Origin of the sequence: Methylobacterium marchantiae, from assembly GCF_042679825.1 — a bacterium.
GTDB lineage: Bacteria > Pseudomonadota > Alphaproteobacteria > Rhizobiales > Beijerinckiaceae > Methylobacterium > Methylobacterium marchantiae.
This window is the reverse complement of record NZ_JBHTND010000024.1, coordinates 1-54,224: the sequence shown is the minus strand read 5'-3', so window position 1 is coordinate 54,224 and position 54,224 is coordinate 1. Positions and strand designations below refer to the sequence as shown.

Below are 54,224 nucleotides of genomic sequence, written 5' to 3'. Positions count from 1 at the left end.
GGGCGCGAACCTGCGCACCGCCCGTCTCAACAAGGCCAGCCTGCGCGGCGCCGACCTGACCGGGGCAAACCTGGAGCAGGCCTGGTTCATCAAGGCGGACCTCTCCGGCGCCAAGCTCGTCGGCGCCAAGATGTTCGGCATCACCGCCCGCGACGCCAACCTCAGCGGGGCCGATCTCAGCCGGTCGATGCCCATCGGCGACTTCAGGGGCGCCAACATGAGCGGGGCGACGCTGGTCGACCTCAAGGGCGGCGCCGACATCAAGAACCAGTCCATGGGCCTGATGCGGGCGGTGTTCGTCTCGGTGAACCTGAAGGGCGCCAACCTGAAGGGGGCGAACCTCGGTCGCTCGCGCCTGGAATACGCCGATCTCACGGATGCCGACCTCACCGACGTCGTGCTGATGGGGTCGGATCTGTCGGGGGCGAACCTCACCGGCGCGACCGTCACGGGGGCCGACTTCAGGAACGTCGACGTCAGCGGCGCCCGGCTCGTGTCGCTCAAGGGACAGGACGCCGCGAAGGACTGGGACGCCCGCGTCAACATCGACAGGGCCGTCACCCGCTCGATCGATTGATCCGCCATGGGCACGGACGCCCCCCCCGCGACCGGGCATAGGGAACACAATCGGCGCAGGGACGTCACACCCCGTCATAGCGGAACGGGAACAGGCGTCGTGAGAGCATGAGCGGGAGAGCGGAACGGCAGGGTGAGGCGGACGGGACCGAGGAAGCGCGGGACCTGCATCCGCGCAAGTTCGATCTTCTCAACCTGACCCTGGTCGACGTGAACGGCGGGCTACGGCCCTATCTCAACGTCTTCCTGCTGGTGCATCGGGAATGGAGCGCCACGACCGTCGGGTTGGTGACGACCATCGCCGGCCTCATCGGAGTCGCCCTGCAGGCTCCCCTCGGCGCCGTCATCGACGCCGCGCGCGACAAGCGCAAGGCCATCGTGGCCGCCCTGCTGGCGGCCTCGGCCGGGGCGACGGTGATCGCGATCTGGCCCCAGTTCTGGCCGGTGCTGGTGGCCTTCACGGTGCTGACCGCGGCGGGCAGCAGCTTCACCCCGACCATCGCCGGCCTCACGCTCGGCATCTTTCCGAAGGCGCGCCTGTCACGCCGGATGGGCCGCAACAGCGCCTGGTACCGCGGCGGCAACGTCTGCATCGCCGTCCTGATCGCACTGGTGGGCTACGGCTTCCCGGACCGGGCGGTCTTCTTCCTCGTCCCCGCCCTGTCTCTCCTCGCCGCTGCGGCGGTGCTGTCCATCCCGCGCGACATCGTCGGGCAGGAGCTCGCCGAGGAGGTCAAGCCGAAGGCGAAGGGCGGCTCCGCGCTCAAGGTGCTCCTCGGCAACCGTCCCCTCCTGATCTTTGCCGCGTCGATCTTCCTGTTCCAGCTGGCGAACGGGCCGATGGCCTCTCTGGTCGCCCAGAAGATCTCGCTGGCGCACGAGGACTGGTCGGCCGCGATCACGTCGACGACCATCATCGCGGCCCAGGTGGTGATGCTGCCCATGGCCATCATGGTCGGGCGCTTCGCCGACGGCTGGGGGCGCAAGCCCATCATCCTGTTCGCCTTCGCGATGCTGCCCGTCCGGGCACTGCTCTATACGTTGTCCGACGACGCCATCTGGCTGTTCGCGGTCCAGTCCCTGGAAGGCGTGAGCACCGGCCTCTACAGCGCGATCAAGCCGCTGATGATCGCCGACTTCATGGAGGACAAGAGCCGCTACAACCTCGCCTCGGGCGCCATCGCGACCGTCCAGGGTGTCGCGATCGCCCTGTCGAACGTACTCGCCGGCAGCATCGTCGATGTCAGCGGATTCACCGCCGCGTTCCTCGTCTCATCCGCCATCGGGACCGCCGCGGCCCTGCTCCTGACCCGGATGCCCGAACCGTCGAACCACAAGGCCTGATACGGGTCGACGAGCAGGGAACATGGAAAAGGCCCGGGCGCCACCCGAGTGGGGCGTCCGGGCCTTCGCTGGTCGAGCACGAGTCTGTCAGACCCGAAAGGAGTTACTTCTTCTTGGAGTAGTCGAAGCTCGGGGCCTTGTTGAGCGTGTCCTTGTCGGTATCGACATAGGCCGCCCACTTGTTGTCCTTGTTGCTGACCGAGATGGTGGAGGGGTCGAGGACGACGTAGCGCTCACCGAGGCCGAGGAAGCCGCCGACGCTGACGATGACGCCGGTCACGGTCTTGCCGTTCTCGATGACGAGATCCTCGATCTCGCCGACAGTCTCCTTGTTGTTGTTGTAGACGTTCGTGCCGATCAGCTTCGACGACGTGATGTCGGCCGGCTTCACGGTCACGAACTTGAGCTTCACGGTCGCCGTATCGGCCATCTTCATGCCCATCTCGGACGAGGAGTGCGCAGTGGTCGCCGGTGCGGGCGTCTGGGCCAGGGCGGGGACCGAAACGCACGAAAGGACCACGGCGGCGACGAGATTACGGTATGACAAAGATTTTTCCCCATAAGTAATAGCGCCGGAGACGAACAGTATTAGCAAATCCCTCTTCGAGATTTCTGCTTCGTCACTTGGGTCGCATCGGGAAGCACAACGTACCCATCCCGGAAACGTTCAGAATTTTTTTGGGTCAAATTTCAGTGGCTCGCCGGATGACCCCGGGTCGGTGCGGACTATCCTCGGACCGGATGGGAACACCGGCATCGCGGGGGCATTGCAGAGTTTGAAAACACGGCCCGCAAAACACGGCTCGTACGGAGCCGGAACGGACGATATCCAGTCATGACGATCAGATTCCCTCGCAGATTCCCTCGCGCCTTCTCCTTCGCCGTCCTGGTGGTCGGCCTCGGCTTCGCGGCTCCGGCGTTCGCGCAGTCCGCGGCCAGCCGGATCGACCAGCCGACCCCGGGGACCTTGCCGACGGGCACCGCGCATGACGGCGACAACGGTCACGTCGCGCCGGCCGGCGCCATCCGATCCTCCACCGACGTCATGAAGGGCGGGGCCGTGCAGGGCGACGGCGCGCCGTCGCGGACGAACCCGATCCAGCATCTCCCCAAGGACATGCGCTGACGCGAAGGACATGCGCTGACGCGGAGGCAGTGCCGATCGCCTGTACGACCCTGCCTCTCGGGTTCGTCGCAGCCTCAGATCATCAAGCTCGACACGCGCGCGTCCGGCGAAAGGCTTGAACAACGAGCCATCTGGGGGAGGGCCTCGGACGGCCGAAACTGGACGTCCGAGGCGATGGTCCCCTTCAGAAAGGCCATGACCGCCCTGACCCGAGGTGCGAATTGCAGGTCGGCGTGGACGTTGAGCCAGAGTTCCCGCGTGGTGAAGGCTTCGTCGTGCAGGACCGGGACGAGGTCGTCACGAGCCGTCACCGCGAAACTCGGCAGAAGAACGAGTCCTAGGCCTCCGCGTGCGGCGTTCTTCTGCGCGATCATGCTGTTGGATCGAAACACCGTCTGCCGCTCTTCGAGAAGGTCGTCCAGCCAACGGACGCAATCGACCTGCACGAGATCGTCGACGTACGAGACGAAGTGATGCTGCTTCAGCGCCAGTAGATCGGCCGGGCATCCATGCCGCGCGAGGTAGCTCGGCGCCGCATACAATCCGAGCCGGAACGCGCCGATCTGCTCCGAGATCAATCCTTTTCCGGGCGGCCTGAAGAAGCTGAGGAAGAGGTCGGCCTCGCGACGGTTGACGTAGACGGTCTGGGCCGAGGTCACGAGGTCGACCATCAGGTCGGGGTGGCGCTCCCGCAGGCCCCAGAGGCGCTCGGCCAGGTACAGGGAGGCGATGCCCTCCATCGTGGCGAGCCGCACCCGCCCTCCGATGCCGCCGCCGGGGTGATCCTCGTGCCGGAGGGAGATGACCGCGCTCTCGACCTGCTCGGCGTGCCGGAGCAGGCGCTGCCCCACGTCGCTGAGGCGCAGGCCCGACGGCAGGCGCTCGAAAAGCGCGAGCCCGAGAGCACTCTCCAGATTGGCGAGCCTCCGGCTCACGGTGGACTGGTCGACCCTCAGGCGTTTCGCGGCGGCGGCGAGGCTCCCGCCCCGGGCCGCCCCCAGGAAGATCTTGATGTCGTTCCAGTCCAGGAGATCGAAGGTCTGCATGGCCCGATGGCGGGCAAGATGCGCGCCAGAGAATCCCTCACGCTCGTCGGCAGGCCCGGCCTCCGCGGACATCCTGCAAGGCGCCTTGCAGATTTGTCGGCTTTGCAGGAAGCGCCCGCGCCGTAATCTCGCCGTGGAAAGGGAAATTCCATGCTCCCACGGTTCAAGGCCGCCGCCGTCCACGCCGCTCCCGTCTTCCTCGATGCGACCGCGACCACCGCCAAGGCGGTCGCCCTGATCGAGGAGGCGGCGCGGGCCGGCGCCGCACTGATCGCCTTTCCCGAGACCTTCATCCCGGCCTTCCCGGTCTGGGCGGCGCTCACGGCCCCGATCGACAACCACGACCTCTTCGCCCGCATGGCGGAGCAGTCGGTCCTCGCCGACGGGCCGGAGATCGCGCGCATCCGGCAGGCGGCGCGGGCGGCCGGCATCGTCGTGTCGATCGGCATCAGCGAGCGCTCGCCCGCCAGCGTGGGCTGCCTCTGGAACGCCAACCTCCTCATCGGCGAGGACGGGACGGTCCTCAACCATCACCGCAAGCTGATGCCGACCTATTACGAGAAGCTCGTCTGGGCCCCCGGCGACGGCGCCGGTCTGAAGGTGGTCGAGACCGCCATCGGCCGCATCGGCCAGCTCATCTGCGGCGAGAACACCAATCCCCTCGCGCGCTACGCCCTGATGGCCCAGGGCGAGCAGTTCCACATCTCGTCCTGGCCTCCGGTCTGGCCGACGCGCCGGCCCAAGGGCGGCGGGAACTACGACAACCTCGCCGCCAACCGCCTGCGCGCCAGCGCCCATTGCTTCGAGGCCAAGGCCTTCGGCCTCGTCACCGCCGGGGTGCTGGACAAGGCCGCCTACGACCTCCTGGCGGCGCGCGATCCGGGCGCCGCAGATGTGCTCGACGGAACACCGCGCGCCGCCTCGTTCTTCGTCGATCCGACCGGCGCGCAGATCGGCGAGGCGCTGCTGGAAGAGGGGATCCTCTACGCGGAGATCGACCTCAACGCCTGCATCGAGCCCAAGCAGTTCCACGACGTGGTCGGCTACTACAACCGCTTCGATGTCTTCGACCTCAGCGTGAACCGCCAGCGGCTCGCGCCCGCCCAGTTCCGCGATGGCCCGCCACCGGTCCCCGAACCGCTGCCGCCGGTCGCGACCGGCGCGTGACTTGCTCGCGCCGTGTCCCGTTCTGCGCGCCCCTGATCTCCACCGAGACCCACGCCCCCGAAGCCACAACCGAGAGGCCCCTCATGCTCGATCGTCGCAAACTCATCCTCGGAGGCGCGGCCGGCCTGATGCTGCCGGACCTGCGCGGGGCTCTCGCCCAGAGCCCGGCCGGGATCGGGACCTTCCCGGAGGGAGTCGGAGCGGATTCCGTCTTCATCGGCCTCAACATGCCGCTGACCGGGGTGTTCTCCGGCGACGGCAGCGACCTCAAGCTCGGCTACGAACTCGCGATCGCGCAGATCAACGCGGGCGGCGAGATCCCCGCGGCCTGGGGGCTCAAGGGCAAGGGCGTCCTCGGCCGCCAGATCCGCCACAAGATCGCAGACACCGAGGGCAAGCCCAACGTCGCGGTCCAGGCCGCGACCCAGTTCATCCAGCGCGACAAAGCCATCATGTTCCAGGGCTCCGTCAGCAGCGCCGAGGCCATCGCCCTCGAAGAGCTCGCGAGCCGCGACAAGGTCCTCTACATGGTCGGCATCGCCGGCTCGAACGACGTCACCGGCAAGAACTGCCAGCGCTACGGCTTCCGCTCACAGCAGAACGCCTACATGGCCGCCAAGGCCCTGGCCCCCGTCGTCGCCAAGGCGCTTGGCAAGACGCTCAAGGCCGCCTTCCTGGTGCCCGATTACACCTACGGGCAGACCGTCTACGACTCGTTCTCCAAGTTCTCGAAGGAGCAGGGCTGGACGCAGGTCCTGAAGGAGACGGTGCCGCTCGGCACGGCCGATTACAGCTCGGCGCTCCTCAACATCGCCAACAGCGGCGCCGACGTCTTCGTCAACATCTGCTTCGGCTCCGACGCGGTGGCCTCCACGAAGCAGGCCGAGCAGTTCGGCGTCCTCTCCAGCATGAAGCTCGTGGTGCCGAACCTGTCCTCGTTCCAGGACAAGGAGGTCGGCCCCGAACTGATGCAGGGCGTCTACGGCTCCTGCGACTTCTGGTGGACGCTGGAGGATCGCTATCCCCTCGCCAAGACCTTCGTCGAGTCCTTCCTGGCCAGGAACACGTACCGCCCGCGCTGGGGGGCCCACATCGCCTACATGCAGACCTACCTCTGGGCGCTCTCGGTGGAGCGGGCAGGGGGGTTCAACCCGGTCGATATCATCAAGGTGATGGAGGGCTCGAAGGCCCAGCCCTACGAGACCACCATCGGGCGCGTCTATTACCGGGCCGAGGACCACCAGATGGTGCGCCCGATCCCGATCCTGCGCGGCAAGGCGCCCTCGGCCATGAAGGGCCCGGAGGATTTCTACGAGGTCGTCGATCTCGTCGACGGCGAGAGCGTGATGAACCCGCCCGATCTGTTCGGGTGCAAGCTCGGTCCCTACAGCTGAAGGCGCGCGATCATGCCGAGCACCGCCGTCCTCCTCTCGCAGGCCTTCAACGGCCTCGCGCTGGGCAGCCTCCTGGCCCTGGTCTCCAGCGGGTTGACCATCATCCTGGGCACGCTCGGCGTGCTCAACTTCGCCCACGGCGCATTGTTCGCGGTGGGCGCCTACACCGCCTTCGTGATGATGCAGGCGACGCATTCCTTCGTGCTCGCCCTGCTCGGCGGCTGCGCCATCATGCTCATCATCGGCTTCGCCATGGAGCGGCTCATCATCCGCCATTTCTACGCCCGGCCGGACGAGGACCAGATCCTCGTCACCTACGGGATCGGCATGGTGCTGGTGGAGGGCCTGCGGAGCTGGTTCGGCGGCAACAGCCAGCGGGTGCCGGTGCCCTCCTGGGGCACCGGCGCGACGAAGCTCGGCTTCCTGGTCTACCCGACCTACCGCCTCCAGCTCATCGGCATCATCGCGGCGCTGCTGGTGGGCCTCTACCTCGTGCTCTACCGGACCTCCGTGGGCCTCGTGGTGCGGGCGGGCATCGAGAATGCCGGCATGGTCGGCATCCTCGGCATCGACGTGCGGCGCACCTTCCTGTTCGTCTTCGCGGTTGGCATCGTCGCGGTCGGTCTGGCCGGCATGCTCTACGCCCCCGTCGTCGCGGTGACGCCCGACATGGGCGCGAGCTTCATGGTGCAGTCCTTCGTGGTGATCGTGCTGGGCGGCCTCGGCTCCTTCCCCGGCGCCATCGTGGGCGGCCTGATCGCGGGCGAGATCATCAGCCTGACGAGCGCGTTCAACTCAGCCTATTCGGAAGTGATGCTCTACGGCCTCATGGCCCTCGTCCTGGTGGCGCGGCCGCAAGGGCTGTTCGGCACGGAGGGCCGGGTCTGATGGGCCTCCGCCCCTTACGCGCCGCCTGGCCCGAACTCGCTCTCCTCGTCGCCCTCCTGGCCGCACCGGTCCTGCTGCCGCCGCTGGGCTTCTCGCACGACCTCCTGTCGCGGGCGCTCAACTGGGCCCTGTTCGGCCTCGGCCTCGACATCCTGTTCGGGCTCGCCGGGCTCCTCTCCTTCGGGCAGGCGGCCTTCTACGGGGCCGGCGGGTTCGTCGCCGCCTACCTGCTGGTCTCCGGCACCGTCGGAAGCGTCTGGCTCGCCTTCCTGATCGGCACCCTGGCGGCCGGGATCTTCGGTCTCGCGGTCGGCTGGCTCGCTGTCCGGCGCATCGGCATCTACTTCGCCATGATCACCCTGGCTTTCGGCCAGATGGCCTATTTCATCCAGAACTCGCCGCTCTCCGACTATACCGGCGGCGAGAACGGCATCGCGGGGGTGCCCGTGCCGGTGATCGGCTTCGGGGCGAGCGCCGTCCGGATCACCGCCGGCCTGCCCATGTACGCGCTCCTCGCGGTCGCGTTCTTCCTCGGCTTCGTACTGGCCCGGCGCATCGTGCACTCCTCGGTGGGGCTGATCCTGAAGGCGGTCAAGGAGAACACCCCGCGCGTGGCCATGCTCGGCCACGACGTGCCGGCCTACAAGCTCGCGGCCTTCACCATCGCGGCTCTCTACGCGGGTCTCGCCGGCGCGATGCTGGGGTCCTTCCAGAGCTACATGCCGCCGGACGCCTTCGCGCTGGAAACCTCGGGCCAGCTCGTGGTGCAGACCATCGTGGGCGGGGTCGGAACCCTGATCGGTCCCCTGGTGGGCGCAGCACTCTGGCTGTGGCTGCGCGACAATCTCCAGCTCATCCCCGGCTTCGGCTCCCTCTGGAGGCTGATCCTCGGCGTCGCCTTCATCGGCCTGGTGATGGGCCTGCGGCGGGGCATCTGCGGCGAGATCCTGCATCGCTGGCGCCAGCGCGGCGAGGCCGCGCGCCTTCGCGCCGCGAAGGCCCGCACCGAGGCGATCGAGGAGGCCATCGCCTCGGAAAGCGTGGTCGTTCCGGAAATCCCGGCCGAGGTCGCGCTCCCCATGCCCCGGCCGGCCATCGACGGACGCACCGCCCATGCGGAGATCGCCCTGGAGGCGCAGGGGCTCGCGCGGCACTACGGCGGCCTCAAGGCCGTGGACGGCGTGAGCTTCCAGGTCCGGCGCGGCTCGATCCACGCGGTGATCGGCCCGAACGGCGCCGGCAAGAGCACGCTCTTCAAGATGCTGTCCGACGAGGTCGGCCCGAGCGCCGGGTCGGTTCTGCTGTTCGGTGAGCGGCTCACGGGGGCAGGGGTCACGGCGGCGACGCAGCGCGGCGTCGCCAAGAGCAACCAGCTCAACCAGCTTTTCCTCAATCTCACCGTGCGGGAAAACCTGCGGGTGGCGGCGCTGGCCCGTGCCCGCGGCCGCTTCCGCCTCGACCTTCTCGCTCCGGCCGGCGCCAACGCGGACGTGGAGGCGCAGGTCGAGACAATGCTGGGCATCCTCGACCTCGGATCAAGGGCGGAGACGCGCGTCGGCGTGCTGGCCTACGGCGAGAAGCGCCGCCTCGAAATCGGCATGGCCCTGGCCACCAGCCCCAACGTGCTCCTCCTCGACGAGCCACTGGCCGGGATGAGCTCGTCGGAGCGCGCCGCGACCTGCGCGCTCATCCGCAGGATCGGCCGCTCCTGCACCATCCTCCTCGTGGAGCACGACCTCGACGCCGTCTTCGGTCTCGCCGAACGCATCACCGTGCTGAGCGAGGGACGCCTCCTGGCGGACGGCCCCGCCGAGACCGTGCGACGCGATCCGGCGGTCCAGAAGGCCTATCTGGGCACGGCCCCGGACGAGGCCGCCGCCGAGGGAACCGCGATCCTGGGAGCCATGCATGAGCCTGCTTGAGGTCGAGGGCATCAACACCCTCTACGGGGATTCGCACGTCCTCTTCGACGTCTCCCTGCGCGTCGAGGAGAACGAGGTCGTGGCCCTGCTCGGCCGCAACGGCGCCGGCAAGACCACGACCTTGCGGACCCTGATGGGCGCGCTCGCGCCGCGCAGCGGCACGATCCGCCTCGACGGCCGGCCGATCCAGGGCTTGCCGCCCGAGAAGATCGCCCGCGTCGGCATGCAGCTGGTCCCGGAGGAACGCGCCATCTTCGGGACCCTCACGGTGGAGGAGAACCTGCGCGTCGCCCGCCTCACCGCGCCGAAGGGCTGGTCCCTGGACCGGATCTGGGAGGTCTTTCCGCGATTGAAGGAGCGCCGGACGTCGCGGGGCCGGACCCTGTCGGGCGGCGAGCAGCAGATGCTGTCGATCGCACGCGCCCTCATCCGCGATCCCCGGATCATCCTCCTCGACGAACCGTTCGAGGGCCTGGCTCCCCTGATCGTGCAGGACCTGATCGCCCTGGCGCGCCGCCTCGCCGAGGAGGGCCGGACCATCGTCGTGGTCGAGCAGAACGTGGCCGCGGTGCTCAGCTTCGCCCAGCGGGTCTACGGCTTCAACAACGGGCACGTCGTCTACGAAGGATCGGCGGCCGACCTTCGCAGCGATCCGGCGCCGATGCGCGCCTTCATGGGGCTGACCGCATGACCCGCGCATCCCGCCCTTAGGCGAGGACCGAAGGCCCGGCGGATGGCCGGGCATCGTCGACCGCGCGAGCGTGCTCCCGGCGGCTCCTCGCGTGTTCCGTCCCCTGCCGCGAAGGCCGCCGGCGCAGGGCGGCGAGGGCGTTCCGGCACTCCTCGACACGCGAAATTAACGGGACCGGTGATCTGAAGGCTGACGCAGGGTCGGGACGTTCCGGCCCTGGTCTCGAACGGCCGGGCGGGACATCGCACCCTGTCTTCATCGTTCCGGCGATCCTGCCGCCGAGATCGCTCCAGAACGATCGCGGCGAGGCAGGGCGCAAGTCCGTAGAAGCCGCCTCCCGCCAGCCGCCCGCACGGACGATTCCAGCATGAACCCGTATCTCCTCCTCGCCTTCGCCATCAGCGCCGAAGTGACGGCGACGCTCGCCCTCAAGGCCGCCGATGGACTGACCAAGCCGGTGCCGACGATCATCGTCGTGCTGGGCTACGGCACCGCGTTCTGGCTGATGTCGAACAGCATGAACATGCTGCCGATCGGGATCGTCTACGCGATCTGGGCCGGGGTCGGCATGGTCGGTGCGGCATTGGGCGGCGCGCTGCTGTTTCACGAACCCATCACCCTGCCGATGATCCTCGGCATCGCGGTGATCGCCGTCGGCGTGACGATTCTCGCCTCGGGCCAGACCGCGCCGCATTGAGCGGCCGGACACGCGTGCAGTTCGTTCCCGGTCGTCGAAGGGGGCCTTGAAGCCGATGTCGAGAGCCCGCCGCCTCCGGCCGCGTTTTCGCCACCCCTGGCTCGCCGGAGCGTTGGCGGGCGGGGTGGCCCTGGGAGGAGCGTCCTTCGCGCTCGTCGCGCTGCTCGGCGTGCCGAACCCGATCACCCTGGCGGCGCTGGCGATCGTCGAACCCTCCGCCATCGGCACATGGTTCGCGAGCCGGGTCGTGGCGGCCCCGGGCATCTCCGGCATCCTGCCCGTCCGGACCCGCCCCATCCCCGATCGCGTCCCGTGGAAGGGGCGCAGCCTTCCCCTCGGGGAGGTGCTGGCCGCGACCCACACCAATGCCTTTCTCGTCAGCCACAAGGGCGTCCTGATCCACGAATGGTACCGCCCCGGCTGGGATCAGACGACGCTGTTCCCGTCCTGGTCGGTGGCGAAATCCGTGGTCTCGCTGCTGGTCGGGCAGGCGATCGCCGGTGGCCGGCTCGCCGAGACCGACCACGTCGCCACCCTGCTGCCCTCTCTGCGCGGAGAGCCCGCCTTCGGACGCATCACCGTCCGCGACCTCCTCGACATGACGAGCGGGCTCGCTGTGCCGGAGAATTACGACCCGTGGCGACCGCTGGTGGGCACCGCCGGCATGTACCTCACCCGCGACATCCGGGACTTCGTGAAGGAGAGTGCCCGCCTGTCGTCCAATCCCGGCAGCGAGGGCCAGTATCGCAGCATCGACACGGAGATCCTCGGCCTGATCCTCGCCGAGGTCGAGGGCAGGCCCCTGGCCGACCTCCTCTCGGACCGGATCTGGAAACCCATGGGGGCGCAGGCGAACGCGACCTGGAATCTCGACCGGCCCGGAGGGACGGAGAAGGCCTTCTGCTGCATCAATGCCGTCGCCCGGGACTTCCTGCGCCTCGGGCTGATGGTGGCCGACCATGGCCGGGTCGGCGGCACGAGCGTCGTCCCCGCCTCGTGGATCGGGCGGATCGAGACCCCGGCACGCCGGGAGGTCGATGGCTGGCCCTACTCGGCGCAATGGTGGCACATCCCGGAGGGCGACGACGACATCTCGGCCATCGGCGTCTACGGCCAGTACGTCTACATCAACCGCGACACCGATACGGTGATCGTCAAGCTCAGCGACCACGGCGCCGAGGAGGACGAGGCGGACACGCTCGCCGTCATGCTGGCCATCTCCCGAGAGGTGGCCGCACCGCGACCGGCCCCCTGATGCTGGACACCGGTCGCAGGGGATACGTACGCTGGATGGTCCGCGGGATCACGCCGCCGGGGATCGCCGGCGGCCGAGATTCCGCATCCGCGCGACGGTCTCCGCCCGCCAGTTGCGCAGCAGCCGGCGTCTCACGCCCTCCCAGCGAATGGCCGGAACCGGCGAGACCGGATCGACGAGGGCACTGAGGGCGCGCGAGTAATCGAGCACGAGACCCGGCGTCCACGTCATCGCGCCCGCTCCGTTGCGCAGGATCGCGGCCGCCCAGAATTCCGGGCTCATCACCGCACGGGCGAGGTGCCGCCACGGCTTGCCGTCACGGTTGAACGCGCCTTCGACGGCCGCGTCCAGGGCGGAGGCCACCGTCGTCGAGCAGTTCCGACCCACGAGGTTGTAGGTCGCGTCGCGTCGATAGGCGGCCCAGAAATGCCGCAGGCGCGCCGCGTCGACCCCGCGGAGGGTGACCGTGACGGTCGCCTCGCACCAATCGTCCGCCTCCTCGCGATAGCTCGGCAGGAAACGTCCCGGCACGTCGTTTTCCGGGCCGGCGCGCAGGGTCGCGCGCAGGTTGTCGGGCGAGCGGTCGATCTCCACGGCCGGATAATGGCTCACATAGAGCGCGTCCTCCGTGACACCGGCGCCCAGTTCCAGCGCCGCGTGGCCGGTGGAGACGTGGCCGCGCCCGTTCACCGACACGACATAGCGATGGACCAGCCGCTGCCGGGCCGGGATCGTCGCCGTCCCGGTCGGCGTCCAGACATGGACGGTCAGCGCGTCCGAATGGGCGTCCGGAGCTTGCGCCAGGGGCTCGGCCGGCAGGTGCCGCATGCGCGCCCCGAGGATCGCCACCTTGATGCCGGCCAGCATCAGGAAGGCACCGATGCAGAAGCCGACCGTGCCCGCGTACCAGGTCGGCCAGGGCTGCAGGGTGATGATGCCCAAAGCCACGACGAGCGCCCCATGCGCCGCCGACAATCGCCATCCCGGAAAGCGCAGCACGTTCGCGAGCGCGAAGCGCGACAGGCCGTCGAACAGGAAGGCGGTTCCGAACAGCATGGCGAGCAGAAAGGTACTGGAGGACGATGCCAGCATCGTCAGCACCGCCACGACGAGGAGGAGCGCCGCCTTGAGGATGCGGAGGCGGCGTGCCGCCCCGGTGGCGACGAGGCCGCGCACGAACGAGCCCGCCGCCTCGAACACGAGGAGGAGGCCGAACCAGCGGTCGGGAATATGCGTCGCGCCGTCGAGGGCATCGATCACGAGCGCGCCGCCCAGAGCCGTCCAGACGATGCCGGCGCCGGTGACGAGGCCCCAGTGCCTGTGCACAACCTCGCGTCCGACCAGCAGCAGCCAGAGGGGAAGCGCCTTCGGACTTGCCGGGGATTCGGTGGACCCGAACGCATCCTCGACGGACCGATCGGTGGCCTTGATCGAGGCGAGGTCCAGAACGGCCTTTTCCTTCGGGCAGGCCCGCTCGGGCGCAGCATCGTCGTGCCTGGAATACGCGCCTTTCCCACCCGTCGGAATCTCCGCGGAGCCGTGGTGGCGTGGCTGAGGCGGTATGGTCACCCGTATTCGTCCCCCGGAGCGCATCGTCCCCCTCAACGAGAGTCCGAAACGAAGCAAAGGATCGATTAACGTCTCCGCTCCGGGCCGCCCTTTTCCGCGACGGACGACCGTTTTCCACCATCGCGTGACGTCTTCCACCCGGGCAGCGCATCCCGGTCTGGGCGTGCCCGCGATTCCTGTCCGGGCACCTCCCGCACTCCGTACCGGACACTATCGTCCGCGATTCCGGGACCCCTTTTCGCAAACCAGGAAAATACTCGAACAGAGATCGGGGTAGACTTGGCCCAGTTCGTAGCATCCGTCGAAATAGGCGGGCGACACGATGTCGGTCTTGAGCAGGGCATCCCACTGGAAGTTGGCGAGAGCCTTGAAGAAGATTCCCGAGCGGTGGATCACGCGCAGGCCCGCTTCCGTCGCCTCACGTTCGAGGGTGTCGAGCGTGTAGGTGCGCCGGTGACCATGCTGGCGCTCCGCCTCGGTCACGGCCGTGTTGTGAGAGATCAGTCCCATCTTCACCGCGATCTGGCGGGACGGCGCGTTGGCGTTCGGGCAGGCGATGAAGAGCCGGCCGCCCTCCGACAGCCACTCGTCGTTGACGCGGCCCAGGACACCGACCGGGTCGTCGAGATGTTCGAGGACATGCGTCAGGATCGCCGTGTCGTAGCGGTGGGGCAGGGCCGCCTCGTCGAAGGTCGCATGGACGAAGCTCACGCTCGGGTCGAGCCGCCCGCGAGCCGCGGCGATCGCCTCGCCGGAGGCTTCGATGCAGGTGACATCGGAGAAGAACGGCGTCAGTCGCCGCGTGAAATCCCCCCGGAAACTACCCAGTTCGAGCAGCCGGCCCGGCCGGAAGAACGGCGCGAACGCCCGCACCATGTATTTGTGCATGACGTCGAGGTCGAAATCGTAGGCGTAGCGGTGCCCCTCCACATCCTTCGTCTCCCGGTCGAAATCGCGCGCCTCGCTCATGGCTGCCCCCTCAAAGCTGTCCGACATCGATGTCCTGACCATTCAGACCTGCTGTCCATGCGGATGCAGGAGATCGAGCGACAGGTGCAAGGTCTCTCCCGCCTCTTCATCCGTGGTGAAACCGAGCCTGCCGTAAAGGCTGAGCGCGCTGGCCTTGCGATCGACGCTGAGAGCCAGCCGAGGGAAGCCGAGGCCGCGGACATGGCCGATCGCCTCCTCGATGAGACGGCGCCCGAGACCGGCCCGGGTCAGGTCCGGCAATACGCTGACACTGGTCACGAAGGCGCAGTTCCGCTCGGGATCGTCGCAATAGACCGCGACCAGTCCGACGACGGCCGAGTCCTTCCAGAGCTCGAACCGTTCCGCCCGCGCCACGAGCTTGGCGGCGTAATCGGGAACCGACACGCGCAGACTGAGCGGCGGCGTGAAGGTTCGGTCGCAAAGGGTGAGATGCGCCAGGACATCGTCGAGCCGGGAGCGGTTCCGCTCGACCCGCAGGCCCGTCACGGCTCGAGCCGCGCGGCGCCGAACCCGAACCGGCCGAAGGCATTGCCGTTGTAGAGCAAGTATGTCGCGCCCTCGCAGGTGAAGACGTGCGGATAGCATTGCATCTCCGCGTCCCAGGCACCCGAGGTCCCGCCCAGGGGCAACATCGCATCGTCGCGGGTCCAATGGACGACATCGTCGGACCATGCATGCCCGATCCGGTAGCCGCGCTCGGGATTCGTCCTGAAATCGAGCTGCTCCCGGTAGCAGAACACCATGTGCCGGCGGGTGCCGAGGTCGAACACGCTGGGGAGTGCCTGGCACTCGTCCGGACCGAGCCGATCCGGGATGATCCGGCGCCCTTCCTCCTTCGTCCAGGCGACACCGTCGGTCGAGGTGGCATGTCCGATCTTGTAGACGCGTTCCGGCGCCGCGCCCGGTTCCGGGAGGCTCCAGGCAGTGCCGAAGATGTACCACATGTGGAACAGGCCATCGATCACACGGACGAAGCCGTCACCCACCAGGAACGGCTCGCCGAGCGAGGCGGAGAGGACGGGCCCCGCTCCCCGCCGCTCGAAGGTCAGGCCGTCGTCGGAACTCACCGCCAAGCCGATCCCGGTCTCCACGGGGACCGAGACGCGCCGGCTCCAGCCGGTCGTGTAGCCGTAGACGAGGTCGCCGTGGCGCAGCACGTTCAGCGGGAAAATCCCGTGCTCGTCGAACGTCCCCAGACCGCCGGGGGGCAGGACCGGTCGCGGCGAGACCTGCAGGACCGTGCTCAGGTCCTTCCGCATGTCGACGAAGGCGACATGGCTGAGATACTGGCCATCCGGCTCCCGGCTGCGGGTCGAGAAGAAGATCCGCACACGATCGTCGAGGACGAGGGCCTGCGGAGATTGGGCGAAGGCACCGCATCCGAACGGAATCGGATGCTTCCGCGGATCGAAAATCTGGCCGAGCTTCTTCCAATGCATGGCGGTTCAATCGAAGGGGCCGTCGAGCGCGGCGAGGCCGAAGCCGCCGCGGCCGACCTCGTTGCCGAGATAGGCGAGGTAGACCTGGCCATCGACGGCGAAGACGTGGGGGTAGCTGATCATCTGCGCATCCCAGCCCTCGTCCGATACGTCGATGCCGCAGCGGGCGTCGTCGCGGGTCCAGTGGAGGAGATCCGTGCTCCAGGCGTAGCCGATCCGGTAGCCGCGCTCATGGCTGCGAAAGCCGGCGCTGTAGCGGTAGCAGAAATGCATGTGGTAGCGCCCGCCCGCCTCGAAGACGTCGGGGCTCGCCTGGGCTTCGTCCGCCTCGATCCGCGGCGGGATCAGGTCGCGGTTCGCCTTCGTCCAGGACAGGCCGTCGGGCGAGGTCGCCATCCGTATCCGGTAGACCGGCTCCGGACGGCCGTCGACCATCTTCCACGAGCGGCCTGCAATGTAGAACAGGTACCAGGCATCGCCGAAGCGCCGCACCTTCGGTCCGCTCATGACGAAAGGCTCGTCCGGCGAGTAGGGCAGGATCGGGCCGGGTCCCAGGCGTTCGAAGCGGCGGCCGCCATCGCGGCTCACGGCGCAGCCGATCGCCGTGTTGAAGGGAACCGAGACGCAGCGCGTCCATCCCGCGTAATAGGCGCGGACCTCCGATCCCGTCCGGATGACCGAGACGGGATAGGTCCCGAACTCGTCGAACGTGCCGGTGCCGCCGAGCGGCAGGATCGGTTCGTCCGCTACGCCGCGGATCTTGAACAGGTCGCTCCGGTCGAGATCGACATAGGCGCTGTAGCTCACGTACCGGCCGTCGGCATCGGGATCCGGCCGGCAGGAGAAGTACATCCTCACGACGTCGTCGCAGACGAGGGCGCAGGGCGCCTGTGCGAAGGATCTCAGCCAGGGCCTGCCGCCGACGGCCGCGGGATCGAAGACGCGTCCGAGTTTGCGCCAGCGGGGCAAAGGCTGTCCTCCTTCTCGATGAGGTCGTAGCCGTCCGTCAGCATGGTCCGGAGCGACGCGCGCGGGTTGAACATCAGGACGTCGAGGATCGACAGCCACGGGACGAAGGGATGCCCGGCCTGACCATAGGCGAAGGGCCGGCTGCGCAGGAAGCGCAGGGAGATCCCGCGTTGGGCGAAGGCGGCGGGATCGTAGAGCGTCGTGCCGCCGATCGGGTTGATGTAGGTGGAAGCCCCCAGCCGCTCGCAGATGTCGAGCACGCGATCCTGCCGGCGCAGCTCCGTGCCGCCTTCGATCTCCGATGCGATGCGGATCGGCGTGTCGATCGCCAGATGCGCGCAGGTCCGGACGAGGGCATATCTCAGGTGATCGAAGAGATTGTCGCCCTCGAAGCGCAGGACCGCCTCGACCAGGGGCATCGTCTCGTCGAAGGACGGCGCGCGTCGGTAGGCCTGCGCGATCTGGGCGCAGAGCCTGTCGGGAGCGTAGCTCGCCGCGACCCGCCGCTCGCGGATGTCGAGTTCGTCGCGATCCTTCTCCAGGGGCAGGGTGAAGACGATGGGCTCGCCGTCGCGCAGGAAGCGGTTGCGGTTGATCCAGCCCTTCTTGGTGTATTTCACCGTATCGTAGATCACGAAGACATCGACGGCCGCGATCAGCTGGAAGTAGCCGATATAGGGAAGCAGGTAGGGCTGCATGATCGCCACGGCGGGCGAGCCACCGGTGGCGCAACCCTTGGCGCAACCCGTGGCGGACGTCATGGATTCGCGATCCGCCGGATGATGCGCGCGACGATCGCCTCGTCGAGATCCGGATAGATCGGGAGGCACAGCACGGACTCGGCCGCCGCGGCCGCCACGGGAAGGTGCTCCCGCCGGGCCGAGGGGAGGGTCCGATACATCGGATATTCCGAGATGAGGGGATAGAAATAGCGCCGCGGATGGATGCCGTCGCGCTTCAGCGCCTCGTTCAGCGCGTCGCGGCTGATCGGGTAATCGGGGCCGAGAAGGATCGGGAAATACGCGTAGTTGGCGGTATCCTCCCCGCTATCCTCCAGGCAGCGCACGCCGCGAACCTGGCGCAGCCCCTCCCGATAGGCCGCGTCGATGGCCTGCCGCCGCGCATGTGCCGCATCGACATAGTTGAGCTGCACGAGGCCCAGCGCCGCGTTCATCTCGCTCATCTTGCCGTTGAGGCCGACATCCACCACCGATGTCTCGCCATCGTGACCGAAGTTCTTCAGCTTGTCGATCTGATCTTTCCGGGCCGGATCGGCACAGATGATGGCGCCCCCCTCGAAGGTGTTGAACACCTTGGTGGCGTGGAAACTCAGGACCGACAGATCGCCGTAATTCAGGACGCTGCGGCCCTTGCGGCGCACGCCGAAGGCATGGGCCGCGTCGTAGATCACCTTGAGCCGGTGCCGGCGGGCGATCGCGTCGATCGCCTCGACGTCGCAGGGATGCCCGTAGCAATGGACGGGCAGGATCGCGCTCGTGCGCGGCGTGATGGCGTCTTCGATCCGGGCCGGATCGAGGTTCAGTGTCCGTGGGTCCACGTCGACGAAGACGGGGGTTAGGCCGCTCCAGAGCAGGGCGTGGGAGGTCGCGACGAAGGAATACGGGGTCGTGATCACCTCGCCGGACAATCCCAGCGACCGCAAACCCACGATCAGCGCAGTGGTCGCGTTGTTGCACAGGGCGACCTGGGGGACGCCGAGATGGTCCCTGAGGCGCCCTTCGAGCTCTCGGTGATAGGGGCCGCCATTGGTCAGCACCCGCGTCTGCCAAATGCGTCGCAGAAGCGGTTCGACCTCGTCGAACGGTGGCAGGAAGGGGCGCGTCACGAAGATCGGTTCGCCCGCCGTCGTCTCGCTGGCGCCGTCGCTCACCGGATTGTCCGCCGCGGCGGAAGATTCCGCGGACGTGTCGAGGATGCGTGCGAATTCCTGCTCGAGCCGCCGGAGGGTCGCCAGGGCCGGGTCGATCGGCGCGCCCTGCGAAGCCGGCTCGGAGGTGCCGTCGGGATCGGGGGCGGAATTATGCGGCGCGGCTTGCATCGACCCAACGCCTCCACATGGCGCGGAAGGCCTCGCCGACATCGGCGGCCAGGCGCGCGTGATTCATGAGAGGGCTGGCGAGCATGCGCTCGCGCAGTCCCGACCGGATATCCCGCAATCTATCGGGATCCCGTGCGAGGGCCAGCGCGCAGGCGGCATAGGCCTCCGGGGTCTCGGCGGCCAATTCCGCGAGCCCGACGGCCGTCAGGACGGCCACCCCCGTGCGCGCGACCGCGCTCTCGCCCTGCAGGGCGATGAAGGGGACGCCCATGTAGAGCGTGTCGCAGCTCGTGGTTCCGCCATTGTAGGGGAAGGAATCGAGGGCGATGTCGATCTGGTGATAGAGCTCGAAATAGCCCTTCGAGACACGCGGATGCAGGCGCACCCGATCGAGCGGCAATCCGGCCCTCGCGAGGCGCTCCTCGACCTGCGCCAGAATGTCCGGCTCGCCGACATCGGCGACGACCATGAAGAGGCGCGCATCGGGAAGCGCCTGGAGCATGCCGGCCCATGTCTCCAGGGCCCGGTCGCTGATCTTCTCGAAGCGGTTCAGGACCCCGAAGGTGACGTAGCCGTTGTCCTCGAAGGGCGGGCGGTCACGGACCGCGGGAACGTCGCCCCGCATCTGGTAGGTCGCCGACACACCCGGCAACCGCCACACATTCTCTGTGTGCAGGGCCTCCGACCGGCCGGGCAGGTCGTGCACGCCGTCGGTGAGACGGTAGTCGATGGCGCGCAGGCCCGTCGATGCGGGATGACCGATCCAGGTGACCTGAACCGGTGCCGGCTTGCGTGCGAAGATCAGCAGCCTGTGGCCGGAACTGTGGCCCGACAGATCGACGAGAATGTCGATCGCGTCCGCCTCGATGAGATCCGCGGCCGCGTCGTCGCCCAGGCCGGAGATGTTGTGCCAGCCATCGAACAGCGTGCCGAGGCGCGCCGACACCTCGTCCTCGTGAGAGTGGGTCATGTAGGCGCGGACATCCATCGATGACCGGTCCAGATGTTCCAGGAAGGGTTCGATGAACCGGGCGACGGCATGCGTGCAGAAGTCGCCGGAGACGAAGCCGATCCGCAGCCGCCGCTCGGGGTCCCGGTCATGCGCGAACGGGCGCCGCCGCAGGAGGGGGTCGGCGAAGAGGGTGCCGAAGATCCGGGCGTCGGAGGCGTAGTCGGCGGCCGGAACGGCCTCGGCATAGAGCTTCGCGAACAGCCGGTTGGAATAGGCGATGACGTTGAGGGGCTGGAGAGCGAGGGCGCGGTCGAAGCTCCCGATCGCCTCGGCCAGGTGGCCGAGGCTCTTCAGGCTGCAGCCGAGATTGATGTGGGCGCCGACGCAGCCGGGATCGAGCGCGATGGCCTGCTGCGCATGGCTCATCGCCAGGCCATGTCGCGAGACCCGCTGGAGCACGCCGGAGAGGTTCGAATGCGCGATGGCGAGATTCGGAGCGAGGCCGATCGACTTCTCCAGCGCCCAGACGGCACCGCCGTTGTCGCCCATCGTGATCAGGAGTGCGCCGAGGCTGGCGAAATAGACGGCGTTGTCCGGCTCCCGGTCGATCACGATGCTGAAGAGATCGAACGATTGCTGCAGGCGGCCGGTCTGCGCGGCGACGGCGGCCGCGAGATAGATCGCGCCGGAATGCGTCTCGTCGAGGGAGAGGACGAGATCCGACAGGGCCTCCGAGGCGGTGAAATCGCCTTCCTTGAGGCGGGCCTGCGCCAGGGAGAAGGCGTGATCGACGACGTCCTTGAGGGTCGCTCGCGATTCGTCGTCGGACACGCCTCGGTCGCGGAAGCTATCCATCAGGGAACGTGCTTCTCCGATACGGCCGACCTCCAGAAGCGCGCCGGCGAGGGCGAACCAGTGGGCGGGCCGTTCGGGAGCGGCCCGGAGGGCGGCGACGAAATGCGGGATCGCCGGCCCGGGACCATCGACCTTACAGGTCAGGACGCCGAGCTGGTAATGCGCACCCGCATCGCCCGGTACCCGTTCGAGGGCGAGCTGAAGGTTGCGGTTCGCCTTGTCGAAGCGGCCGGCCGCGAGATGCGTGGCCGCCTTGGCGAGATAGCGGCCCACGGGTTCCATGGCGCGAGGGCGCTCGACCGTGCGCATTCTGCGATGTTCGAGCATATCCGTCCCTTCACATGGAGAAAGGTTACGAACATCACGGTTAAGAGGTCGTTAATGCGTGACCATCAGTGCAGACCCGATCAAACCACCGTCGTGACACGAACAATTCTTCGTAACGCCGTGAACGATCGGCACGCAACTTGGCCGTGGTCGAGACGCCGCCGGCTCCGATGCGGCGCGGCCCGCCTGGTCCATCGCGCCGGAGCGGCAGGCCGCTCCCGCGCCGGCGGCGCTCAGCGCACGCGCGGAAACACCTGCTCGGCGAAGCGCCGCATCTCGGCCTCGAAGGGCTGGAACTGCAGCATGAACAGGTCGATGCCGGCGGCGTGGAAGGCGCGGATGCGCGCGGCGACCGTCTCGTAGCTGCCGACGAGCCCCGCCGCCGTGCCGCCATTGGTGCCCACATGGCGCGAGGCGGCGGCGTCGGTCTTGGCGAACATCACGCTCGCCGCATCGGTGCGCGATCGCGTGTCGGCCCGCAGGGCCTCGTCGCGATGAGCGAGACCGAGGAGACGGGCATGCTCGGCCTCGGCCTCGTCGTCCGTCTCGCGGGCGACGACGAAGGCCGAGAGGCCGTAGCGCAGGGGCGCGTTGGCGGCGGGACGGCGCACGACGTCGGCGATCAGCGCCGCGACATCGTCTAGGGGCTGACCGTTGATGAACCAGACATCGGCCCGCTCGGCCGCGAGGGCGCGGGCCGGCTCGGATTCGCCGCCGAGATAGATCGTCGGACGCGGCCGGAAGGTCCCCGCCGGCCGCAACCGGTAATCCTCCATCCGGAAGTGCCGGCCCGCATGGGTGACGCGTTCGCCGCGCATCAGCCGGTCGACGAGGCCGATCCATTCGGCGCCGTAGGCGTAGCGGTCGTCATGGGCCGGGAAGGGCAGGCCGGCCCGCTCGAACTCCGCCCGGTTCCAGGCATTGACGAGGTTGAGGGCGAACCGCCCCTGCGCAATGTGCTCGATCTGCAGCGCCATCTTGGCGAGGACGGCCGGGTGGTAGAGCCCCGGCTTGATCGCCGCGATGATCTCGATTCGCCGGGTGAGGGCCGCCAGCGCCGCCGAGGCCGTCCAGGCTTCCAGCTGGTCGCGCGCGTCGTCATAGGGGTTGGCGGTATGCTGGGCGACGAGGACCGAATCGAAGCCCAAAGCCTCCGCCTCCAGGACCAGGGCGCGGTTGCGCGCCCAGCTGGCGTCGTCGGGCTCGTCCGGATCGTGATGGGAGGCGCGCGAGCCGTGGACGGCGGCCCAGATCCCGAAGCGGGGTGCATGGCTCATGGTCAGCCCGCCCGCTCCACGGAAGGCTGCCAGATCCTCACCGAGGTCGCGTCGAGCTTGCGCGGGATCAGCTTGGCCTCGAGGAACGTGTCGGCGATGTCCTGCTGCTCGCCGAGTTCCGCGCGCAGGACCGGCGTGACCGCGTAGGTCCGGCGCCGGTTCACCGTGGCGACGACGTCCGGCGACAGGTCGCCCCAGATCGGGGCCAGCAAGGCCGCCGCCGCCTCGGGCTCCGCCTTCACCCAGCGGCCCGCCTCCACCAGGGCGTCGTAGACCGTGGCGACCACCTTCGGGTTCTCGGCAACGAAACTGTCGTTGGCGAGGTAGTAGCGATGGTAGCTCGACAGGCCGGTGGCGTCGGCCAGCACCCGCACCGGGCGCTTGGACTGCGCGATGGCGAGGAAGGGGTCCCAGATCACCCAGGCATCGAGACTGCCCTGGCCGAAGGCGGCGAGGCCTTCCGGTGCCTGGAGATAGGCCGGCTTGATGTCGGAGAAGCCGAGACCCGCATTCTTCAGGGCCGCCGCCAGGATGAAATGGCAGCCGGAGCCGCGCGACACGCCGACCGTGCGCCCTTTCAGATCGGCGATGGTGCGGATCGGCGAGTCCGCCGGCACGATGATCGCCTCGGCCGAAGGCGCGCCGACCTCGCGGGCGTAAAAGGTGAGCGGCGCGTCGGCGGCCTGGGTGAAGATCGGCACCGCATCGGCGACATCCGCGTGGAGATCGACCGCACCGGCATTCATCGGCTCGATCACGCTGGTGAACAGGTGCCAGGACGGCGCGAATCCGAGCGGCTTCAGGCGCTCGTCGAGCGTCCCCTTCGTCTTCAGGATGGTGAGCAGGGTCGAGGACCGCTGATAGCTCAGGCGGACGACGCGCTCGGCGGCGTGGAGCGCCGGCATGCCGAGGGGGAGGGCGGCCGCGACGGCGGCGCCCGCTCTCAGCAGGCGGCGTCGGGACAGCAGGTCGTCGGTCATGGTCGTCTCCCGAGCCGCGAGCGGCCCGCTTTCAGGATGAAATCGTCGGGCAGGATGGGATCGTCGGGAATTCGGCCGCGGGTCAGGCGGCGGCGTAGCTGAGATAGGCGACCATCATCTCGGCCACGGCCCGGTGGGCGTAGTCGGAGACGCTCTCGCCGCCATCCACCGGGAAGGCCTCGACGACGCGGCGCCCGCCGAGCACTTCGGACAGTTCCTCGGGCATCAGCCCGTTCTCGATGGCCGCGGCCACCGCCGCCCCGCCATAGGCGCGGCGGAAGTGCCTCTGCGCGATGGCGCCCGCGAAGGCCCCGGAGCCAGCCGTTTCAAATCTCGCGTCGTGATAACCCATGACCGTGAACCCCATTCGCCAGAAACGTCCCATGATGAGCACCGCCGAGATCGGCGGGACATGTCGGGTCGCAGCAGCGAATGTGTTCGGGATAGAGGATCTTCATTTCGCCCTCGCATCGGCGACAGGCCGATAGACTTGATGACGAGCGAGACTATAGGCGCACACGCACGAAATGTGCTTCCAAATGTCATGCTTTCGGAAGGCGGGACCTCTCGCCGACGCCGCCGTTCGGAAAAGTTCCTGATCCCGGCGCTCGCCGCCGCCGCGGCGGCGTCAGTGGGCGTCGCCCGCCGCGGCGCCGGGGACCGGTGCGTCGGGGGCCTCGTCGCGGGCGCCGACGAAGCGGCCGAACAGGCGCCCGAGGAGGTTGCCGAGGCTGTCCATCAGCAGGAACACCGCCGGCACGAAGACCAGCGAGAGCAGGGTCGAGACGATGAGGCCCGAGATCACCGCCACCGCCATCGGCGCGCGGAACTCGCCGCCGATTCCGAGCGCCATGGCCGAAGGGACCATGCCGGCCGCCATGGCGATGGTGGTCATGACGATGGGGCGCGCCCGCTTGCGGCCGGCATCGACGATGGCGGTGACCCGGTCGACGCCGCGCGCCATCTCCTCGACGGCGAAATCCACCAGCATGATCGCGTTCTTCGTCACCAGCCCCATCAGCATGAGGATGCCGATGACCACGGGCATCGAGATCGGCATGTTGAGGATGAGGAGGCCGAGGATCGCGCCGCCGATGGAGAGCGGCAGCGAGAACAGGATGGTGAGTGGCTGCAGGAACGAGCCGAACAGCAGCACCAGCACGGCATAGACCATCATGATCCCGGCCCCCATCGCCAGGAGGAAGCCGGAAAAGACCTCGCCCATGATCTCGGCATCCCCGGTCTGACGGATGGTGACGCCCGGGGGCAGGGACTTCGCGGTCGGCGTCTCGAGGGCCTGGGCGATGAGCGAGCCGAGGGCGTCCGAGCCCTCCATATTGGCCTCCACCGCCACGCGGATCACGCGGTCGTAGCGCTCGATGGCGCCGGGGCCCTGGTCGAGCTCGATATCGGCCACTGCCGCCAGCGGCACGGCGGTGCCGTTCTTGGCCGGGACCTTGAGGTTCTCTAGCCGCGAGACCGCGCCGCGGGAGGATTCGGGGAGCTGCACACGGATCGGGATCTGGCGGTCGGCGGCGTTGAACTTGGCGAGGTTCAGGCCGATATCGCCGATCGTGCCGACCCGGACGGTCTCCGCGATGGTGTCGGTGGAGACGCCGAGATCCGCCGCCGCGCCCTCCTTGGGGCGGATCCGCACCTCCGTGCGGTTGAGCGGCGCCGTCGACATCACCGAGACCAGATGGGGGATCGCGGCCATGTCGCGCTGGAGGCGGGCGGCCACCTCCGCCACCACTTCGGCATCGGGGCCGCCGACCACCAAAGCGAGGTCGCGCTGGCCGCTGTCGCGCAGGGACCAGGAGCGGATGTCGGGCTCCTCGGCCAGCAACGCGGCGATCTCGGTCTCCACCGCCGCCTGCTTCCTCGCGCGCGCGTTCTTCGGGGTGAGGTTGACGATGAGGGTGGCGAGCCGGGTCTCCTTCTTGCCGCCGACCTGGCGACCGCCATCGACGAAGACCGAGGTGACTTCCGGCAGGGAGCGGATGCGCTCGACGACGCGGTCGGAGACCGAGACGGTGTCGGCGAGCTTCGCGCCGGGGGCGAGCTCCACCATGAACAGGGTGCGGGCATTGTCCTGCTTCGGCACGAAGCCCGAGGGCAGCAGCCCGGTGGAGGCGAGCGATCCGGCAAACAGCGCGAGGCCGACGATCAGCGTGATCACCCGGTGGCGCACCGACCAGCCGACCAGCCGGCCGTAGGTCCGCATCACCCAGCCCTCGCGCTCTTCCGTGTGGGCATGGTCCCGCAGAAAATAGGCGGCGAGCATCGGCGTGATCAGCCGCGCCACCAGCAGCGACATGAACACCGAGACGGCGATGGTGAGCCCGAACTGGATGAAGTAGCGCCCGGCGATGCCGCCCATGAACGAGACCGGCGCGAACACCGCGATCAGCGTCGCGGTGATGGCGATGACGGCGAGCCCGATCTCGTCGGCGCCCTCGAGTGCCGCGCGGTAGGCGGATTTGCCCATCCGCATGTGCCGGACGATGTTCTCGATCTCGACGATGGCGTCGTCCACCAGGATGCCGGTGACGAGGGTGATGGCCAGCAGGCTGATGCCGTTGAGGGTGAAGCCGAGGGCGTCCATCGCCCAGAAGGTCGGGAAGACCGAGAGCGGCAGGGCCACCGCCGCGATGAGGGTGGCGCGCCAGTCGCGGAGGAACAGGAACACCACGATGACCGCGAGCACGGCGCCCTCGATCAGCGTGTGCATGGCCGAATCGTAGCTTCCGATCGTGGCCGAGACCGAGGAATCGATCGTCTCGAACTCGAGGGCGGGATAGGTCTGCCGGAATTCCGCGATGCGCTTCTCGACGCCCGCCGCCACCTCGGCGTCGCTGGCGCCCGAGCCGCGCGACACCGCGAAGGCGACCACCGGCTCGCCGTTGAAGCGGGCGAAGGTACGCGGCTCCTCGATGGAATCCTGCACCAGGGCGAGGTCGTCGAGACGGACCTTGCGGCCGCCCGGCAGGACGATGGAGGTCGCCTTGAGGTCGCGCAGGGTGCGGGAGGCGGCGAGCGTCCGGATCGACTGCTCGCGGCCGCCGACCTCGCCGCGCCCGCCCGCCATGTCGGCAGAGGTGAGGCGCAGCTGGCGGTTCACGTCGGCCGCGGTGATGCCGAGGGCCAGGAGGCGGTCGGGCTGGAGCACGACCCGCATCTCACGCGCCACGCCGCCGACGCGCTCGACGCCGCCGACGCCCTTCACCCCCTGGAGGGAGCGGGCGATCTTGTCCTCCACCAGCCAGGACAGGTCGGCGGGGGTCATGGCCGGCGCCTTCACGCCGTAGATCAGGATCGGCAGGCCGGCGATCTCGACGCGGCTGATCACCGGCTCGTCGATGGTGCGGGGCAGGTTGATGCGGATCTTGGAGATCGCGTCCTTCACGTCGTTGACGGCCCGGTCGGTGTTCACCTCGAGGCGGAACTCCACCGTGGTGACGGACGAGCCTTCGGTGATCGCCGAGGTGATGTGCTTGACCCCGCGCACGCCGGCGATCGAATCCTCCACCCATTTCGTCACCTGGGTCTGGAGTTCGGACGGGGCCGCGCCGGACTGGGTGATCGCCACCGAGACGATGGGCACGTCGACATTGGGCATGCGCGTGACGGCGAGCCCCCGGAAGCTCACGAGGCCGAGCACGATCAACACGAGGAACAGGACCAGAGGGCCGATCGGCTTGCGGATCGCGTAGGCCGAGACGTTCAGGCGCATGGGGCGACTCGGTGGGGGTTACGTTCAGGGTTCATGGGCTGTCCGGCCGATCGCACCGGCCCCTTCATGGAAGGCTCGCCTGCTCACGCAGCGTGGAGCCCGCCGGCGCGTCTCCCTTCCCCCTCTGCGGGAGAGGGTGGATGCACGCGGCGCCCGTTCAGGGCGTGCCCGCCTCGGCGGATGCCCGCGGGGAGGGGGCAGTGGCGACGGCCGGCACCGGTTCGGCGACGGGGATCGCACGAACCCGGTCGCCGTCGCGCAGGAAGCTTCCGGCGCGCGCGACCACAGCCTCGCCGTCGTCGAGGCCGGCGCGGATCTCGATGTCGTCGTCGTCGGAGAGGCCGGTGCGGACGGCACGCGCCTCCACGATCCCGTCCGAGACGACGAGGACGCTGCTGCGCTTGGGGCCGCCATAGAGGACGGAGGCCTGCGGCACGGTCACGCCGCGGGTGCGGGCGATCTCGATGGCGCCCCGGGCGAAGGTGCCGATGCGCAGGCGCGGATCGGGATCGAGGCGGACGCGGACCTTGCCGAGGCGGCTCGCCTTGTCGACCTCCGGATAGACGGCGCGCACGCTGCCGCGCACGCGCTCGCCGTCGGGGAGCTCCATCGTGGCGGGCGTGCCCTCCTTGAGCAGCGGCAGCTTGGTCTCGATGACCTCGCCTTCGAGCTCGATCTCGCCGCGCGCGATCAGACGGAACAGGGGCTCGGCGGAGGACGAGGCCGCCATGCCGACGCGGGCGGTGCGGCGGTTGACGATCCCGGCCTCTGGGGCGCGGATCTCGGTGCGGGCGAGGCGCAGGTCGAGCTCGTCGCGCAGAGCCTTCGCCTGGGCGAGCTCGGCTCTCGCGATGACGAGGCCGTTGCGGGCGAAGGCGAGCTTGCCTTCCGCCTGGCGCAGGGTGGCGGTGCGCCCTTCCATGATCGCCGCCGTGCCGTTGCCGCTGGTGAGGAGCTGCCTCGCGCGGTCGAAGGACAGGCGCGCCTCCGTCTCGGCGGCCTCCGCCTGCTCGATGCTGCTCTGGGCCTGCGGCACGGCGGCGGTGGCCTTGTCGACGAGGGCGTTCTGCTGGGCGATCTGCCGGTCGATCAGGTCGCGGGAGAGCCGCGCCAGGACCTGGCCGCGCTCCACCCGCATGCCTTCCTCGACCAGGACCTCGGTGACCCGGTAGCCCTCGATCTCGGGGGTCACCAGGATCTCGTCGCGGGGGACGAGGGTGCCGGTGACGACGACCTGCTCGACGATCTCGCGGCGCTTGGCCGCGACCACGCTGACGGCGGGCATCAGCTTGGTCGCGACGGGAATGGGCGCGACCTCGGCTCGAGCCGGCAGCCCGAGGCAGAGACCGAGATACAGGCCGGGAATCGCGAAGCCGGCGGCTCTGGAGACTGTCTTCATCGGCTCGCCCCTCCGTCGGGTTTCGAGGATTTCGACAACCGGCCCGCGAGGCCGGCATCGATGACGGCATGGAGCTGGGCCACGGCGGGGGCTGGATCGTAATCCGGCGTCAGGGCCCGGTTGACGATGATGCCCTTCATCAGCGCGTCCATCGTCTCGTAAAGCGAAGCGGGGTCGCACTCTCCCGAGGTGGCGAGCCCCGCCAGCAGGTCGATGAAGAAGGCGCGGCCCTCCTCCTCGAACCGCTCGTGCATGGCGGCGATGGCGGGGTTGCGGGTCGCTTCCGACCAGAGGTCGAGCCGAAGGATCGCCACCTCGCGCGGGATTTCCGCGAAATGCTGGGCGATGATGCCGGTGAGGATCATCCGCCGGTCGCCGGCCCGGGCGAGGTCCGCGACGAGGGCGGCACCGCGGGCGCGTTCGTGCTCGGCGAGCCCGAGGACGACCGCCTCCTTCGACTTGAAGTAATGGTAGATGTTGCCGGCCGTCATGCCCGCCTGGCGGGCGAGGTCCTGCATCGTCGTGCGGTGGAAGCCGTTGCGGACGAAGCAGGTCTCGGCGGCGTCGAGGATGTCCTGGCGCCGGGTCGACGGGTTGCTCCGGGCCTCGGCGAGGGCGCCGGCGCTCACGAGGTCGACCTCTCGCCGGCGACGGGGGCGGCCCCGTCCGCCGGGACCATCCCGCACGACCGGGCCTGCAAGGACTGGCCATGCGCGCCGAGATCGGCGCAGACCCGCGCCTGCCAGCCGTCCGACCCCGAACCGGTCCAGCCGACGAAGGCGAGCCAGCCGACGAGGATCAGCAATCCCGGCAGAAGATTGGAGGGCCTGCAGGCCGAGCGGATCGAGGCCAGGACAGGCATGACGCCCCGTCCGCGAGGCGCGTCGACATCGTCATACCAGCCCATCTCGCCCATCGCGGCCTCCTGTCCCGATCACATTTATTGAACGTTCATTCATGTGTCAATGAACGTTCATTCAATGGCTTTCGACAGGCCCGCCCGCACGCCGCCTCGACAGGAGGCGGGCCGCCCCTATGTTGCCGTCGATGCGCCTCCTCATCCTGACAGCTTCCCTGGTTTCCTTCTCGGCCCTCTCCGCCCTGCCGGCCCAGGCCGATGCGTGCGGGGATCTCATCGACCGCGTAGTGGCCGAGACGCAATCGACCGTCGTCAACCGCACGGTCGATTTCGCCGAGATGTCGGCCGCCGACGGGATGACCCTGACCCTGGCCTGCGGCGACCCGTCCGCGGTGGGCGTGCAGTTCAGGGGCGAGACACCGGGCGATTCCTACTACGCCCTGTTCGGCCGGGCCGGCCGGATCGCCACCGGCATCGCCCCGGACCTGATCGAGGCTGCGGCGCGGCGCGCCCGCGGGGAGGCGGTGACCACCCGCCACAGCCATGCCGACGCGGCCACGGCCCTCGTCACCTGCTCGGTGACGAACGGAAGCCGCGGCCCGATGACGGGCTGCGCCGTGGTCGACAAGGGCCAGCGCTGACGGCTCGTGAACCGCCGTGAAGGCGGGCGGTGCGGGATCGTTAAGGCCATGTTAACCATGAGCCGACGATCGTTCATCCGATGGACCAGCGGTCTGCCGATCCGACCGAGGAGCCGATGGGCCGCACGATCCTCGCCAGCCGCATCTTCGCCTTCTGCCTCGTCTGCGCCCTTGCGGGATCGCCGGTTCTGGCCCAGGAACCGCTCCTCCTGAGAATCAGGCCCTCCGATGCCGCCCCGGCCGAGATCGGCGCGGGCGGAGGGATGCCCTCGGCCGAAGAGGTGGCACGGGCCCGTGCCGCCCGCGAAGCGGTGTGGGAGCGGGCCGACCGCCGCGCCCGCATCGCCATCGCCTCCGTCTGCACCGGCTGCCTCCAGCCGGAGCGGGCCGCCCCTCGATCGCGCCCGGACGAGATCGCCGTCCGGGGGCAGAACGCGCCCTCCGAAACGCCTGACGCCGAAGTGCCGGTCTCGACCGGCACCGTCGCCCAGCACCCAACCAGCCAGACAGGTAGTCCATGACCCAGTCGCATCCCACCAGCGGCGCCGAGCCGGATCCGGCCTGCCCGGTCTCCCTCGACCTCCTCGGCGCGGTCTACCGCGCCGAGCCCGAGGACCTGCCCGAAATCCTCGCGGAGATCCCTCCGACCACCCGCGCGAAGCTCGCCGTCTACCTCTACGGCAAGAGCCACATGCACCAGCTCGGCCTGTCGGTGGCCCGCGCCTGCGAGCGCGACGACCTCGTCCGTGTCGCCGGAGAGATCGGCTCGGTCGTCCACGGCCAGGCGCAGATGAAATCCGCCCGCCCGGCGGCCCAGGGCCCCGCCGCGGCCCCGGCCCCGCGCAAGATCAGCCTCGGCGGGTCGGCCCCGAAGAAGATCAGCCTCGGCGGGTCGGCCGGAAAGTCGCGCTCCTTCGACTGAACGGCGCGCACGTTCGCGTGATCGCGAGGCGGCGAAGGGCTTTCGACCGAGGTCGCCCTTTCGGCCCGGCCAAGCCGCGTGGCATAAGCGCGGCCATTGTGCCCGTGGGCACAGAGAGGGATGACATGTTCGGTGCGTGGTGGAAGCTCGGCATGGACGCGACCCTGCTGGCGATGGAATCGCAGCAGGTGATCGGCCTCCGCCTCGCCAAACTCTCCCTGGGCGGGCCGGCCGCGCAGGTCGAGGTCCAGCGCATGGTGAGCGAGAAGATCATGGCCGCCAACGAGGCGGCCATGCTGATGGCCACCGGCGGCTCGACCCAACGTGTGGTCGCCGGGTATCGCCGGAAGGTCCGCGCCAACGCACGGCGCCTGTCGAAGGCCTGATCCGGCCTCGCTGCGGCGCAGCATTAACCGAGCATTAACCAACCTCCGCTTCCATCGGGGTCACCACCCACGAGGAGAGCGCGTATGAACCCCTTCGAACAGCAGGTGCGCGAGCGCGCCTATTACATCTGGGAAGGCGAGGGCCGAGTGTTCGGCCGCGCCGACGAGCATTGGCTGATGGCCGAGGCCGAGCTGCGCCCGGTGACCGTTTCGGCTCCCGTCTACGTCCAGAATCCAGCCGCCGATCTCAGCCTTGCACCGAGCCCGGCCAAGGTCCTGAAGCCGCGCGCCTCGCGCAGCGCCGGCGCTGCCGCCAAGGCCGTCTCGGAGACGTCCGTCGCCGCGAAGTCGGAGACCGCCCCGCGCCAGGCCAAGGCCGCTGCAACGAAATCCACTGCAACGAAGACCGCTTCGGCCAAGGCGGCCGCCGCCCCGAAGGCGACCAAGGCCGCAGCGAGCAAGACGGTTTCGAGCAACGGCGCGTCCACCAAGCCCCGCGCCATGTCCAAGCCGCGCGCCGCCGCGATGGAATCCGCCGCCACCGTCCACTGACGCCGAGCGGTCCCGGTTCGAGCCCGCCGCCCCATCCGGGGCGGCGGGCTTCTCCTTGTGCGGCACCGTCAGGTTCAGGCGCCGCACCGCCCCTCGATCCGCCACAGGCGGAGCGCCACGACCATCGCCAAGGCGAGGAGCACGGCGTTGAACCCTGCCACATGCGCGAAGCCTCGACCCCCGCAGGACGGAACGTGGCGCCAACCTTTGCCGTTGTAACCATGAGAGGCCGATTCGCGCCGACGTCCCGGCCGAAGTCCGGCCGATGCTTTCGAGGTCCGCCATGAAGACCGTCCTGCCCGCCCTCCTCGCCCTGACGATGGCAGCCGCGCCGCTCACGGCCCAGGCGGGCTCCGGCCCGTATCGCGAGCGTCCAATGGTTCGCGACATCGACTCCACCGGCGGCATCACCGTCGGCGGCCGTGCCCCCTGGAACCAGGCATGGGAGTACGACTCGGGCAGCGACAACGATCGCCGGCCGGAACTGCCCTATTATCAGCAGGGCCGCGGCCAGCAGACCGGAGGTCCGGCCCGCAACCTGCTCCCCGATGACGGGCTCCATATCTTCCCGCGCTGAAGCGGCATTCTGGAACCGATCTGCATCCCACACATGACACAAATGCGTCAAAACCGACCGCCGGCTATGGATAGTCGGCGAAAGGGGCTGGCGGAGACGAACGTCTTCGCGTAGCCAACCGCCCGGGGAAAACGGCCCCGAGTGACGGAACGCAGACCATGCCCCAGCAGGCCCAGTCGAGCTTCGATTCTCAGCGTCCTTGCGAGCGCATGCCGCTCCAGGATCAGGTCGAGGCCGCCGTCCAGGACGGCACGACCCCGATCAGCCGGCTGCTCCGGCTCATGTTCGCCGTCGACGCGGACGCCACCGCCAACGAGAACCTGCGCCTGCGCCTGCGCGCGCGCATCGGCGCCCCGCGCAGCGTCTGATCACCTCCGGGCCGACGCCCTATCGCCGCCTGTGCTTAGCCTGGCGTTGCGGGCGTGCCATGCAGGTCATGTAGATCTGCCGTCCGAGCGCGTAGAGCCCGATCCCGTTCGGATCGGGTGTCACGAAGACCTTGGCCCGCGCCTCGTTGCGGCAGGCCGCATCCTGCGGGCTCTTGATCGGCGCCTCGGCGCGCGCCTGGGACGCGGCTCCCAACAATCCCACAGCGACCATACCGGCGATCCAGCTTCCTCGGCGGCGCGCCTCGCTCTTCGCGCCTGTTCCGGCCGTTCCGCCCATGATTCTCGCTCCCCCTCGTTACGGTGAAGGTAGGGCGGATCGACGGGAAATCTCATACGTATTGTGCACTTATCCCGGGCTCATGATCGCATCGCCGGACGGTCCGCTCACGGCATGATCCAGAGGCAGGACGGCTCGTCCTTCACCGCGAGGCATTCGAACGGCGCCCCGCCGATCATGGCGCGGTGCTCGGCCGCGCCGACGCGGTCGCGGGCGACGGTTCGGCAACCGGGATGGCCGGGCAGCGCGGCCAAGGCCTGGTCATGGTCGGACTGAGTCTGCCCCATCAGCACGCGCAGGCTCACCAGGGTCTCGCAGGCCACGACCTCACGCCGGGCATCGTCGGCCCTCGCCGCACCCGCCGCCAGCGCGAGGAGACATGCGGCTCCCCATCTCGTCGATCGCATCATGGCGGCGTCCCCCAAGCCAGGTCGTGACACGGGCATGTAGGGCGCTCGCGACGCGCCGGGAGCCTCGGCGACGTCGCATCACGACTTGGACGCATCACGGTCTGGACTTGCCGGGCGGCGTCTTCGCGGGAGGCGTTTTCTTGGGCGCGCGTGCGGGATCGGCGGGGACGACCGTTCCCGCGATGGTCCAGGAGCAGATGCTGGTCCCGGTGACGCCGACGCAATCGTAATCGTTGCCGTTGAGCGCGGCGTGGTCGGTGATGGCGTTGACCGTGTCCCGGCCGAGCAGGCTGCAGCCGAGATGGTCGGCCTTGGGATCGGCGAGCGTCGCGGCCGCCTTCTTCGCATCGCCCTCTGACTGGCGCAGCAGAAGACGGAGATTGGCCAGCGACGGGCAGCCGATGGCGGGCGCCGAGGCCATGGCGGTAGCGGGGGGCAGCGGGGCGGGAGTCTTCGCCGTCTGCGCCTGGGCGAGTGTTTGACCCTGGACGAGCGAACAGGCCATCCCGGCGAGGACGGGCAGGACCGCCGGATGGCGCAGGCGGAAGCCGATCCTCGATGCCGCGTCGCTCATGCCGCCCGCCTCGCCTTGGCATAGCGCTTCACCGCCCGCTCGCGCCGGAGCCGTGACAGGCGCTCGATCCAGAAGATGCCGTCGAGCTGGTCGATCTCGTGCTGGAGGCAGGCCGCCTCGAACCCTTCCGACTCGATCTCGTGCCCGGTCCCGTCGAGGTCGTCGTAGCGCAGCCGTACCGTCACCGCCCGCTCCACGGTATCGGACACGCCCGGCATCGAGACGCTGCCCTCGGTCTGGGGGGCCGTCTCGGGCGAGGCGAAGACGATCTCCGGGTTGACGTAGAGCGTGGCCGGCATGCCGGGTTCGAGCCGCAGGGCCACCACCCGGGCGAGCCAGCCCACATGCGGCCCGGCGAGGCCGATGGCGGAGACGCGGATCAACGCCGCCACGAGGGCATCCGCCTCCCGCCGCAGGGCGTCGTCGAACACCGTGACCGGCTCGGCCCGCAAACGCAGCCGGGGATCGGGATAGAGGATCAGCGACTGGACCGGCACGGGGCAAGGGACCTTCCGAGGGAGCCGGGCCGTGGATACGCGATCGATCGGGCGGTGTTCAAGGGAGGCATCAGCCGCACGTGCCGATGGGTCTGGCACGGTGGACGGTGTCGCCCCGCACCACCCCACCTTCCGCTTCCGCACGCCATGCCGTAAACGCGCGGGATCGTCTCCAAGGTATCCGCGCACCCATGATCCGCCTCGAAAAAATCGGCAAGCAGAACGGCCGGCAGATCGTCTTCATCGAGGCGTCGGCCGCGCTCCAGAAGGGCGAGAAGGTCGGGCTCGTCGGGCCGAACGGCGCCGGCAAGACCACCCTGTTCCGGATGATCACCGGCGAGGAGGAGCCCGACGAGGGCCAGGTCGCCACCGACCGGGGCATCACCATCGGCTATTTCAGTCAGGATGTCGGCGAGATGGCCGGCTGTTCCGTGGTCTCCGCCGTGATGGACGGGGCCGGCCCGGTGAGCGTCGTCGCCACCGAGCTGAAGCAGATCGAGGCCGGCCTCGCCGATCCCGACCGGATGGACGAGATGGACGCCCTCGTCGAGCGCTACGGCGAGGTCCAGGCCCGGTTCGAGGAGCTCGACGGCTACGCCCTGGAGGGCCGCGCCTACGAGGTGCTGGCGGGGCTGAGCTTCAGCCAGGAGATGATGGACGGCGATGTCGGCAAGCTCTCCGGCGGCTGGAAGATGCGCGTGGCGCTCGCCCGCATCCTCCTGATGAACCCCGACGTGATGCTCCTCGACGAGCCCTCCAACCACCTCGACATCGAGAGCCTGATCTGGCTCGAGGCCTTCCTCAAGAACTACGAGGGCGCCCTGCTGATGACCTCGCACGACCGCGAGTTCATGAACCGCATCGTCTCCAAGGTCATCGAGATCGACGGCGGCACGCTCACCACCTATTCGGGCGATTACGTCTTCTACGAGCAGCAGCGGGCCCTCAACGAGACGCACCAGCAGGCGCAGTTCGAGCGCCAGCAGGCGATGCTCGCCAAGGAGATCAAGTTCATCGAGCGGTTCAAGGCCCGCGCCAGCCACGCCGCCCAGGTGCAGAGCCGGGTCAAGAAGCTCGACAAGATCGAGCGGGTGGAGCCGCCCAAGCGCCGCCAGTCGGTGGCCTTCGACTTCCTGCCGGCGCCGCGCTCGGGCGACGACGTCGTCATCATCAAGAACGTGCACAAGCGCTACGGCAGCCGCAGCATCTACGAGGGGCTCGATTTCTCCATCCGCCGCCGCGAGCGCTGGTGCGTGATGGGCATCAACGGCGCCGGCAAATCCACGCTGCTGAAGCTCGTGACCGGCTCGACCCAGCCCGACGACGGCAGCATCGCGGTGGGCGGCAGCGTCAAGCTCGGCTATTTCGCCCAGCACGCCATGGACCTGCTCGACGGCGACCTCACCGTGTTCCAGGACCTGGAGGCCAGCTTCCCGCAGGCGGGGCAGGGGAGCCTGCGCGCGCTCGCCGGCTGTTTCGGCTTCTCCGGCGACGATGTGGAGAAGCGCTGCCGCGTGCTCTCGGGCGGCGAGAAGGCCCGCCTCGTCATGGCCAAGATGCTGTTCGACCCGCCGAACTTCCTCGTCCTCGACGAGCCCACCAACCACCTCGACATGGGCACGAAGGAGATGCTCATCACGGCCCTGGCGAATTACGAGGGCACGATGCTGTTCGTGAGCCACGACCGCCACTTCCTCGCCGCCCTGTCGAACCGCGTCCTCGAACTCACCGCCGACGGCATCCACCAATATGGCGGCGGCTACACCGAATACGTGGCTCGCACCGGCCAGGAGGCGCCGGGCCTGAGGAGCTGAGCGGGGACGGGCGCTCAGCTGGTGCCCCGTCTTTTCTCCGGCGCCCCTTTCCCGGCCGCCTGGCGCGAAGCGGACGATGAGCCGGGACCCGGCGCAAGACGCGCCGCGCCGGCGGCCCGCCGCAACCGGCTTGGAGGTTCGGACTTGGAGGTTCGGACGCTTCGCGCGTTCTTGTGCTAGCCCCCGGATCGGGTTCCGCCTCGCTCCACCCGTCCGGGGACGGGGCGCGTATGGAGAACAGGAGCCCGGACAACCGCATCCGATCCCCCCCAGGAGACCGACCATGGATGCCAAGCTCGCGGATTTCGTCAGGTCGGCGGCGGCGCAGGCCCGGAGCAAGGCCCGCGCGTTCGGCGCGTCGTCGTCGAAGGACGCGCTGCCCTGGGCGGTGATCGAGGCCTTCGATGCCGATGTGCGCGGCCATGTGGAGCGCGACCGCCGCATCGAGGAGGAGCGTGACCGGGTGCTCATCGCCGCCGTCGATTTCGCCGAGACGCCGCCGGAAGAGGGCGAGGAGGCCGTCGAGGCCGCGCGCCACGCCCTCATCGATGCGATCGACTATCTCGAACAGGCCGTCCTGCGCTTCGGCACCGTCAACCGCCAGGGGGCCAGGCTCGGCTACGGCGAGGCGGGGCAGAGGGTGGCGGCGAAGACCTGACCGGGGATCAGCGGAACAGGCCGGTGATCCAGTAGGAGCCCGCCGCGATGAGGGCGGCGGCGGGCAGGGTCAGCACCCAGGCGACGACGATGTTGCCGGCGACGCCCCAGCGCACGGCCGATGTCCGGCGGGCGGCACCGACGCCGACGATGGCGCCCGTGATGGTGTGGGTGGTCGAGACCGGCACGCCGAGCCAGGTCGCGAGGAACAGGGTGATGGCGCCGCCGGTCTCGGCGCAGAACCCCTGCATCGGGTTCAGCCGGGTGATCTTCGAGCCCATCGTGTGGACGATGCGCCATCCGCCGAGCAGGGTGCCGAGCGCCATGGCCGACTGGCAGGCCAGCACCACCCAGAGCGGCACGTGGAAGTCGCCGCCGAGATGGCCCTGCGAATAGAGCAGCACCGCGATGATCCCCATGGTCTTCTGCGCGTCGTTGCCGCCATGGCCGAGGGAATAGAGCGAGGCCGAGACGAATTGCAGGAGCCGGAAGCTCCGGTCGACGCCGAACGGCGTGGCCCGCCGGCAGGCCCAGGATACGATCAGCACGAGGAGGAGAGCCAGCAGGAAGCCGAGGAGCGGCGAGAGCACGATGGCCGCGATCGTCTTCGACAGGCCGGACCAGACCACGACGTCGAGGCCCGCCTTGGCCGTTCCGGCCCCCACGAGGCCGCCCACCAGGGCGTGCGAAGAACTCGACGGGATGCCGAGCACCCAGGTGGCGATGTTCCAGGCGATGGCGCCGATGAGCGCGCACAGGATCACGCGCGGATCGATGATGCCGGCATCGACGATCCCGGTGCCCAGCGTCTGCGCCACGTGGAGGCCGAAGAACAGGAACGCTATGAAGTTGAAGAAGGCGGCCCACAGGACCGCGTATTGCGGGCGCAACACCCGGGTCGAGACGATGGTGGCGATGGAATTGGCCGCGTCGTGCAGCCCGTTGAGGAAGTCGAAGAACAGTGCGATGGCGATGAGGCCGGCCAGGGCCGGCAGCGCGAGCGAGGCGGCGTCCATGCCGGTCACACGTTCTCGATCACGATGCCGCTGATCTCGTTGGCGACGTCCTCGAACCGGTCGACCACGTCTTCCAGGTGCCCGTAGATCTCGGCGCCGATGAGGTAGGCCATGGTGTCGCCGTCGCCGCCATCCTTGCGATGCGCCCTGTAGAGGGCCTTGAGGCCGCGCTCCTGCAACTCGTCCGAGCGCCCCTCGACGCGGGTGATCCGCTCGGTGAGGGTGTTGATCCGGCCCGCATGGGTCCCGACCGCGCTGAGGAGGGGGATCGTCTCGGCCGTGAGCCGGGCCGCCTCGATCACGGTCTCGCCCATCTCGCGCATCAGCGGCTCGAAGCTGCGCACCTCGTAGAGGGCGATGGTCTTCACGGTCTTGTTCATCTGGTCGATGGCGTCGTCCATCGACTGGATCAGGTCCTTGATGTCGCCCCGGTCGAAGGGGGTGATGAAGCTCCGCCGCACGGCGAGCAGCACCTCGGCGGTGATCGCGTCGGCCTCGTGCTCGCGATCGACGATGACCTGGCAGTGGCGCGGCACGTCCTCGCCGCCCTCCAGCACCTTCTGGAGCGCCTCGGCACCGGCGACGAGGGTATGGGAATGGCGTTCGAACAGATCGAAGAAGCGGTCTTCCCGCGGCATCAGCGCCCGAAACCAGCCCAGCATCCGGCGCGTCCCCTTTGCTCCGACGACGGGCACGCCCGCACGGGATTGCAGGCTACATGAACCCTCGCGGCGGCGTCACCATCAGGAACCCGCCTTCCGGTAACGCTTTCGTGGCGGGTCCGGTACCGGATTCCGGCGCATGGGATGCCGGCGCACCGAAAACCGGCACATGGGAGCTCAATATTCCCACTCGGCTCCCACACCCACGGCGGTGCGGCCGTCGCTGCCGGCCTCGCCCTGGATCTTGATGCGGCGGGTCACGTCGTAATCGACCGTGGCCGCCGTGTCCTGGGGCTTGGCGCCCGCCTTCACGCCGACGCTGAGGCGGTCGCTGAGATAGCGCGAGGCGCCCAGGGCCGGACCGCCGGAGGCGCCGGTGGAGACGTCGAGGCTGTCGAGGCCGAGACCCTTGCGGGCCTGCTCGAACACGTCCGGCCCGCCGGCCCCGCCGGAGAGCTGCGACACGGCCTGGGCGAGCTGGAGCGCCTGGAACGGCGAGAGGCCGCCGGCCGCCTTCTTGAACAGCAGCCGCGACAGCACCTCGTCCTGCGGCAGGGTCGGGTCGGAGGTGAGGACGAAGTCGGGCTGGTTGGCCGGGCCGGTCACGGCGACGCGGGCGGTGACCTCGGCGGCCTTGGTCTCGGCGAGGAAATCGAGCTCGGGGATCGCGAGCTCGCCGTTGAAGGCGAGGCGGCCGCGGGTGAAATCGAGGCGCTGGCCGATGATGCTGAGGCGGCCCCGGCGCATGGCGAAATCACCGACGGCCACCGGATCGCGCGAGGTGCCGGTGAGGCGCAGGTCGCCGCCGAGCTCCGCGTCGATGCCGCGCCCGCGCACGAAGATCCGGCTCGGCGCGGAGACCGTCACGTCCAGCGTCGCGTCGAAGGGCGGGGGCGCCTTCTTGCGCCGCCCGATCGCGGCGATCTTCGCCCTGCGGTCGGCCTTCGCGTCGAGGCGCGCCCGCACGTCGCCGGGGGTGTTGACCCGGCGGACGCCGGGCAGGGGCTGCACCGTGGCGGGCAGGCGATCCGGGACCGTCACGTCGACGGACGCGAGATCGACCCGGCCGGAGATCTTCGGCGTGCGCGCCAGCGGACCGCTCAGGGCGAGGTTGAGGCTCGCGGTGGCGGTGACGATCGGGCTGGAGACGAGTTCGGCCCGCTCTGCGGTGAGCTTGAACGTGCCGGGGAACCCGGCCGCCGGGTCCAGGGCGACGCGGCCGCTGGCCTGGAGGCCGCCGCCGTTGCGGGTCTGGGCGGTGAGCCGCTCCACCACCAGCGTGTCCCCGCGCCCGGTGACGCGGCCCTCGATCTGCTTGAGGGCGATGCCCTGCAGCGGATCGGTGAAGCTGCCGCCGGACAGGGTGGCGACGCCCTCGGCGCGGGGCGCGTCGAGGGTGCCCGAGACGCCGCCGTCGAGGGTGACACGGCCCGCGACGCGCCGGCCGCCGGCGCTGAGCAGGCTGTTGGCCATGGCCGCGTCGAGGGTGCCGCGCAGCTTCAGGGCGATCGGCCCGCCCGCCGAGACGGGCAGGAAGCCGGCGAGGGTGAGCGCGGCGCCGCGTCCGGCATTGACCGTTCCCTCGATCCCGGCGCGGCCGTCACCGAGTGTGCCGCTCGCCTTGGCGTCGATGGGGGGCAGGCCGGCCTTGCGGGTCTCCGGCGTCACCAGCTTCGCCACCGACAGGGCGTAACGCCCCTCCGGCCGCGCACTCGTGCCGCGGATGTCGGCGTCGCCGTCGAGGGTGCCGGTGAGGGCGAGACTCGGCGAGGCGATGCGGGCGAGCGCCAGCGGCACAGCCCGGATGCCGAGCTTCAGGTCGAGGCTCGACCCGGCCCGGCCGGCGAGACTGACCCGGCCGGTGCCGGCGGCGACGACGAGGCCGTCGATGACGGCCGAGCCCTTGTCGAGGGTGATCGTGGCGGGGCCGGCCAGCGCCAAGCGGTCCTTGCCGCGCGCGGCGGAGAAGCGCGCCAGTTCGATCCGCGTCCGCTCGGAGGGAACCAGCCGGGCGGCACCGTCGAGGTCGAAGCCGCGCGCCTTGGCGGTGAGGGTGATGTCGCTGGCATTGGGCGATCCCACCGCCAGGACACGCACGGTGTCGATGGATTCCCCGGCGGCGAAGACCCGGTCGGCATTGATCCTCCCGTCGATGACGGGATGGGCGAGGAGGTCGCGGCCGGTGAGGTCGGCGTCGAGCTGCGCGAGGCCGATCTCGCCCGAGCGCAGGGAGGCGCCCCTGGCCTTCACGGCGGCGTCCTGGCGTCCGCCGTCGCGGGAGAGGGCGATGGAGGCGTCGAGGCTGCCGGCCAGGGGCGTGAGGGCCAGCGGCGACAGGTCGTCGAGATTGGCCGCCGAGAGAGCGACCGTCCCCTGGGTCAGCAGGGTCGCAGCATCGACGGTCGCCTTGCCGTCGAGGGTGGCGGAGCCGAGATTCACGGCGAGCCGGTCGAGGGACCAATCCGCGCCCGTGCGGGCGAGATGCACGTCCCCGCGCAGGGTCTTGCCGCCGATCTCGCCGCCGAGGGCCAGGGTTCCGTCGAGGGCGCCCGTCAGGTCCTTGAGCGTCGCGGCCACGCGCAGGTCGCGGATCGGGCGGCCGAGCGCCCGTCCGTCCGCGGCGGTGAGGGTCGCGGTGAGGTCCGGCTTCTCCAGGGTGCCGGAGAGACGGCCGTCGAGGAGGGCGCGGCCGGAAAGGCGCGGATCGAGGGCGGAGAGGGATTTCAGGTCCACCAGGAGCTTGGCATCGGCGAGGCGCGCCGTGGCCTTGCCTTCCAGCCGCGCGACCATCTCGGCGCCGTCGAGCTTGGCCCCCTCGAAACTGTAGCCGTCGAAGACCTGCGACAGGCGACCCGAGAAGCGCGGTTCGCGCCCGAGCAGCCGGTCGAGGGCGGGCAGGCCGAGGGCGAGCCCCCGGGTCGTCGCATCGACATCGGCGGTCACGGCCTTTCGGGCCGGGTCGCCGCTGAGGGCGGCCTTCACGGCGACGCTGCCGGCCAGGGTCCGGTCGGCGACATCGGAGAAGGCGGAGAGGTCGGCGAGGCCGGCATTCAGCGTGCCGGCGAGGGTGTTCTGGCCCACCCGGCCCACATAGGACAGCTTGGCGGTGGGCGCATCGAGATCGAACGTCGCCACGTCGACCACGCCGTCGGGCTGCAGCGTGCCCCGGAAGGTGAAGGCACCGCGCGATCCGACGGCACGGCGCAGGGCCGCGTCGGCGAGCTTGAGGCCCTCGACGGTGGCATCCGCGCTCAGGGCGAAACGCGTGGCGGCGGGGTCGCCACCGGTCGGCTCCATGGCGAGGGTGGCGGCGATCCGGTCGAGGGCGTTGCCGTCGGCGCGCAGGCCCGCGGCCTTGAGGTCGCCCTTCACCTGTGGCCGGGCGATGGGCCCCTTCACGCTGCCGTCGAAGACGAGGGTGTCGAGTTCGGCATTGGCCGCCTTGGTGACGCCGCCCTCGGTGGGGACCGCACGGGCGGAGATCGTGAAGTCGGCGACCCGGTCCGGCGTCAGGCTGCCCGCGGCGTCGAGGCGGGCGGTGCGGGAGGCGAGCGCCAGGCGGTCGATGCCGAAGGCGCCGCTATCGCCGAAGCGCAGGGCCCCGTCGAGCTTGGTCGTGCCGGAGAAGATCGCGGCCGCCGGGCCGGGCAGCAGCCCCTCGATCCGCGAGGACAGGTCGAGGGTCAGCTGGCGGTCGGCACCGGCGCGGGCGATCCGGGCCGTGCCCTTCGCGCCGAGATCGGGGCCGGCATCGAAATCGAGCCGGGCGTTCCAGGCATCGAGGGTGCCGCGCCCGTCGAGATCGAGGTTGATCGGCGGCTCGCCGGGCAGGTTGGCGAATTTGGAGAGGAGGCCGCCGGCGGCCTCCACCAGCGTCGTCTTCACTTCGAGCTTCGAGCCCTTGGGCACGAACAGGAGGCGGGCGGCGAACTGGCCGACGGCATCGAGGCGGCGCACGGAAAGATCGAGGTCGAGCCCCTCGGACGGGGCGCCGAGCTTGGCCTTGCCCTCGGCGGAGAGGCGGGCCGGCTGACCGGCGACGGTCTCGCCGAGCACCAGTTCCGCGAGCTTGAAGGCGGTGATCTCCACCTTCACCGGCAGGTCGGGCAGGAGCGTGCCGTCGGGCTCGGGCGTCGCAGAGACCGGGGCGGGGAGGGGGCGGCGCAGCACTTCGAGGCGGCCGATCTCCAGGCTGTCCACCTGCAGCCGGCCGGAGAGCAAAGCGAGGCGGCTCCAGACGAGGCGGGCCCTGTCGAGCTTCAGCCAGACGCCGTCGCGATCGCTGATCGCCACGTCGCGGATCGTGGCGTTGGAGGAGAGCGCCCCGTCCACCGCGCCGATGGAGACCTGCGACCCGGGGGTGGAGAGCGCCTTCGACAGCAGCCCGCCGAGCACGGTCTTCTCGCCCTCGTCCGCGTGAGTGAGGGCAGGAACGGCGACGAAGGCGGCCAAGCCGAAGGCCACCACGATGGCGCGCGCGACCCTCCCCCCTCTGCGGGGGAGGGTCGATGCGCACCGGCCGATGACCCGTCCGAAAAATCCCATCAGAACGACTGCCCCAGGCTGATGTAGAGGGCCACGGGGCGCTCGCGATTGCCCTTGATCCGGTCGAGGGGGAAGGCGACGTCGACGCGGATCGGGCCGATGCCGGTATAGTAGCGAAGGCCGAGGCCCGCAGCGTAGCGGATGCGCTCCTCGAAATCCGGCAGGCTGCCCTCGAAGGCGGTGCCGGCATCGAAGAACGGCACCACGCCGATCGTGTCCGTGATCTTGATCCGTGCCTCCACCGAGGCTTCGAGCAGGCTGCGCCCGCCCACCGGCAGGTTGAACGGCCCGCGCGGCCCCAGCGTCCGGTAGGGGAAGCCGCGCACCGAGCCGCCGCCGCCGGCGAAGAACCGGATGTTGGCCGGGATGTCCTCGAGCGCCGCTCCCGAGATCGAGCCGAAGCCGACGCGGCCGGCGAGGATGTAGCGGGCCTCGTCGTCGAGCGCGTAATAGGTCGAGCCCTGCGCCTTGGCGACGAAGATCGAGGGATCGGAGCCGAGGAACCCGGCATAGGGGGTCACCGAGGCGGTGGCGCGGAACCCCTGGGTCGGATCGAGGAGGTTGTCGGTGGAATCGTAGGAGACCGAGAGCGGCACGCCGACGAGGCGGTAATCGACCTTGCCGAGGGCATCCTGCGAGCGGCCGGCCTGACCGTCGATGCCGATCTGCGCGAAGAACGTGTCGGAGAAGCGGTGACGGATGCCCACCGTGCCGCCGGCCGCGTCCGAGACGTAGGATTGCTGCGCCTCGCGCCCGGCGAAGACGTTGGCCACCAGATCGTTGCGGGTGCCCCACAAGGCCGGCTTGACGAAGGTGGCGGAGATCCGGCCGCCGAGGCCGTTCGAGTCGATGCCGGCGGCCTTGCGCTGCTTCGCGTAGAGGTCGTTGCCGAGATAGTAGATGTCGGCGTCGAGCCGCAGGGTCTCGCCGCCGCCGAACAGGTTGCGGTTGGCGTAATAGGCGCGGATGCCCGGACCATCGACCGTGGAATAGCGGGCCGAGACGCCGATCAGGTTGCGGTCGCGCTCGGTCACGTCGACGAAGATCGGCAGGTTGCCCTGCGGGTCGAGCGTCTCGCCCTCGCGGACCCGGACGGAGCCGAGGGCCTCGACCTTCGCCACCGACCGGCGGATATCGGCCACGGCCTTGGGCGAATAGGGATCGCCCGGCTCGCTGTAGATGAAGGAGCGGACCACGGCCGGGTCGATGCCGGTGGTGCCGCGCACGGCGACCTCGCCCATCCCGGCGATCGGGCCGGGATCGATGGTGAAGCGCACGTCCATGACGTGGGCGGTGTCGTCCACCACGGGATCGCGCGAGACCGCCTTGGCGAAGGGATGGCCCAGCGCGCGGAAGCGATCGACGATCTTCGCCTCGCGGGCGAGCACCGTGGCCGAGCGGGCGGGGACGTCGTCGCCCACCCGGGTGAAGCGCTCGGGCAGCACTTCGGCCGGGAACTCGTTCCCGCGCGGATCGGAGGCCGCCACCGAGCGGAGCGTGTAGAGGGGGCCGGCATCGACCACGATCTTGACCGGCACCAGGGTCCGGGCCCGCGCGCCCTCGGCGGCCCGCGCCGCGGCGGCGATCGAGGCCTCGCCGGAGAGCTCGACCCCGTCGATGCGGATGGCGACCTTGCCCTGGTAATAGCCGTAGCCCGAGAGCACGTCGGCCAGGCGGCGGATGTCGGCCTCGGCCCGCCGCACGATGCCCTCGCCGTCTGGCGGAGCGTCCTGGCGCAGGCGATAGAGCGTCGAGGTGTCCTGCAGGGCCTGCAGCACGTCCTCGTCCTCGATACCCTGGAACTTGACCGAATAGGGGACGGATTCGCGGTTCGGCGCCGGCGGCTCCTCCTCGGAGCCGAACAGGCCGAACAGGTCGAAGGCCGCCGCGGGCGAGCAGGCGAGGGCGCTCATCGACACGCCGCCGATGACGGCCAGAACCACGCCCGCACAGCCGTGCCTCAGGCCCCTGGCCTTCGCATCACGCTTGTCAAACTTCACGAAGCACGACCCACCGGTGATCCCGCCGGCCCGGCTCCCGTCATCCGCGGCGACGGGACCCCCCCGCTTCGCCCCGATGTTTGCCCACCGGCCTTCGACTCCGTCATCCCGCCCCCGCTTCGATGCCGGTCAACCTTCCGTGACGACCCCTCACCGGGTCGTTAAGGTCGTTCCTCGCCTCATGTCGCAGAGTGGCAAGCCTAGCCGCCGCCTCCCGCCAGGGCAACCTCGGGCGGTGCCGCAGCGGGGACCGCCCGTCATTCAGTCGGCTCGCTTCACCGATGGAAATCGCGGGCCCGGTCGGGAACCGGGAACGGCCGGGAGCCTTGTCTGAGCATCGCAGGCAACCTAACTTTCACCTATCGGACCTTGTCTTCCACGATCCCCCGCCGGTTCATTCCGGGTCGCACGCCCAGCAGTCGCTGCAGAACTGCCGCGGGCCGTCGCTTCGATCCCATCGCATCTCCGAGACCCTGCGCCCTGTCGGCCGCGAGCAAAGCTGTGCGGCCCGAGAGGCCCCTCCACACCCCATTCGAGACGAGGCCGCGACGGCTGCAATCGCGTTCCTCCCGACGGCGAGAAGGACACCACCATGAGCACGGGCACCGTGAAATGGTTCAACGAGACCAAGGGCTACGGCTTCATTCAGCCGGATGACGGCGGCAAGGACGTGTTCGTCCATATCTCGGCCGTGGAGCGCGCCGGCATGCGCAACCTCATCGAGGGGCAGAAAGTCTCCTACGAGATCGAGAACGACCGCCGCACGGGCAAGCAATCGGCCGGCAACCTCCAGGCCGCCTGAGGCCGGGGCCCGGCGAGGGCCCCACGGGTGAGGCCTTCGTTCAACACGTGTGAAAGAAGCCGCCCTACCAGGGGCGGCTTCTGTTGATTCCGGCCGGATCGTGAGGCATTGGCTTTCCGATTCGACCCAACCCCGAACTTCGATGATTCCCGGCAAGGCTTCGCGCCGCGTGCTTCCAGTCGCGGATCGGGCCGAGACGCACACATGAGAAAGGTCAGATGAGCGCCTTCGACTACAGGAATTTCGACGACCGCCGTAAGAACTCCGCCAGCGCCAAGCAGATGCTGCTGGAAAAATTCAAGGCCCGTCCCCCGGCGGATGACCCGGACATGATCGCAAAGGCCCAGGCCCGCGCCGAGGTCGCCCGTGCCCGCGAAGAGAGAGCACGCGAGCGCGAGGCCGCCCGCATCGCCGCCGAGAAGAAGGCCGCCGAAGAGAAGCGGGCCCGCGAAGAGGCGGAACTCGCCGCCCAGATCGCCCGCGAAGAGGAAGAGGCGCGCATCGCCGCCGAACGCAAGGCCATCGACCTCGCCGAGAAGAAGGCCCAGCGCGACGCGCGCTACGCCGCCCGCAAGGCCAAGGCGCGTCGGTGATCACTCGCCGATAGAGGCCCGACACACTGTATGCGGCGGCCCTCACCCGTGAGGACCGCCTCGTCGGACGAAAAGCGCCAAGAGCTCGGATCGCGGCGCCGGATCTCTCGTCCGGTCCTGCGATCCGAGCCCTTGGCGTGACTGGGACGCGTCCCGGATGCGTGATCCGGGGAGGCGGCCTCAGGCCTCGGCTTCCGCCTCGCCCTCGTCCTTCTCGGACGTGGCCTCGACCTCACCCTTCGGCTCGGTATCCGCTTCCGGGCGGGGACCGGCCTTGAACGAGCGACGCGGAGCGTTGCCGCGCTTCATCTGCGCGGGCTTCTCGATGGCGCCGAGCCGCTCGGAGAGCTGCTTGGCCCTCTCGTTGAAATCGTTGGTGGTGCGCGATTGGGACGCACCACTCTTGAACGCATTCGCCACTTGGGCCTCATGGGTTTGCCCAGGGCACGGGTTCGTGCGGGGTTGGGACTCTTCTAGCACGCTTTGCCGCCGGGCGGGCAGATAAAGGCCCACCACCGCATCCGGCCGCCGCCGGCAGGCCCCTCCCGCCTATCCCGGAGACCCCTGACGCTCTCAGAACCGTGCCGTCAGGAACAGCCGGACATTGCGGCCGGGCAGCAGGATTTCGTCCTTCTTGAACGAGGCCGAGTTGCGGATCCGGTCGTCGAGGAGGTTGCGGCCCTGGAGGCCGAAGGTGATCTCGCTGGCGCCGTAGAGGGTCCGGTCGAGGGCCCTGGTATGGCTGATCTCGGCGCGCAGGTCGTTGTAGCCCGGCGTCGTCGTCTCCAGGGGCGCGGTCTCGAGATGGGCGAAGGCGTGGAGCAGGTTCACGCGGGCATACCATCCGTCGGCCCGGATGAAGGCGCCGCCGCCGAGGCGGTGCGGCGGGATGCGGGGCACGTAGGAGCCGTCGTCGAACTGCGCGCGGACGAAATCGTACTGCGCCTCGATTCCGGCGAATCCGTTCCCCACCGGCAGGAGATCGAGCTGCGCGCCGATCTCGGCGCCGTAGAATGCGGCGTTGCGCTGCGAGTAGACGATCTGCTGCAACTCGTCGTCGCTGCCGCAGGAGGCGAAGTCGTCGCCGCAGCCGATGCCGGTCTCGCGCTTGTAGATGAAGCCGGTATAGCGCGTGTAATAGCCGGTGGCGTCAAGGCGGAACGGGCCCTCCGCGCGGCGGATGCTGACCTCGACGGTGCGCGCGCTCTCTTTCTTGAGGTTGGAATCGCCGATCTCGAACGTCTCCGTGGCGTCGTGCGGTCCGCGCGAATACAGCTCGAAGGCGGTGGGCGCGCGCTCGACATAGGAGCCGTTGAGGCTCGCGACGAAGCCGTTGGGCAGGTCCTGCAGGGCGCCGAAGCTCAGGCTCTTCGGGGCGAAGGAGCGTCTGCGGCCGTAGGAGAGAGGGTCCTGCCCGTCCACCGGCAGGTAGTCGCCGGGGAAGATCGAGGCGGTGCCGGTGGAGCGGTCGCCCTCGATCCGCCCAGCCCCCTGGAAGCGCAGACCGTTGCCGACGGCGATCTCCTCGAACAGGTAGACGGCGTTGCTGCGCGAATCCGTCGGCGCGAGAAGACCGCCGGCCTCCCCGGACGTGCCGATGGTGCGCCGGCCTGTCTGCAGGCCGAGCGCCCCGGTCAGCGTGCCGAAGCCGAGGGCCACCGGCACGTGCTGCAGCTCGACCCGGCCCTCGGCCTCGCGGTTCTTGAACGTCGCCTGGATTCCGTCGATCCCGTCCTCGCCGATCCCGGTCTCGTTGTGCCGGTAGACCGAGCCGCCGGCCCAGAAACGGATCACCTCGAACGGCCCCTCCAGGGGGCGGTACTCGCCGCGTGCGAGAAGCCGGTCCTGGTTCGGGTCGAGGCGGGTGCGGCTCTCCGCCGAGCCGCCGCCGGGGATCTGATAGAGCGCGTCGTAATGGCTGTAGGACAGGCCGACGAAGCCGCGGTCGCCGATGAACGACATACCCACCGCGCCGCCCTGCGATTCGTTGGCGGAATTGCGCTGGATGCCGGCCGGGGTGTTGTAGCTGTCGGCGGCGGTGCGGAAACCGTCGGCATGGATCGCGACGTTCTGGCCTCCGGCATCGACGCTGACCGCACCGAGCCGACCGTTGTCGACGGAGGAATAGCCGGTGGTGGCCTGGCCCGAGATGCCGCCGGCGGGGATGAAGGTCGGGACGCGGTTGTTCTCGGCGCTGACCACGCCGCCGATCGCCTGCGAGCCGTAGCGCAGGGAGGCGGGGCCACGGATCACCTCGATCCGGTTCGTCACCAGCGGGTTGATCGGAACACCGTGATCCTCGCCGAGCTCCGACACGTCCTGGATGCCGACGCCGTTCTCCTGGATGCGCACCCGGTTGTTGTCGAGGCCGCGGATGATCGGCCGGCTTGCGGCTCCCGGCGCATAGGTCGAGGCCGAGATGCCGGGCCTGTCCATCAGGGCGTCGCCGAGGGTGCGGGGCTGGTCGCGGGCGATCTGCTCGGCCGTCACCACCGTGACCGGCGAGAAGGTGCTGGTCACCACCGGCAGCACGCCGGTGGGAAAGCCCGACGCGGTGGTGGCGCGCGGCGCGGCGATGATCGGGCTCGCGGAGGTCACCGTCAGTTCGGAGAGCGTCGCCTCGGCCTGCTGCGCGATCACGGGGCCGATCATCGACGCGGAGGCGAGACCCGCGCCGGACAGCATCGTCCCGGCCAGCCAGATTCCCGATCGTCTCATCCGCATCACGCCCCGAAATAAGTATGTTATAATGTTTCATTGCCGAGCCGCTCCGCTCCTGCAAGGGGGTCGGCGGGCGGCGGCGCGGGTTGGGAGCCGGCTGTTGCCGCGCTGCATCATTGGGGCGACGGTCGTCGCCGGCTGGGAATGCCGCACCTGCGACGAAGGCGGAGCTTGCATGAGGCACCGCGCCGGCAAACATCTCCCCTCGTGATCTCCCTCTCTCTTCTCGGCTCGACCCTCCGCGTCCTCGGCCTCGTCCTGCTCGGCCTGTTCCTGCTGCCGCTCGGCACCCACGCCCTGTGGTGGATGGTGCGCGGCGGCGGGGCGGCGGACTGGTCCGTGGCAGACTGGTCGAGCGCCGGGCTGCTGAACCCGCCCAAGGCATCGGACCCGGCGCTCGTCCGGGTCTATGCGGCGCGGGTCGGGCGCTGGCGCGGGATCTTCGCCCATCACAGCTGGATCGTGGTCAAGCCGGCGGGTGCCGCCCGCTACACCCGCTACGACGTGGTCGGCTGGGGGATGCCCGTGCGCACCGATGGCTGGGCCGCGGACGGGCGCTGGTTCGGCAACGATCCGCAGACCGTTCTCGCCCTCGACGGGGACGAGGCGGCCCGCGCCATCCCGGCGATCCGCGCGGCGGTGGCCGATTATCCCTACCGGGCGCTCGGGACCTACCAGGCCTGGCCCGGACCGAACTCGAACAGCTTCTCCGCCCATGTCCTCGCCCGCCTGCCGGAGCCGCAGGCGACCCTGCCGCCCACGGCGCTCGGCAAGGACTGGGCCCCGCCCGGCCGCATCGTCGAGCGCACGCCGAGCGGCACCGGCATCCGGGTGACCCTCGGCGGCTATGCCGGGATCACCCTCGGCTGGGTCGAGGGGATCGAGGTCAATCTGCTGGGCCTCGTCGCGGGGCTCGACCTGCGCCGTCCGGCGCTCAAGCTTCCCGGCTGGGGACGGATCGGAACGACATGACGGCGCCTCTCCTCGTCCGCCCGGCGGAACCCGGCGATGCCGACGCGGTCTGGTCGATCCTCGAACCGGTGATCCGGGCCGGCGAGACCTATGTGCTGCCGCGCGACGGCACCCGCGATTCCATGCTGGCCTATTGGTTCGCGCCCGGAAACCAGGTCTTCGTCGCGGTCGACGAGGGCAGGGTGCTCGGAACCTCTATGCTGAAGGCGAACCAGCAGGGCGGCGGGGCGCATGTGGCCAATGCCGGCTTCATGACCCATCCCGCCGCGGCCGGGCGCGGCGTCGCCCGGGCCATGGGGCGGCATGCCCTCGAGACCGCCGCCCGCCAGGGTTTTCGGGCGATGCAGTTCAACTTCGTCGTCGCCAGCAACACCCGCGCGGTCGCCCTGTGGAAGAGCCTCGGCTTCCGCGAACTCGCCCGCCTGCCCGAGGCGTTCCGGCATCCGACGCTCGGGCTGGTCGATGCCCTGGTGATGCACCGCACCCTCGACGTTGTGGCGCCGCGATGATGCGGTGACGCGACCGATGCGCACTCGCGGCCGCTGAAGCGGAACCTCGGCCCGGCGCGGGCCTTGTCGGAGGGACTTCCCTCAGCGAGCCTCATGTCCGACCTCTCTTCTCCGCCGACCGCCTCGCCACCCCTCCGCGTCACCGTCGATCTCAATCGCTGCCAGGCCTATGCGCAGTGCTGCTACGCGGCACCGGAGCACTTCGCGCTGCACGGCCGCGAGGCCCTGTTCTACGATCCAGCACCCTCGGCCTCCGCGCGGCTCGCCATCGAGCGAGCGCGGGTCTCGTGCCCGGTCCAGGCGATCCGGGTCGAGGAACCGCGATGAGCGACGGGCATGCGGTGGTGGTCGGCGCCTCCCTCGCGGGTCTGCGCGGCGCCGAGGCCCTGCGCCGCGCGGGCTTTGCCGGCACGCTGACCCTCGTCGGCGACGAGCCGCACCGCCCCTACGACCGGCCGCCGCTCTCGAAAGCCGCGCTCACCGGTGCGGTCGCGCCCGAGGCGACGCTGCTGCCGAACCTCCACGCACTGGAGGCCGAGTGGCGGCTCGGCATCGCCGCCATCGGCCTCGACAGGCAGGCCCGCAGGATCCGCCTCGCCGACGGCGCGACGCTTCCCTACGACCGCCTGCTCATCGCCACCGGTTCGCGTGCGCGCTCCTGGCCGAACCCCGCCGAGGCCGGGCTCGTCGGAATCCACACCCTGCGCGGACGCGACGATGCCGCGTCGCTGCGGCGGGCGCTGGCCGCCGGCCCGAAGCGCGTCCTCGTCATCGGCGCCGGCTTCATCGGCTGCGAGGTCGCGGCCTCCTGCCGGGCGCTCGATCTGCCCGTCACCCTGATCGATCCGGGACCGGCGCCGCTGGCGCGCATCCTCGGGCAGCCGGTGGGCGAGATCGTCGCCGCCCTGCACCGGGCGCTCGGTGTCGACCTGCGCAGCCGGACCAAGGTCGAGCGGCTCGAGGGCGATGCCTCGGGACGGGTGGTCCGGGCGGTGCTCGGCGACGGGTCGAGCGTGGAGACCGATCTCGTGGTGGTGGCGCTCGGCGCCGTGCGCAACACCGAATGGCTGCACGGCTCCGGGCTCGATGCCGGTCCCGGCGGCATCGCCTGCGACGAGGCCGGCCACGTCCTCGATACGGAGGGACGGCCCGACAGGTCCATCGCGGCGGCCGGCGACGTGGCGCGCTTTCCCCATCCGCTCTATGACGGCCGCCCCGTCGCCCTGGAGCATTGGGGCCATGCGGTGGCGCAGGGCGAGCATGCCGGCCGCCTCCTCGCCGGAGCGGCCTCAGGCGCGGCCTATGCCGAGATGCCGGCCTTCTGGTCGTCGCAAGGGAGCATCACCATCAAGTCCGTGGGGCTGACGCAGGGTGCCGATTCCATGGTCTTCGCGCAGGGGAGCCCGAAGGAGGGGCGCTTCGTCGTCGTCTACGGCCGCGAGGGCCGCTGCATCGCGGCGGTGTCGTTCGATTCCGCCCGCTGGCTCCCGGCCTATGCCGAGCGGATCGCCGCCCGCGCGCCGTTTCCGCCGATCCGCGGCGGAACCGACGAACACAGTCTCGCGGTGCTGGCGCCGGACTTTCCCGAGGAACGGACCGCCCCATGAAGACCGGACGCCTGTTCGAGGCGGTCAAGGACGAGGCCAACCGGGCCGACCCCTATCCGCTCTACGCCCGCCTGCGCGAGACCCCGGTCTCCCGCCAGGACGACGGCACCTACGTGGCCTCGACCCATGCGGCGATCGCCAGCCTCCTGCACGATCCGCGGATCAGCTCCGAGACCCTGCCGCCGAGCGAGCGCCCGCGCACGGGCAACCCGCTCTCGGACTGGATCGTCAACCCGGTGAAGAACCACGTCACCAACACCCATCGCCCCTTCATCTTCCGCGACCCGCCGGACCACGACACCCTGCGCGGCGCCGTGATGGGGCAGTTCACCCCCCAGCGGGTCCACGCCATGCGCGAGCGTTCGCATGTCCTGGTCTCCGAGCTGCTGGACAAGCAGGCCGGCGCGACGCGCATCGACCTCGTCGAAGACCTCGCCTACCCGCTGCCGGTGACGGTGATCTGCGAGATGCTCGGCATCCCGCGCGAGGACGAGCCGCAATTCCACGGCTGGGCGACGCAGCTCGCCTCGGCGCTGGAGCCCGACAATCTCGGGAACGCGGAGGCGCGCGCGGCCAACATCACGACGTTCGACGAGATCTCGACCTATATGGCCGGCCTCATCAAGGAGAAGCGCCGGCATCCGCAGGACGACATGCTGTCGGGCCTCGGCGGCAAGGCCGGGCCGGGGATGGGCGAGTACGACCTCATCGCCACCGCGATCCTGCTGCTGGTGGCCGGGCACGAGACAACCGTGAACCTCATCGCCAACAGCATGCTGGCCCTGGTGCGCCACCCCGACATCCTCGCGCGCCTCGCCTGCGAGCCGGACCTCGCCCCGCGCCTGATCGAGGAGATGCTGCGCTACGACCCGCCGGTGCATTTCCGGACGCGGCGCGCCCTGAACGCCATCGACATCGCCGGCACCACGATCCCGGAAGGCGCCGACATCGTGCTCCTGCTGGCCTCGGGCAATCGCGATCCGGCGGTGTTCGAGGACCCGGACAGGTTCGACCCGGACCGGCCCGACATCCGTCATTTCGGCTTCGGCGGCGGCCTCCATTACTGCGCCGGGGCGCCGCTGGCGCGGTTCGAGGCGGAGGCGGCCCTGGTGGCCCTGGCGCAGCGCCTCACCCATCCGCGCCTCGTCGACGATCCGCCGCCCTATCGCCCGGGGGCGGCCCTGCGCGGTCCCAAGCACCTGCGGCTCGCCATCGACGGAATCGCGCCCGGACGCTGACGCCACGGGGCAGGGGGCACGGCGCTACCGCGATTGCGGCCCTGCAGCCACACAAGGTCCGAAAAGCCGAGGCGAGGCACCTTTCCCCTCTCATGCCTCCCGGATTGCCTTGCCGTCAGCGCAATTGCCGGTGACGCAGCGGCCTATTGCCGATGTCCCTGCCGGGAAGAGAAATCGATGCCGCGTCAGTTCCTGTCGACCGTTGCCCTCGTCGCCCTTGCCGCAAGCCTCGGTGCCTGCAGCTCGTCGCGCCTCGACGGACCGAGCCGCGGCAGCCGCGCCGGCCTCGGTGCGCAGGCCGCCCTCGAGCCGGTCGCCCCGGCCATGCCGTCCGGCCCGGTGACCTCCG

The 54,224-nt window shown here is 69.6% G+C and carries 53 protein-coding genes (1 of these 53 running past the window's edge); 26 read left to right on the top strand and 27 right to left on the bottom strand.

Annotated features, from left to right (window positions below; genetic code table 11):
- A protein-coding gene (locus ACFQ4G_RS16520; protein WP_238208642.1) for a pentapeptide repeat-containing protein crosses the window boundary here: on the top strand, positions 1 to 577 show its 3' portion. Its footprint begins 239 nt before the window's first position; 577 of the gene's 816 nt are visible here — the last part of the coding sequence; the start codon falls outside the window, past its left edge; the stop codon is at positions 575 to 577.
- A 107-nt stretch (positions 578 to 684) separates the two neighbouring features.
- Entirely contained in the window at positions 685 to 1,920 is a 1,236-nt protein-coding gene (locus ACFQ4G_RS16515) for an MFS transporter (RefSeq protein WP_238208643.1), read from the top strand.
- Between the two features lie 103 nt (positions 1,921 to 2,023).
- Here the strand turns inward: ACFQ4G_RS16515 and ACFQ4G_RS16510 are convergent, their stop codons facing one another.
- Positions 2,024 to 2,356: a PRC-barrel domain-containing protein gene (locus ACFQ4G_RS16510; protein WP_379040629.1), complete on the bottom strand. Its 333-nt coding sequence runs from the start codon at positions 2,354 to 2,356 to the stop codon at positions 2,024 to 2,026.
- Between the two features lie 399 nt (positions 2,357 to 2,755).
- Here ACFQ4G_RS16510 and ACFQ4G_RS16505 point away from each other — a divergent pair, with 399 nt between their 5' ends.
- Positions 2,756 to 3,046, top strand: a complete 291-nt coding sequence (locus ACFQ4G_RS16505) for a hypothetical protein (protein WP_238208645.1) — start codon at positions 2,756 to 2,758, stop codon at positions 3,044 to 3,046.
- A gap of 74 nt (positions 3,047 to 3,120) precedes the next feature.
- Here ACFQ4G_RS16505 and ACFQ4G_RS16500 read toward each other — a convergent pair whose 3' ends face one another.
- Entirely contained in the window at positions 3,121 to 4,092 is a 972-nt protein-coding gene (locus ACFQ4G_RS16500; protein WP_238208704.1) for a LysR family transcriptional regulator, read from the bottom strand.
- A 150-nt stretch (positions 4,093 to 4,242) separates the two neighbouring features.
- On the opposite strand from ACFQ4G_RS16500, the gene ACFQ4G_RS16495 reads away from it, so the two are divergent.
- The 7 genes from ACFQ4G_RS16495 (at position 4,243) to ACFQ4G_RS16465 (ending at position 12,106) form a co-directional block, all read left to right on the top strand.
- Positions 4,243 to 5,259: a carbon-nitrogen hydrolase family protein gene (locus ACFQ4G_RS16495; RefSeq protein ID WP_238208646.1), complete on the top strand. Its 1,017-nt coding sequence runs from the start codon at positions 4,243 to 4,245 to the stop codon at positions 5,257 to 5,259.
- 83 nt (positions 5,260 to 5,342) lie between these two features.
- Positions 5,343 to 6,653, top strand: a complete 1,311-nt coding sequence (locus tag ACFQ4G_RS16490; protein WP_238208647.1) for a substrate-binding protein — start codon at positions 5,343 to 5,345, stop codon at positions 6,651 to 6,653.
- A gap of 12 nt (positions 6,654 to 6,665) precedes the next feature.
- Positions 6,666 to 7,541: a branched-chain amino acid ABC transporter permease gene (locus ACFQ4G_RS16485; protein ID WP_238208648.1), complete on the top strand. Its 876-nt coding sequence runs from the start codon at positions 6,666 to 6,668 to the stop codon at positions 7,539 to 7,541.
- A complete protein-coding gene (locus ACFQ4G_RS16480) occupies positions 7,541 to 9,463 on the top strand; it encodes a branched-chain amino acid ABC transporter ATP-binding protein/permease (RefSeq protein ID WP_238208649.1) in 1,923 nt (640 codons plus the stop codon). The genes ACFQ4G_RS16485 and ACFQ4G_RS16480 overlap by 1 nt, the downstream gene beginning before the upstream one ends.
- The gene (locus tag ACFQ4G_RS16475; protein ID WP_238208650.1) at positions 9,450 to 10,154 is read left to right on the top strand and encodes an ABC transporter ATP-binding protein; all 705 of its coding nucleotides are present in this window, start codon (positions 9,450 to 9,452) and stop codon (positions 10,152 to 10,154) included. The genes ACFQ4G_RS16480 and ACFQ4G_RS16475 overlap by 14 nt, the downstream gene beginning before the upstream one ends.
- Before the next feature lie 367 nt (positions 10,155 to 10,521).
- Positions 10,522 to 10,851, top strand: coding sequence for a DMT family transporter (locus tag ACFQ4G_RS16470; RefSeq protein ID WP_238208651.1), 330 nt, complete (start codon positions 10,522 to 10,524; stop codon positions 10,849 to 10,851).
- A gap of 55 nt (positions 10,852 to 10,906) precedes the next feature.
- A complete protein-coding gene (locus tag ACFQ4G_RS16465) occupies positions 10,907 to 12,106 on the top strand; it encodes a serine hydrolase domain-containing protein (RefSeq protein ID WP_238208652.1) in 1,200 nt (399 codons plus the stop codon).
- Positions 12,107 to 12,154: 48 nt separating this feature from the next.
- On the opposite strand, the gene ACFQ4G_RS16460 is transcribed toward ACFQ4G_RS16465, so the two are convergent.
- The 15 genes from ACFQ4G_RS16460 to ACFQ4G_RS16390 all read right to left on the bottom strand — a co-directional run bounded on the left by ACFQ4G_RS16460 (position 12,155) and on the right by ACFQ4G_RS16390 (position 29,571).
- A complete protein-coding gene (locus ACFQ4G_RS16460) occupies positions 12,155 to 13,675 on the bottom strand; it encodes an HdeD family acid-resistance protein (RefSeq protein ID WP_238208653.1) in 1,521 nt (506 codons plus the stop codon).
- 210 nt (positions 13,676 to 13,885) lie between these two features.
- Positions 13,886 to 14,671 carry a class I SAM-dependent methyltransferase gene (locus tag ACFQ4G_RS16455; protein ID WP_238208654.1) on the bottom strand — a complete coding sequence of 262 codons (786 nt, stop codon included), beginning with the start codon at positions 14,669 to 14,671 and terminating at the stop codon, positions 13,886 to 13,888.
- 15 nt (positions 14,672 to 14,686) lie between these two features.
- The gene (locus ACFQ4G_RS16450; protein ID WP_238208655.1) at positions 14,687 to 15,151 is read right to left on the bottom strand and encodes a GNAT family N-acetyltransferase; all 465 of its coding nucleotides are present in this window, start codon (positions 15,149 to 15,151) and stop codon (positions 14,687 to 14,689) included.
- Positions 15,148 to 16,104 (bottom strand): hypothetical protein, encoded by a 957-nt coding sequence (locus ACFQ4G_RS16445; RefSeq protein WP_238208656.1) that lies wholly within the window; start codon positions 16,102 to 16,104, stop codon positions 15,148 to 15,150. The genes ACFQ4G_RS16450 and ACFQ4G_RS16445 overlap by 4 nt, the downstream gene beginning before the upstream one ends.
- Before the next feature lie 6 nt (positions 16,105 to 16,110).
- Entirely contained in the window at positions 16,111 to 17,073 is a 963-nt protein-coding gene (locus tag ACFQ4G_RS16440) for a glycosylase (protein ID WP_238208657.1), read from the bottom strand.
- A complete protein-coding gene (locus tag ACFQ4G_RS16435; RefSeq protein ID WP_238208658.1) occupies positions 17,007 to 17,834 on the bottom strand; it encodes a WbqC family protein in 828 nt (275 codons plus the stop codon). The genes ACFQ4G_RS16440 and ACFQ4G_RS16435 overlap by 67 nt, the downstream gene beginning before the upstream one ends.
- The gene (locus ACFQ4G_RS16430; RefSeq protein ID WP_238208659.1) at positions 17,831 to 19,132 is read right to left on the bottom strand and encodes a DegT/DnrJ/EryC1/StrS family aminotransferase; all 1,302 of its coding nucleotides are present in this window, start codon (positions 19,130 to 19,132) and stop codon (positions 17,831 to 17,833) included. The genes ACFQ4G_RS16435 and ACFQ4G_RS16430 overlap by 4 nt, the downstream gene beginning before the upstream one ends.
- Positions 19,113 to 21,266: a tetratricopeptide repeat protein gene (locus tag ACFQ4G_RS16425; protein ID WP_238208660.1), complete on the bottom strand. Its 2,154-nt coding sequence runs from the start codon at positions 21,264 to 21,266 to the stop codon at positions 19,113 to 19,115. Before ACFQ4G_RS16425 ends, ACFQ4G_RS16430 begins: the two co-directional genes overlap by 20 nt.
- Positions 21,267 to 21,499: 233 nt before the next feature.
- A complete protein-coding gene (locus ACFQ4G_RS16420) occupies positions 21,500 to 22,543 on the bottom strand; it encodes an LLM class flavin-dependent oxidoreductase (RefSeq protein ID WP_238208661.1) in 1,044 nt (347 codons plus the stop codon).
- 2 nt (positions 22,544 to 22,545) lie between these two features.
- Positions 22,546 to 23,523 (bottom strand): aliphatic sulfonate ABC transporter substrate-binding protein, encoded by a 978-nt coding sequence (locus ACFQ4G_RS16415; protein WP_238208662.1) that lies wholly within the window; start codon positions 23,521 to 23,523, stop codon positions 22,546 to 22,548.
- Positions 23,524 to 23,605: 82 nt separating this feature from the next.
- On the bottom strand, positions 23,606 to 23,875 hold the full coding sequence (locus tag ACFQ4G_RS16410) for a hypothetical protein (protein ID WP_238208663.1): 270 nt from the start codon (positions 23,873 to 23,875) through the stop codon (positions 23,606 to 23,608).
- A gap of 276 nt (positions 23,876 to 24,151) precedes the next feature.
- Positions 24,152 to 27,256, bottom strand: a complete 3,105-nt coding sequence (locus tag ACFQ4G_RS16405; RefSeq protein ID WP_379040621.1) for an efflux RND transporter permease subunit — start codon at positions 27,254 to 27,256, stop codon at positions 24,152 to 24,154.
- A gap of 157 nt (positions 27,257 to 27,413) precedes the next feature.
- Entirely contained in the window at positions 27,414 to 28,655 is a 1,242-nt protein-coding gene (locus ACFQ4G_RS16400) for an efflux RND transporter periplasmic adaptor subunit (RefSeq protein WP_379040619.1), read from the bottom strand.
- Positions 28,652 to 29,284, bottom strand: coding sequence for a TetR/AcrR family transcriptional regulator (locus ACFQ4G_RS16395; RefSeq protein WP_238208665.1), 633 nt, complete (start codon positions 29,282 to 29,284; stop codon positions 28,652 to 28,654). The genes ACFQ4G_RS16400 and ACFQ4G_RS16395 overlap by 4 nt, the downstream gene beginning before the upstream one ends.
- On the bottom strand, positions 29,281 to 29,571 hold the full coding sequence (locus ACFQ4G_RS16390; RefSeq protein WP_238208666.1) for a hypothetical protein: 291 nt from the start codon (positions 29,569 to 29,571) through the stop codon (positions 29,281 to 29,283). Before ACFQ4G_RS16390 ends, ACFQ4G_RS16395 begins: the two co-directional genes overlap by 4 nt.
- 119 nt (positions 29,572 to 29,690) lie before the next feature.
- Here ACFQ4G_RS16390 and ACFQ4G_RS16385 point away from each other — a divergent pair, with 119 nt between their 5' ends.
- The 7 genes from ACFQ4G_RS16385 to ACFQ4G_RS16355 all read left to right on the top strand — a co-directional run bounded on the left by ACFQ4G_RS16385 (position 29,691) and on the right by ACFQ4G_RS16355 (position 32,960).
- Complete coding sequence (locus tag ACFQ4G_RS16385) at positions 29,691 to 30,155, top strand: hypothetical protein (protein WP_379040617.1); 465 nt, start codon at positions 29,691 to 29,693, stop codon at positions 30,153 to 30,155.
- An 80-nt stretch (positions 30,156 to 30,235) separates the two neighbouring features.
- Positions 30,236 to 30,676 (top strand): hypothetical protein, encoded by a 441-nt coding sequence (locus ACFQ4G_RS16380; protein WP_238208668.1) that lies wholly within the window; start codon positions 30,236 to 30,238, stop codon positions 30,674 to 30,676.
- Positions 30,673 to 31,077: a hypothetical protein gene (locus ACFQ4G_RS16375; protein ID WP_238208669.1), complete on the top strand. Its 405-nt coding sequence runs from the start codon at positions 30,673 to 30,675 to the stop codon at positions 31,075 to 31,077. The genes ACFQ4G_RS16380 and ACFQ4G_RS16375 overlap by 4 nt, the downstream gene beginning before the upstream one ends.
- Positions 31,078 to 31,202: 125 nt before the next feature.
- Positions 31,203 to 31,463, top strand: a complete 261-nt coding sequence (locus tag ACFQ4G_RS16370) for a hypothetical protein (RefSeq protein ID WP_238208670.1) — start codon at positions 31,203 to 31,205, stop codon at positions 31,461 to 31,463.
- A gap of 84 nt (positions 31,464 to 31,547) precedes the next feature.
- Positions 31,548 to 32,015 (top strand): DUF2934 domain-containing protein, encoded by a 468-nt coding sequence (locus ACFQ4G_RS16365; RefSeq protein ID WP_238208671.1) that lies wholly within the window; start codon positions 31,548 to 31,550, stop codon positions 32,013 to 32,015.
- A gap of 283 nt (positions 32,016 to 32,298) precedes the next feature.
- On the top strand, positions 32,299 to 32,592 hold the full coding sequence (locus ACFQ4G_RS16360; protein ID WP_238208672.1) for a hypothetical protein: 294 nt from the start codon (positions 32,299 to 32,301) through the stop codon (positions 32,590 to 32,592).
- Positions 32,593 to 32,750: 158 nt separating this feature from the next.
- Positions 32,751 to 32,960 carry a hypothetical protein gene (locus tag ACFQ4G_RS16355; protein WP_238208673.1) on the top strand — a complete coding sequence of 70 codons (210 nt, stop codon included), beginning with the start codon at positions 32,751 to 32,753 and terminating at the stop codon, positions 32,958 to 32,960.
- 19 nt (positions 32,961 to 32,979) lie between these two features.
- Here the strand turns inward: ACFQ4G_RS16355 and ACFQ4G_RS16350 are convergent, their stop codons facing one another.
- From ACFQ4G_RS16350 to ACFQ4G_RS16335, 4 genes are all read right to left on the bottom strand, one after another.
- Positions 32,980 to 33,258, bottom strand: coding sequence for a hypothetical protein (locus ACFQ4G_RS16350; protein ID WP_238208674.1), 279 nt, complete (start codon positions 33,256 to 33,258; stop codon positions 32,980 to 32,982).
- A gap of 107 nt (positions 33,259 to 33,365) precedes the next feature.
- A complete protein-coding gene (locus ACFQ4G_RS16345) occupies positions 33,366 to 33,668 on the bottom strand; it encodes a hypothetical protein (RefSeq protein WP_238208675.1) in 303 nt (100 codons plus the stop codon).
- A 94-nt stretch (positions 33,669 to 33,762) separates the two neighbouring features.
- Positions 33,763 to 34,242, bottom strand: a complete 480-nt coding sequence (locus ACFQ4G_RS16340; RefSeq protein WP_238208676.1) for a hypothetical protein — start codon at positions 34,240 to 34,242, stop codon at positions 33,763 to 33,765.
- Complete coding sequence (locus ACFQ4G_RS16335; protein ID WP_238208677.1) at positions 34,239 to 34,739, bottom strand: peptide deformylase; 501 nt, start codon at positions 34,737 to 34,739, stop codon at positions 34,239 to 34,241. The genes ACFQ4G_RS16340 and ACFQ4G_RS16335 overlap by 4 nt, the downstream gene beginning before the upstream one ends.
- A 191-nt stretch (positions 34,740 to 34,930) precedes the next feature.
- Here ACFQ4G_RS16335 and ACFQ4G_RS16330 point away from each other — a divergent pair, with 191 nt between their 5' ends.
- Entirely contained in the window at positions 34,931 to 36,553 is a 1,623-nt protein-coding gene (locus ACFQ4G_RS16330) for an ABC-F family ATP-binding cassette domain-containing protein (protein ID WP_238208678.1), read from the top strand.
- Between the two features lie 283 nt (positions 36,554 to 36,836).
- Complete coding sequence (locus ACFQ4G_RS16325) at positions 36,837 to 37,211, top strand: hypothetical protein (protein WP_238208679.1); 375 nt, start codon at positions 36,837 to 36,839, stop codon at positions 37,209 to 37,211.
- Between the two features lie 7 nt (positions 37,212 to 37,218).
- Here ACFQ4G_RS16325 and ACFQ4G_RS16320 read toward each other — a convergent pair whose 3' ends face one another.
- From ACFQ4G_RS16320 to ACFQ4G_RS16305, 4 genes are all read right to left on the bottom strand, one after another.
- Complete coding sequence (locus ACFQ4G_RS16320; RefSeq protein ID WP_238208680.1) at positions 37,219 to 38,226, bottom strand: inorganic phosphate transporter; 1,008 nt, start codon at positions 38,224 to 38,226, stop codon at positions 37,219 to 37,221.
- Positions 38,227 to 38,231: 5 nt separating this feature from the next.
- Positions 38,232 to 38,888 carry a DUF47 domain-containing protein gene (locus tag ACFQ4G_RS16315; RefSeq protein ID WP_238208681.1) on the bottom strand — a complete coding sequence of 219 codons (657 nt, stop codon included), beginning with the start codon at positions 38,886 to 38,888 and terminating at the stop codon, positions 38,232 to 38,234.
- Between the two features lie 177 nt (positions 38,889 to 39,065).
- Positions 39,066 to 43,433: a translocation/assembly module TamB domain-containing protein gene (locus tag ACFQ4G_RS16310; RefSeq protein WP_379040612.1), complete on the bottom strand. Its 4,368-nt coding sequence runs from the start codon at positions 43,431 to 43,433 to the stop codon at positions 39,066 to 39,068.
- Complete coding sequence (locus tag ACFQ4G_RS16305) at positions 43,433 to 45,346, bottom strand: autotransporter assembly complex protein TamA (protein ID WP_238208706.1); 1,914 nt, start codon at positions 45,344 to 45,346, stop codon at positions 43,433 to 43,435. The genes ACFQ4G_RS16310 and ACFQ4G_RS16305 overlap by 1 nt, the downstream gene beginning before the upstream one ends.
- A 679-nt stretch (positions 45,347 to 46,025) precedes the next feature.
- On the opposite strand from ACFQ4G_RS16305, the gene ACFQ4G_RS16300 reads away from it, so the two are divergent.
- Entirely contained in the window at positions 46,026 to 46,235 is a 210-nt protein-coding gene (locus ACFQ4G_RS16300) for a cold-shock protein (protein ID WP_055952791.1), read from the top strand.
- 218 nt (positions 46,236 to 46,453) lie between these two features.
- A complete protein-coding gene (locus ACFQ4G_RS16295) occupies positions 46,454 to 46,828 on the top strand; it encodes a DUF6481 family protein (protein ID WP_238208683.1) in 375 nt (124 codons plus the stop codon).
- A 180-nt stretch (positions 46,829 to 47,008) separates the two neighbouring features.
- Here ACFQ4G_RS16295 and ACFQ4G_RS16290 read toward each other — a convergent pair whose 3' ends face one another.
- Both ACFQ4G_RS16290 and ACFQ4G_RS16285 read right to left on the bottom strand, forming a co-directional pair.
- Complete coding sequence (locus tag ACFQ4G_RS16290) at positions 47,009 to 47,248, bottom strand: hypothetical protein (protein WP_238208684.1); 240 nt, start codon at positions 47,246 to 47,248, stop codon at positions 47,009 to 47,011.
- Positions 47,249 to 47,401: 153 nt separating this feature from the next.
- Positions 47,402 to 49,513, bottom strand: coding sequence for a TonB-dependent receptor (locus tag ACFQ4G_RS16285; protein ID WP_238208707.1), 2,112 nt, complete (start codon positions 49,511 to 49,513; stop codon positions 47,402 to 47,404).
- Between the two features lie 243 nt (positions 49,514 to 49,756).
- Between ACFQ4G_RS16285 and ACFQ4G_RS16280 the strand changes: the two genes are divergently transcribed.
- From ACFQ4G_RS16280 to ACFQ4G_RS16260, 5 genes are all read left to right on the top strand, one after another.
- Positions 49,757 to 50,521: a DUF3750 domain-containing protein gene (locus ACFQ4G_RS16280; protein ID WP_238208708.1), complete on the top strand. Its 765-nt coding sequence runs from the start codon at positions 49,757 to 49,759 to the stop codon at positions 50,519 to 50,521.
- The gene (locus ACFQ4G_RS16275; RefSeq protein WP_238208685.1) at positions 50,518 to 51,030 is read left to right on the top strand and encodes a GNAT family N-acetyltransferase; all 513 of its coding nucleotides are present in this window, start codon (positions 50,518 to 50,520) and stop codon (positions 51,028 to 51,030) included. The genes ACFQ4G_RS16280 and ACFQ4G_RS16275 overlap by 4 nt, the downstream gene beginning before the upstream one ends.
- Before the next feature lie 93 nt (positions 51,031 to 51,123).
- Positions 51,124 to 51,357, top strand: a complete 234-nt coding sequence (locus ACFQ4G_RS16270) for a ferredoxin (RefSeq protein WP_238208686.1) — start codon at positions 51,124 to 51,126, stop codon at positions 51,355 to 51,357.
- Positions 51,354 to 52,637, top strand: coding sequence for an NAD(P)/FAD-dependent oxidoreductase (locus ACFQ4G_RS16265; RefSeq protein ID WP_379040608.1), 1,284 nt, complete (start codon positions 51,354 to 51,356; stop codon positions 52,635 to 52,637). The genes ACFQ4G_RS16270 and ACFQ4G_RS16265 overlap by 4 nt, the downstream gene beginning before the upstream one ends.
- A complete protein-coding gene (locus ACFQ4G_RS16260; RefSeq protein ID WP_238208688.1) occupies positions 52,634 to 53,875 on the top strand; it encodes a cytochrome P450 in 1,242 nt (413 codons plus the stop codon). Before ACFQ4G_RS16265 ends, ACFQ4G_RS16260 begins: the two co-directional genes overlap by 4 nt.
- Positions 53,876 to 54,224 lie beyond the last annotated feature (349 nt).

What these genes read in the sequence shown, in the direction of transcription:
- ACFQ4G_RS16515 (WP_238208643.1), top strand. Translation starts at nt 685, where the DNA reads ATGAGCGGGAGAGCGGAACGGCAGGGTGAGGCGGACGGGACCGAGGAA.
- ACFQ4G_RS16510 (WP_379040629.1), bottom strand. Translation starts at nt 2,356, where the DNA reads ATGAAGATGGCCGATACGGCGACCGTGAAGCTCAAGTTCGTGACCGTG.
- ACFQ4G_RS16505 (WP_238208645.1), top strand. Translation starts at nt 2,756, where the DNA reads ATGACGATCAGATTCCCTCGCAGATTCCCTCGCGCCTTCTCCTTCGCC.
- ACFQ4G_RS16500 (WP_238208704.1), bottom strand. Translation starts at nt 4,092, where the DNA reads ATGCAGACCTTCGATCTCCTGGACTGGAACGACATCAAGATCTTCCTG.
- ACFQ4G_RS16495 (WP_238208646.1), top strand. Translation starts at nt 4,243, where the DNA reads ATGCTCCCACGGTTCAAGGCCGCCGCCGTCCACGCCGCTCCCGTCTTC.
- ACFQ4G_RS16490 (WP_238208647.1), top strand. Translation starts at nt 5,343, where the DNA reads ATGCTCGATCGTCGCAAACTCATCCTCGGAGGCGCGGCCGGCCTGATG.
- ACFQ4G_RS16485 (WP_238208648.1), top strand. Translation starts at nt 6,666, where the DNA reads ATGCCGAGCACCGCCGTCCTCCTCTCGCAGGCCTTCAACGGCCTCGCG.
- ACFQ4G_RS16480 (WP_238208649.1), top strand. Translation starts at nt 7,541, where the DNA reads ATGGGCCTCCGCCCCTTACGCGCCGCCTGGCCCGAACTCGCTCTCCTC.
- ACFQ4G_RS16475 (WP_238208650.1), top strand. Translation starts at nt 9,450, where the DNA reads ATGAGCCTGCTTGAGGTCGAGGGCATCAACACCCTCTACGGGGATTCG.
- ACFQ4G_RS16470 (WP_238208651.1), top strand. Translation starts at nt 10,522, where the DNA reads ATGAACCCGTATCTCCTCCTCGCCTTCGCCATCAGCGCCGAAGTGACG.
- ACFQ4G_RS16465 (WP_238208652.1), top strand. Translation starts at nt 10,907, where the DNA reads ATGTCGAGAGCCCGCCGCCTCCGGCCGCGTTTTCGCCACCCCTGGCTC.
- ACFQ4G_RS16455 (WP_238208654.1), bottom strand. Translation starts at nt 14,671, where the DNA reads ATGTCGGACAGCTTTGAGGGGGCAGCCATGAGCGAGGCGCGCGATTTC.
- ACFQ4G_RS16445 (WP_238208656.1), bottom strand. Translation starts at nt 16,104, where the DNA reads ATGCATTGGAAGAAGCTCGGCCAGATTTTCGATCCGCGGAAGCATCCG.
- ACFQ4G_RS16435 (WP_238208658.1), bottom strand. Translation starts at nt 17,834, where the DNA reads ATGACGTCCGCCACGGGTTGCGCCAAGGGTTGCGCCACCGGTGGCTCG.
- ACFQ4G_RS16430 (WP_238208659.1), bottom strand. Translation starts at nt 19,132, where the DNA reads ATGCAAGCCGCGCCGCATAATTCCGCCCCCGATCCCGACGGCACCTCC.
- ACFQ4G_RS16425 (WP_238208660.1), bottom strand. Translation starts at nt 21,266, where the DNA reads ATGCTCGAACATCGCAGAATGCGCACGGTCGAGCGCCCTCGCGCCATG.
- ACFQ4G_RS16420 (WP_238208661.1), bottom strand. Translation starts at nt 22,543, where the DNA reads ATGAGCCATGCACCCCGCTTCGGGATCTGGGCCGCCGTCCACGGCTCG.
- ACFQ4G_RS16415 (WP_238208662.1), bottom strand. Translation starts at nt 23,523, where the DNA reads ATGACCGACGACCTGCTGTCCCGACGCCGCCTGCTGAGAGCGGGCGCC.
- ACFQ4G_RS16410 (WP_238208663.1), bottom strand. Translation starts at nt 23,875, where the DNA reads ATGGGTTATCACGACGCGAGATTTGAAACGGCTGGCTCCGGGGCCTTC.
- ACFQ4G_RS16405 (WP_379040621.1), bottom strand. Translation starts at nt 27,256, where the DNA reads ATGCGCCTGAACGTCTCGGCCTACGCGATCCGCAAGCCGATCGGCCCT.
- ACFQ4G_RS16400 (WP_379040619.1), bottom strand. Translation starts at nt 28,655, where the DNA reads ATGAAGACAGTCTCCAGAGCCGCCGGCTTCGCGATTCCCGGCCTGTAT.
- ACFQ4G_RS16390 (WP_238208666.1), bottom strand. Translation starts at nt 29,571, where the DNA reads ATGGGCGAGATGGGCTGGTATGACGATGTCGACGCGCCTCGCGGACGG.
- ACFQ4G_RS16385 (WP_379040617.1), top strand. Translation starts at nt 29,691, where the DNA reads ATGTTGCCGTCGATGCGCCTCCTCATCCTGACAGCTTCCCTGGTTTCC.
- ACFQ4G_RS16380 (WP_238208668.1), top strand. Translation starts at nt 30,236, where the DNA reads ATGGACCAGCGGTCTGCCGATCCGACCGAGGAGCCGATGGGCCGCACG.
- ACFQ4G_RS16375 (WP_238208669.1), top strand. Translation starts at nt 30,673, where the DNA reads ATGACCCAGTCGCATCCCACCAGCGGCGCCGAGCCGGATCCGGCCTGC.
- ACFQ4G_RS16370 (WP_238208670.1), top strand. Translation starts at nt 31,203, where the DNA reads ATGTTCGGTGCGTGGTGGAAGCTCGGCATGGACGCGACCCTGCTGGCG.
- ACFQ4G_RS16365 (WP_238208671.1), top strand. Translation starts at nt 31,548, where the DNA reads ATGAACCCCTTCGAACAGCAGGTGCGCGAGCGCGCCTATTACATCTGG.
- ACFQ4G_RS16360 (WP_238208672.1), top strand. Translation starts at nt 32,299, where the DNA reads ATGAAGACCGTCCTGCCCGCCCTCCTCGCCCTGACGATGGCAGCCGCG.
- ACFQ4G_RS16355 (WP_238208673.1), top strand. Translation starts at nt 32,751, where the DNA reads ATGCCCCAGCAGGCCCAGTCGAGCTTCGATTCTCAGCGTCCTTGCGAG.
- ACFQ4G_RS16350 (WP_238208674.1), bottom strand. Translation starts at nt 33,258, where the DNA reads ATGGGCGGAACGGCCGGAACAGGCGCGAAGAGCGAGGCGCGCCGCCGA.
- ACFQ4G_RS16345 (WP_238208675.1), bottom strand. Translation starts at nt 33,668, where the DNA reads ATGATGCGATCGACGAGATGGGGAGCCGCATGTCTCCTCGCGCTGGCG.
- ACFQ4G_RS16340 (WP_238208676.1), bottom strand. Translation starts at nt 34,242, where the DNA reads ATGAGCGACGCGGCATCGAGGATCGGCTTCCGCCTGCGCCATCCGGCG.
- ACFQ4G_RS16330 (WP_238208678.1), top strand. Translation starts at nt 34,931, where the DNA reads ATGATCCGCCTCGAAAAAATCGGCAAGCAGAACGGCCGGCAGATCGTC.
- ACFQ4G_RS16325 (WP_238208679.1), top strand. Translation starts at nt 36,837, where the DNA reads ATGGATGCCAAGCTCGCGGATTTCGTCAGGTCGGCGGCGGCGCAGGCC.
- ACFQ4G_RS16320 (WP_238208680.1), bottom strand. Translation starts at nt 38,226, where the DNA reads ATGGACGCCGCCTCGCTCGCGCTGCCGGCCCTGGCCGGCCTCATCGCC.
- ACFQ4G_RS16315 (WP_238208681.1), bottom strand. Translation starts at nt 38,888, where the DNA reads ATGCTGGGCTGGTTTCGGGCGCTGATGCCGCGGGAAGACCGCTTCTTC.
- ACFQ4G_RS16310 (WP_379040612.1), bottom strand. Translation starts at nt 43,433, where the DNA reads ATGGGATTTTTCGGACGGGTCATCGGCCGGTGCGCATCGACCCTCCCC.
- ACFQ4G_RS16305 (WP_238208706.1), bottom strand. Translation starts at nt 45,346, where the DNA reads ATGAGCGCCCTCGCCTGCTCGCCCGCGGCGGCCTTCGACCTGTTCGGC.
- ACFQ4G_RS16300 (WP_055952791.1), top strand. Translation starts at nt 46,026, where the DNA reads ATGAGCACGGGCACCGTGAAATGGTTCAACGAGACCAAGGGCTACGGC.
- ACFQ4G_RS16295 (WP_238208683.1), top strand. Translation starts at nt 46,454, where the DNA reads ATGAGCGCCTTCGACTACAGGAATTTCGACGACCGCCGTAAGAACTCC.
- ACFQ4G_RS16285 (WP_238208707.1), bottom strand. Translation starts at nt 49,513, where the DNA reads ATGCTGTCCGGCGCGGGTCTCGCCTCCGCGTCGATGATCGGCCCCGTG.
- ACFQ4G_RS16275 (WP_238208685.1), top strand. Translation starts at nt 50,518, where the DNA reads ATGACGGCGCCTCTCCTCGTCCGCCCGGCGGAACCCGGCGATGCCGAC.
- ACFQ4G_RS16270 (WP_238208686.1), top strand. Translation starts at nt 51,124, where the DNA reads ATGTCCGACCTCTCTTCTCCGCCGACCGCCTCGCCACCCCTCCGCGTC.
- ACFQ4G_RS16265 (WP_379040608.1), top strand. Translation starts at nt 51,354, where the DNA reads ATGAGCGACGGGCATGCGGTGGTGGTCGGCGCCTCCCTCGCGGGTCTG.
- ACFQ4G_RS16260 (WP_238208688.1), top strand. Translation starts at nt 52,634, where the DNA reads ATGAAGACCGGACGCCTGTTCGAGGCGGTCAAGGACGAGGCCAACCGG.